The sequence below is a fragment of the Streptomyces sp. NPDC021749 genome, from assembly GCF_040640655.1.
Lineage (GTDB): Bacteria > Actinomycetota > Actinomycetes > Streptomycetales > Streptomycetaceae > Streptomyces.
Genome location: NZ_JBFACE010000037.1, coordinates 1 through 55,783, shown reverse-complemented (window position 1 = coordinate 55,783; position 55,783 = coordinate 1). Strand labels below are relative to the sequence as shown.

General features: G+C 73.1%; 52 protein-coding genes and 2 pseudogenes (1 of these 54 cut by a window edge). 17 read left to right on the top strand and 37 right to left on the bottom strand.

Going from position 1 to position 55,783, the window contains the following annotated elements; genetic code table 11:
• From AB0G35_RS29140 to AB0G35_RS29125, 4 genes are all read right to left on the bottom strand, one after another.
• On the bottom strand, positions 1-440 hold the 5' end (the start) of the coding sequence (locus AB0G35_RS29140; RefSeq protein WP_360955686.1) for an MFS transporter. It extends 2,164 nt beyond the left edge of the window; the window shows 440 of its 2,604 coding nt (coding positions 1-440); its start codon is at positions 438-440; the stop codon falls past the left edge of the window.
• The gene (locus AB0G35_RS29135) at positions 437-988 is read right to left on the bottom strand and encodes a MarR family transcriptional regulator (RefSeq protein WP_360955684.1); all 552 of its coding nucleotides are present in this window, start codon (positions 986-988) and stop codon (positions 437-439) included. Before AB0G35_RS29135 ends, AB0G35_RS29140 begins: the two co-directional genes overlap by 4 nt.
• A gap of 147 nt (positions 989-1,135) precedes the next feature.
• Positions 1,136-1,471, bottom strand: a complete 336-nt coding sequence (locus AB0G35_RS29130) for a PASTA domain-containing protein (protein ID WP_360955682.1) — start codon at positions 1,469-1,471, stop codon at positions 1,136-1,138.
• Positions 1,472-1,484: 13 nt separating this feature from the next.
• Positions 1,485-2,390, bottom strand: a complete 906-nt coding sequence (locus AB0G35_RS29125) for a DMT family transporter (protein WP_360955680.1) — start codon at positions 2,388-2,390, stop codon at positions 1,485-1,487.
• A gap of 415 nt (positions 2,391-2,805) precedes the next feature.
• Between AB0G35_RS29125 and AB0G35_RS29120 the strand changes: the two are divergent.
• The 8 genes and pseudogenes from AB0G35_RS29120 to AB0G35_RS29085 form a co-directional block, all read left to right on the top strand.
• Positions 2,806-3,057, top strand: a pseudogene (locus tag AB0G35_RS29120) (ABC transporter substrate-binding protein); the annotation flags it as partial.
• A 126-nt stretch (positions 3,058-3,183) separates the two neighbouring features.
• Positions 3,184-3,897 (top strand): flavodoxin family protein, encoded by a 714-nt coding sequence (locus tag AB0G35_RS29115; protein WP_360955678.1) that lies wholly within the window; start codon positions 3,184-3,186, stop codon positions 3,895-3,897.
• Positions 3,898-3,917: 20 nt separating this feature from the next.
• Complete coding sequence (locus AB0G35_RS29110) at positions 3,918-5,036, top strand: PP2C family protein-serine/threonine phosphatase (protein ID WP_360955676.1); 1,119 nt, start codon at positions 3,918-3,920, stop codon at positions 5,034-5,036.
• Positions 5,037-5,177: 141 nt separating this feature from the next.
• A complete protein-coding gene (locus AB0G35_RS29105) occupies positions 5,178-5,363 on the top strand; it encodes a hypothetical protein (RefSeq protein WP_360955674.1) in 186 nt (61 codons plus the stop codon).
• A gap of 204 nt (positions 5,364-5,567) precedes the next feature.
• Complete coding sequence (locus tag AB0G35_RS29100) at positions 5,568-5,867, top strand: hypothetical protein (RefSeq protein ID WP_360955672.1); 300 nt, start codon at positions 5,568-5,570, stop codon at positions 5,865-5,867.
• A 390-nt stretch (positions 5,868-6,257) separates the two neighbouring features.
• Positions 6,258-8,063: a M4 family metallopeptidase gene (locus tag AB0G35_RS29095; RefSeq protein WP_360955670.1), complete on the top strand. Its 1,806-nt coding sequence runs from the start codon at positions 6,258-6,260 to the stop codon at positions 8,061-8,063.
• Positions 8,064-8,169: 106 nt separating this feature from the next.
• Positions 8,170-9,369 carry an MFS transporter gene (locus tag AB0G35_RS29090; RefSeq protein WP_360955668.1) on the top strand — a complete coding sequence of 400 codons (1,200 nt, stop codon included), beginning with the start codon at positions 8,170-8,172 and terminating at the stop codon, positions 9,367-9,369.
• A gap of 46 nt (positions 9,370-9,415) precedes the next feature.
• The gene (locus AB0G35_RS29085) at positions 9,416-9,808 is read left to right on the top strand and encodes a DUF6578 domain-containing protein (RefSeq protein WP_360955666.1); all 393 of its coding nucleotides are present in this window, start codon (positions 9,416-9,418) and stop codon (positions 9,806-9,808) included.
• 19 nt (positions 9,809-9,827) lie between these two features.
• On the opposite strand, the gene AB0G35_RS29080 is transcribed toward AB0G35_RS29085, so the two are convergent.
• Complete coding sequence (locus tag AB0G35_RS29080; protein WP_360955664.1) at positions 9,828-11,066, bottom strand: cytochrome P450; 1,239 nt, start codon at positions 11,064-11,066, stop codon at positions 9,828-9,830.
• Positions 11,067-11,312: 246 nt separating this feature from the next.
• Here AB0G35_RS29080 and AB0G35_RS29075 point away from each other — a divergent pair, with 246 nt between their 5' ends.
• Positions 11,313-11,594, top strand: a complete 282-nt coding sequence (locus tag AB0G35_RS29075; RefSeq protein WP_360955662.1) for a hypothetical protein — start codon at positions 11,313-11,315, stop codon at positions 11,592-11,594.
• Positions 11,595-11,946: 352 nt separating this feature from the next.
• On the opposite strand, the gene AB0G35_RS29070 is transcribed toward AB0G35_RS29075, so the two are convergent.
• A complete protein-coding gene (locus AB0G35_RS29070; RefSeq protein WP_360955660.1) occupies positions 11,947-12,651 on the bottom strand; it encodes a TIGR03086 family metal-binding protein in 705 nt (234 codons plus the stop codon).
• Positions 12,652-12,703: 52 nt separating this feature from the next.
• On the opposite strand from AB0G35_RS29070, the gene AB0G35_RS29065 reads away from it, so the two are divergent.
• A complete protein-coding gene (locus tag AB0G35_RS29065) occupies positions 12,704-13,189 on the top strand; it encodes a MarR family winged helix-turn-helix transcriptional regulator (RefSeq protein ID WP_360955658.1) in 486 nt (161 codons plus the stop codon).
• Positions 13,190-13,270: 81 nt separating this feature from the next.
• Here AB0G35_RS29065 and AB0G35_RS29060 read toward each other — a convergent pair whose 3' ends face one another.
• The 3 genes from AB0G35_RS29060 to AB0G35_RS29050 form a co-directional block, all read right to left on the bottom strand.
• Positions 13,271-13,534, bottom strand: coding sequence for a hypothetical protein (locus AB0G35_RS29060; protein ID WP_030411767.1), 264 nt, complete (start codon positions 13,532-13,534; stop codon positions 13,271-13,273).
• Positions 13,535-13,959: 425 nt separating this feature from the next.
• Positions 13,960-14,355 (bottom strand): SHOCT domain-containing protein, encoded by a 396-nt coding sequence (locus AB0G35_RS29055; protein ID WP_360955656.1) that lies wholly within the window; start codon positions 14,353-14,355, stop codon positions 13,960-13,962.
• Between the two features lie 31 nt (positions 14,356-14,386).
• The gene (locus AB0G35_RS29050; RefSeq protein WP_360955654.1) at positions 14,387-17,131 is read right to left on the bottom strand and encodes a SpoIIE family protein phosphatase; all 2,745 of its coding nucleotides are present in this window, start codon (positions 17,129-17,131) and stop codon (positions 14,387-14,389) included.
• Positions 17,132-17,550: 419 nt separating this feature from the next.
• On the opposite strand from AB0G35_RS29050, the gene AB0G35_RS29045 reads away from it, so the two are divergent.
• The gene (locus tag AB0G35_RS29045) at positions 17,551-17,898 is read left to right on the top strand and encodes a hypothetical protein (RefSeq protein ID WP_360955652.1); all 348 of its coding nucleotides are present in this window, start codon (positions 17,551-17,553) and stop codon (positions 17,896-17,898) included.
• Positions 17,899-18,082: 184 nt separating this feature from the next.
• Here the strand turns inward: AB0G35_RS29045 and AB0G35_RS29040 are convergent, their stop codons facing one another.
• Both AB0G35_RS29040 and AB0G35_RS29035 read right to left on the bottom strand, forming a co-directional pair.
• A complete protein-coding gene (locus tag AB0G35_RS29040; RefSeq protein ID WP_360955650.1) occupies positions 18,083-19,537 on the bottom strand; it encodes an APC family permease in 1,455 nt (484 codons plus the stop codon).
• 333 nt (positions 19,538-19,870) lie between these two features.
• Entirely contained in the window at positions 19,871-21,955 is a 2,085-nt protein-coding gene (locus AB0G35_RS29035) for a SpoIIE family protein phosphatase (protein ID WP_360955648.1), read from the bottom strand.
• Between the two features lie 448 nt (positions 21,956-22,403).
• On the opposite strand from AB0G35_RS29035, the gene AB0G35_RS29030 reads away from it, so the two are divergent.
• Positions 22,404-23,948, top strand: coding sequence for an AMP-binding protein (locus tag AB0G35_RS29030; RefSeq protein WP_360955646.1), 1,545 nt, complete (start codon positions 22,404-22,406; stop codon positions 23,946-23,948).
• A 57-nt stretch (positions 23,949-24,005) separates the two neighbouring features.
• On the opposite strand, the gene AB0G35_RS29025 is transcribed toward AB0G35_RS29030, so the two are convergent.
• From AB0G35_RS29025 to ligD, 3 genes are all read right to left on the bottom strand, one after another.
• Positions 24,006-24,296 (bottom strand): hypothetical protein, encoded by a 291-nt coding sequence (locus AB0G35_RS29025; RefSeq protein ID WP_360955644.1) that lies wholly within the window; start codon positions 24,294-24,296, stop codon positions 24,006-24,008.
• 153 nt (positions 24,297-24,449) lie between these two features.
• Positions 24,450-25,679 carry a SpoIIE family protein phosphatase gene (locus AB0G35_RS29020; protein WP_360955642.1) on the bottom strand — a complete coding sequence of 410 codons (1,230 nt, stop codon included), beginning with the start codon at positions 25,677-25,679 and terminating at the stop codon, positions 24,450-24,452.
• Between the two features lie 177 nt (positions 25,680-25,856).
• A complete protein-coding gene (gene ligD, locus AB0G35_RS29015; protein ID WP_360955640.1) occupies positions 25,857-26,879 on the bottom strand; it encodes a non-homologous end-joining DNA ligase in 1,023 nt (340 codons plus the stop codon).
• Positions 26,880-26,953: 74 nt separating this feature from the next.
• Here ligD and AB0G35_RS29010 point away from each other — a divergent pair, with 74 nt between their 5' ends.
• Entirely contained in the window at positions 26,954-28,015 is a 1,062-nt protein-coding gene (locus tag AB0G35_RS29010; RefSeq protein WP_360955638.1) for an ATP-dependent DNA ligase, read from the top strand.
• Between the two features lie 9 nt (positions 28,016-28,024).
• Here AB0G35_RS29010 and AB0G35_RS29005 read toward each other — a convergent pair whose 3' ends face one another.
• The 4 genes from AB0G35_RS29005 to AB0G35_RS28990 form a co-directional block, all read right to left on the bottom strand.
• Positions 28,025-29,011 (bottom strand): MASE1 domain-containing protein, encoded by a 987-nt coding sequence (locus AB0G35_RS29005; RefSeq protein WP_360955744.1) that lies wholly within the window; start codon positions 29,009-29,011, stop codon positions 28,025-28,027.
• 1 nt (position 29,012) lies between these two features.
• On the bottom strand, positions 29,013-29,909 hold the full coding sequence (locus AB0G35_RS29000) for a PP2C family protein-serine/threonine phosphatase (protein WP_360955636.1): 897 nt from the start codon (positions 29,907-29,909) through the stop codon (positions 29,013-29,015).
• A gap of 149 nt (positions 29,910-30,058) precedes the next feature.
• Entirely contained in the window at positions 30,059-31,645 is a 1,587-nt protein-coding gene (locus AB0G35_RS28995; protein ID WP_360955742.1) for an APC family permease, read from the bottom strand.
• Positions 31,646-31,832: 187 nt separating this feature from the next.
• Positions 31,833-32,297, bottom strand: coding sequence for a hypothetical protein (locus tag AB0G35_RS28990; RefSeq protein WP_360955634.1), 465 nt, complete (start codon positions 32,295-32,297; stop codon positions 31,833-31,835).
• A 69-nt stretch (positions 32,298-32,366) separates the two neighbouring features.
• Here AB0G35_RS28990 and AB0G35_RS28985 point away from each other — a divergent pair, with 69 nt between their 5' ends.
• The gene (locus AB0G35_RS28985) at positions 32,367-32,621 is read left to right on the top strand and encodes a YtxH domain-containing protein (protein WP_360955632.1); all 255 of its coding nucleotides are present in this window, start codon (positions 32,367-32,369) and stop codon (positions 32,619-32,621) included.
• A gap of 24 nt (positions 32,622-32,645) precedes the next feature.
• Here the strand turns inward: AB0G35_RS28985 and AB0G35_RS28980 are convergent, their stop codons facing one another.
• A complete protein-coding gene (locus AB0G35_RS28980) occupies positions 32,646-33,029 on the bottom strand; it encodes an acyl-CoA carboxylase subunit epsilon (RefSeq protein WP_360955630.1) in 384 nt (127 codons plus the stop codon).
• 287 nt (positions 33,030-33,316) lie between these two features.
• Between AB0G35_RS28980 and efeB the strand changes: the two genes are divergently transcribed.
• Complete coding sequence (gene efeB, locus AB0G35_RS28975) at positions 33,317-34,570, top strand: iron uptake transporter deferrochelatase/peroxidase subunit (protein ID WP_360955628.1); 1,254 nt, start codon at positions 33,317-33,319, stop codon at positions 34,568-34,570.
• 432 nt (positions 34,571-35,002) lie between these two features.
• Here efeB and hypE read toward each other — a convergent pair whose 3' ends face one another.
• The 15 genes from hypE to leuA form a co-directional block, all read right to left on the bottom strand.
• Positions 35,003-36,058 carry a hydrogenase expression/formation protein HypE gene (gene hypE, locus AB0G35_RS28970; protein WP_360955740.1) on the bottom strand — a complete coding sequence of 352 codons (1,056 nt, stop codon included), beginning with the start codon at positions 36,056-36,058 and terminating at the stop codon, positions 35,003-35,005.
• A gap of 76 nt (positions 36,059-36,134) precedes the next feature.
• Positions 36,135-37,259, bottom strand: a complete 1,125-nt coding sequence (hypD, locus tag AB0G35_RS28965) for a hydrogenase formation protein HypD (RefSeq protein ID WP_360955626.1) — start codon at positions 37,257-37,259, stop codon at positions 36,135-36,137.
• Positions 37,256-37,579, bottom strand: a complete 324-nt coding sequence (locus AB0G35_RS28960) for a HypC/HybG/HupF family hydrogenase formation chaperone (RefSeq protein WP_360955624.1) — start codon at positions 37,577-37,579, stop codon at positions 37,256-37,258. The genes hypD and AB0G35_RS28960 overlap by 4 nt, the downstream gene beginning before the upstream one ends.
• A 49-nt stretch (positions 37,580-37,628) precedes the next feature.
• A complete protein-coding gene (hypF, locus tag AB0G35_RS28955; protein WP_360955622.1) occupies positions 37,629-40,067 on the bottom strand; it encodes a carbamoyltransferase HypF in 2,439 nt (812 codons plus the stop codon).
• Complete coding sequence (gene hypB, locus AB0G35_RS28950) at positions 40,064-40,837, bottom strand: hydrogenase nickel incorporation protein HypB (protein WP_360955620.1); 774 nt, start codon at positions 40,835-40,837, stop codon at positions 40,064-40,066. Before hypB ends, hypF begins: the two co-directional genes overlap by 4 nt.
• Positions 40,838-40,840: 3 nt before the next feature.
• Positions 40,841-41,221 carry a hydrogenase maturation nickel metallochaperone HypA gene (gene hypA / locus AB0G35_RS28945; RefSeq protein WP_360955618.1) on the bottom strand — a complete coding sequence of 127 codons (381 nt, stop codon included), beginning with the start codon at positions 41,219-41,221 and terminating at the stop codon, positions 40,841-40,843.
• A gap of 265 nt (positions 41,222-41,486) precedes the next feature.
• Entirely contained in the window at positions 41,487-42,134 is a 648-nt protein-coding gene (locus AB0G35_RS28940; RefSeq protein WP_360955616.1) for a hydrogenase maturation protease, read from the bottom strand.
• The gene (locus AB0G35_RS28935; RefSeq protein ID WP_360955614.1) at positions 42,131-43,549 is read right to left on the bottom strand and encodes a hypothetical protein; all 1,419 of its coding nucleotides are present in this window, start codon (positions 43,547-43,549) and stop codon (positions 42,131-42,133) included. The genes AB0G35_RS28940 and AB0G35_RS28935 overlap by 4 nt, the downstream gene beginning before the upstream one ends.
• Positions 43,546-44,262, bottom strand: a complete 717-nt coding sequence (locus tag AB0G35_RS28930; protein WP_360955612.1) for a DUF6084 family protein — start codon at positions 44,260-44,262, stop codon at positions 43,546-43,548. The genes AB0G35_RS28935 and AB0G35_RS28930 overlap by 4 nt, the downstream gene beginning before the upstream one ends.
• Positions 44,259-44,909, bottom strand: a complete 651-nt coding sequence (locus AB0G35_RS28925; RefSeq protein WP_360955610.1) for a DUF5947 family protein — start codon at positions 44,907-44,909, stop codon at positions 44,259-44,261. Before AB0G35_RS28925 ends, AB0G35_RS28930 begins: the two co-directional genes overlap by 4 nt.
• Before the next feature lie 14 nt (positions 44,910-44,923).
• Complete coding sequence (locus AB0G35_RS28920; RefSeq protein WP_360955608.1) at positions 44,924-45,508, bottom strand: hypothetical protein; 585 nt, start codon at positions 45,506-45,508, stop codon at positions 44,924-44,926.
• Positions 45,505-47,289 (bottom strand): nickel-dependent hydrogenase large subunit, encoded by a 1,785-nt coding sequence (locus tag AB0G35_RS28915; RefSeq protein WP_360955606.1) that lies wholly within the window; start codon positions 47,287-47,289, stop codon positions 45,505-45,507. Before AB0G35_RS28915 ends, AB0G35_RS28920 begins: the two co-directional genes overlap by 4 nt.
• A 105-nt stretch (positions 47,290-47,394) precedes the next feature.
• Positions 47,395-48,483 (bottom strand): hydrogenase expression protein HypE, encoded by a 1,089-nt coding sequence (locus AB0G35_RS28910; protein WP_360955604.1) that lies wholly within the window; start codon positions 48,481-48,483, stop codon positions 47,395-47,397.
• Positions 48,484-48,649: 166 nt separating this feature from the next.
• On the bottom strand, positions 48,650-49,357 hold the full coding sequence (locus AB0G35_RS28905; RefSeq protein WP_360955602.1) for a DUF4232 domain-containing protein: 708 nt from the start codon (positions 49,355-49,357) through the stop codon (positions 48,650-48,652).
• A gap of 629 nt (positions 49,358-49,986) precedes the next feature.
• Entirely contained in the window at positions 49,987-51,825 is a 1,839-nt protein-coding gene (leuA, locus tag AB0G35_RS28900; RefSeq protein ID WP_360955738.1) for a 2-isopropylmalate synthase, read from the bottom strand.
• A 396-nt stretch (positions 51,826-52,221) separates the two neighbouring features.
• Here leuA and AB0G35_RS28895 point away from each other — a divergent pair, with 396 nt between their 5' ends.
• Positions 52,222-52,923 carry an FCD domain-containing protein gene (locus tag AB0G35_RS28895; protein ID WP_360955600.1) on the top strand — a complete coding sequence of 234 codons (702 nt, stop codon included), beginning with the start codon at positions 52,222-52,224 and terminating at the stop codon, positions 52,921-52,923.
• A 339-nt stretch (positions 52,924-53,262) separates the two neighbouring features.
• Here the strand turns inward: AB0G35_RS28895 and AB0G35_RS28890 are convergent, their stop codons facing one another.
• On the bottom strand, positions 53,263-53,790 hold the full coding sequence (locus AB0G35_RS28890) for a methylated-DNA--[protein]-cysteine S-methyltransferase (RefSeq protein ID WP_360955736.1): 528 nt from the start codon (positions 53,788-53,790) through the stop codon (positions 53,263-53,265).
• Between the two features lie 143 nt (positions 53,791-53,933).
• Positions 53,934-54,161 (bottom strand): hypothetical protein, encoded by a 228-nt coding sequence (locus AB0G35_RS28885; protein ID WP_030417114.1) that lies wholly within the window; start codon positions 54,159-54,161, stop codon positions 53,934-53,936.
• Between the two features lie 157 nt (positions 54,162-54,318).
• Here AB0G35_RS28885 and AB0G35_RS28880 point away from each other — a divergent pair, with 157 nt between their 5' ends.
• On the top strand, positions 54,319-55,518 hold the full coding sequence (locus tag AB0G35_RS28880; protein ID WP_360955598.1) for a cytochrome P450: 1,200 nt from the start codon (positions 54,319-54,321) through the stop codon (positions 55,516-55,518).
• A gap of 159 nt (positions 55,519-55,677) precedes the next feature.
• Here the strand turns inward: AB0G35_RS28880 and AB0G35_RS28875 are convergent.
• A pseudogene (locus AB0G35_RS28875) lies at positions 55,678-55,783 on the bottom strand (2-hydroxy-3-oxopropionate reductase); the annotation flags it as partial.

Here is a 55,783-nt window from a genome sequence, read left to right as displayed (position 1 = left end):
TCGCGGGGCGGGACGATGTCACCGATGATCGCCAGCGCCAGCGACATCAGACCGCCGGCGCCGAGCCCCTGCACCGCGCGGAACGCGGCGAGTTCGGTCATCGAGGTGGAGAAGGTGCACAGCACCGAGCCGACGACGAAGATGCTGATCGCGGTGAGGTAGTAGGGCTTGCGGCCGTGCAGGTCGGACAGCTTGCCGTACAGCGGGGTGGCGATCGTCGAGGTGATCAGGTAGGCGGTGGTCGCCCAGGCCTGCTGGCTGAGGCCGTGCAGATCGTCGGCGATGGTCCGGATGGACGTGCTGACGATGGTCTGGTCGAGCGCGGCGAGGAACATGCCGAGCATCAGGCCGCTGAGGATGGTGAGGATCTGACGGTGGGTCAGCATTCCGGACCCGGGTATCGCCTTGGCTCCCGCCTCGGGCGGGGAGGTGGTGCTCATGTACGTATCTCTCCCTGCTCCACGGCGGCACCCTGGTCTCCCCCGGGACCCAGCCGTGTGTGTTGTCGTGTCGCCATGTCCTCGTTGAGCCGGCTCAGCAGGCGGATCAGGTCGGCCCGGTCCCGGGGCGACCACGGTGCGAGGAGCTCGGCCAGTTCGGCGTCGCGCTGGCGCCGGTAGTGCTCGAACGCGGCCCGTCCGGCGTCGGTCGCGGTCAGCAGCGACCCGCGGCGGTCCTCCGGATCGGGACGGCGGGCGACCAGGCCGCGCTCGACCAGTGAGCGCACCTGGCGGCTGACCGTCGACAGGTCCAGGAACGCGTCGGCGGCCAGGTCGGTCGCCCGCTGGTCCCCGCCGACCACCAGCCGGGCCAGCAGCACCCGGTCCGCGGCGCCGCCGTCGGTCTTGGCCCGCTGCTTCCAGGCCGCGAGCAGCCGGGAGAAGCGGACGATCTCCGTTCCCAGCCCGGCCGCCGCCTCTTCCAGCGCCGACTCGACGGTGATCCGCGGGGCCGCCCGGTCGCATCCCGGGACGAGACCCTTACTCATCGTGTTGTTCCTTCGGGGTGATGCTTCGATCCGGCTCGATCGATCCGGTCAATAGATTGCTTGTACCCAGCAAGCTTAGCGGCTGGGGAAGGGGTGCCGCGCGCCGGGGGCGGAGGCGTTCCGGTGCGGTCGGCCCCGCGGTATGCCTCACGGGGCCGGGGCGGCGCACTCCTCGGAGTTCTTGACCACGGTCAGCGTGATCCTGCGGTCGTCCATCGGGGTGCCCGGCGCCGGGTCCTGGCCGCAGACCTTCCACGAGGCCGGCCAGAGCACGAGGCGGCCGGCTCCGCGGCCGTCCCGGAACTGGATGCCGGTGTGGTAGTTGAGCTCCCCGTAGGCGGCGACCAGGTTCTTGCCCGTCACGTCGGGCATCAGGCGGCCGTCGGCGCGGGCCGGGGCGGCCGGGCCGAGCAGGGAGGCGGCGAGGGCAGCGACGGCGGTGGCGGTGGCGAGGACGGTTCTGACGGTGCCGGTGTGGTTCATTTCCGGTGAACGATCAGTGCGCGGGCCGGTCACTCACCGCCGAAGGGATGTCCTGGCCGGTGACCACGTCCCTGGTCAGGGCGACGCGGGAGAGGTACAGGGCGCCCCACAGGACCAGGGCGAGGCCGGCGCATTCGGGGATCAGCCACCAGCCGGTGCGGATCCGTTCGTCGAAGAGGGTGACACCCAGCGACAGGCTCACCAGCGCATCGCCGAGGGTGAGCACCGGCTGGGAGGCGGTCAGCGGCCCGGACTGCATGGCGTTCTCGAAGAGGAAGAGGGCCAGCACGCCGACGGCCGCGAAGCCGTAGGTCTGCCAGGAGGCGAAGAACGCGGCCGGACCGCCGGTCTGCCAGGCGTGCGTGGCGTCCTTCATCAGGGCCGCGGTCAGGGCGTAGGACACGGCCGCGGCGGCGGCGAAGCCGGCCGCCCGTACGCCGCCGGCACCGCGGCGCAGCGCGGCCCCGACCGCCGTCCCGATCACCGCGGTGCAGACCGCCAGGGCGAGCACCCAGCGGTCGAGCGGGGCGTGGTCGGTGCCGATGGTGGGGGCGGCGGCGGCCAGCGCGGAGCCGAGGCCGACGACGATCAGTGCCACGCCGGTCCAGCCGTCGCGGGAGATCCGCCCGCCGAGCAGCAGCCGGCCGATGAGCAGGGCCAGCGGGAGTTCGAGCACGAAGATCGGCTGGACCACGGACAGTGCGCCCTGGGAGAGCGCCAGCGCCTGGAAGCAGGCCGCCGCGATGACGGCGAGCATGCCGCCGAGCCAGGCGGCCCGGTGCAGCAGGTCGACGAGGAGGCCCAGGCGCAGGCCAGGGGCGAGCGGGACGGTGCGGGCCGCACGCCGCTGCAGCACCGTGGCCAGCGCGTTGCTGGCCGCGGCGAGCAGGGCGAAGAGCACGGCCGGCCATGTGGCCATGCGGCAACCTCCCGGACACGGCGGCGGAGCGTCGGAGCTCCGACGCTAACCGCAGGCGGCGCGGTCGGCCTGCCGACACCGGGGCCGAATGCTCCGGCCGGCGGCACCCCGCGGGGCACACCCGGGCGGTGGCGGATCTCCTCCTGGCCCCCACGAAGTCGCAGGTCAGGGCCGGTGTGAGGCGGTCCGTGGGTGGCGCGGTACTGCCGCAACACCACGGGCCGGACGGCATCGCTGTGGTCCCCGCACACCGGCCGAACGCCCGGCAACGTCGCCGCGCCGCTCCCCCACGGCCCGAGTCCCGTTCCCTGTTCCCCGGACCCTGCTCCCCTTCCTCTTCGCCTTCCTCCTCGCCTGCCCGCTCCCCGGAGACCGCCATGCCGCTGACGTCCCAACGGGCCGACGTGACCAGCATGGGGCGCTCAACACCTGCGTCACCAAGCCCGGTTCGGCCCTGCGGTCGCTGTCGGACCTGCGCGGCAAGAACGTCTCCGGCAGCGTCGGCTCGGCCTCCGACGGGACCCTGGTACGGGCCCCGCAGCGGGCCGGCATCGACCCGGAGCAGGGCGTCCACACGCTCAACCCGCAGCCGGCGGTGGGCGTCTCGGCGCTGCAGTCCGGCAGCGCGGACGTGCTCTCGCAGTTCGTCGCCTGGCCGGGACTGCTCACGTCGGCACGCCCGCCGGACGGCGCAGGGTGACACCCTTTCGGGCCGTCCGGGTGGCCGGCGGCACGGCCCGGCTGAAGGCTCGGGGGGACACCTCTGAGGCGCAGGACAGTACAAGGAGTTCCGATGGCCCCCGCGTACCGCTACGACGACCTGAGCGCCCTGTTCATCAACTGCACGCTCAAGCGCTCGCCGGAGATCAGCAACACCGAGGGCCTGGTCGAGAGGAGCCGGGCCGTCATGGCGGGGAACGGGGTCATGACGGAGGTGATCCGGGCCGTCGACGAGGACATCGCCACCGGGGTCTGGCCGGACATGACGGAGCACGGCTGGGCGTCCGACGCCTGGCCGGAGCTGTACCGCAAGGTGCTGGCCGCGGACATCCTGGTGCTGTGCGGGCCGATCTGGCTCGGTGACAACAGCTCGGTGATGAAGCAGGTCATCGAGCGGCTCTACGCCTGTTCCAGCGTGCTCAACGACCGTGGCCAGTACGCCTATTACGGCCGGGCGGGCGGCTGTCTGATCACCGGCAACGAGGACGGCGTCAAGCACTGTGCCATGAACGTCCTCTACAGCCTGCAGCACCTGGGCTACACCGTGCCGCCGCAGGCCGACGCCGGCTGGATCGGTGAGGCCGGGCCCGGCCCGTCGTACCTCGACCCGGGCTCGGGCGGCCCGGAGAACGACTTCACCAACCGCAACACGACCTTCATGAGCTGGAACCTGATGCACCTCGCGGCGATGCTCAAGCGGGCCGGCGGCATCCCGGCGCACGGCAACCAGCGCACCGAGTGGGACGCCGGCTGCCGCCCGGACCAGGCGAATCCGGAGCACCGCTGAGCCCCCGCGCCGGGTCGGCGGTGGCCGATCCGCACGCGTCCGCGCCCGCCCTCCGGCCGCCGGCCGTGCGCTGGCCCCGCTACGCGCGCCTCGCCCCGGCCGTCCTGGTGGCCGGCGGTCTCCTCTGGGACGCACTGTCGCCGCAGGACTACTGGGGTGATCCGATGCTGACGGCGGCCAGTGTGACGGCGGGGGCGCTGCTCACGCTGCGGGACACCGTCGCGGTCGGGCTGGCCCTGGTGCTCGGGGTGTTCGCGCTGACGGTGAAGGACGGCACCGCCGGTGACGTCGTGGGCTATCTGGAGCTGGTCAACACGCTGTTCGCCGCGCTGATGGGCGTCGGGGTGAACCGGGTGATCGCCCGGCACGGCCGCCATCTGGACGTGGTGCGGATGGTGGCGGAGGCCGCGCAGCTGGCCGTGCTGCCGGCCCCGCCGGAGCGGATCGGGCCGCTGGCCGTCGCGGCCCGCTACCAGGCCGCCCAGAGCCAGGCGCGGATCGGCGGGGACGCCTATGCCGTGCAGCGGACCCCGTACGGGGTGCGGCTGCTGATCGCGGACGTACGGGGCAAGGGGCTGGGCGCGGTGAGTGCGGTGTCGGTGCTGCTGGGCGCGTTCCGGGAGGCTGCGGAGCAGGAGCCGGACCTGACCGGGCTGGCCGAGCGGCTGGAGCGGGCGTTGCTGCGGGCGGGCGAGCAACTCGCGGAGGAGAGCCGCCTGGAGGACTTCATCACCGCGCTGCTGTGTGAAGTCCCCGCGGACGGCGGCGAGTTGAGGTTGTTGAGCTGCGGCCATCCGGCGCCGTACCTGTGCCGGGACGGTGTGGTGCGAGCGCTGGAGACCGGTGAGCCGGGGCTGCCGCTGGGCATGGGCGGGCTGGGGGTGGCCCGGCCGCGACCGGTCGGCGTGCCGTTCCCGGTGGACAGCACCGTGCTGCTGGTCACCGACGGGGTGACCGAGGCCCGGGACCGCGGCGGGCGGTTCTACGACCCGGTGGCGCAGCTGGCGGGCCGCGGCCCGTTCGGCGGTCCGCAGGAGCTGATCGACGTCCTGGTGCGGGAGGTCGAGCGCTGGACCGGCGGGCCGCGCGACGACGACATGGCGGTGCTCGCGGTCACCCGGAAGGCGGCGGCCGGCTGACCGCGCATTGCGCGGATCGGGCGTCCTACCTGCGCCGACGGCGTGTGCTACCGGGAATCCGGGGCGAGGGATGAGAAGATCGATCAGAGCATCAGCATCCGCCCCGAGCGGTCCTCCGCTCCCGCGCAGATCGGAGTTGATGTGTCCGAGAACAGATCAGCCCTGCTGAGTCAGCGCGCCGCCGTCATCTTCCTGCTCGGCGCCCTCATCGCCCTCGGTGCCGGCGTGCTCACCTGTGTGAACGGCGGAACCCTGGCGTCCGCCGCCCTGGTCGGCGGTGCGGCGTTCGGCGCCGGCGTCACGTTCTTCCATACGGTCATCGATTGAGCCCCGGCCACGGCGTGGACCCGGGCGGCAGTGGCGGGCACGCCGCCCCGGGCGTCACGGGGTGAGCGGGCGGTCACAGCCTGCGCAGTCCCGTACACCGGAATCCGTGCCCCCGCATGCGGTGCGCGGCCGGACGGCAGGTGCGAAACTGAAAGACACCGCGCCCGGCCGCCGGCCGGTGCCCTTGCCGCCGAGGGGAACATCATGACCTGGGCATCTTGGACCACTGTCGGGATCCACGCGCTCCCCGGCGCGGTGCGCGCGGAGGAGATCGGCGTGATGAACGGCGACCTGACCATTCACACGACCTGGTCGGAGAACGAGGCGCACGTAGCTGTGCAGTACACCGGATCCTCGGAGTGGTACACGATGACCGGCAGCCCCGTGCCCTGTGCGTCCGAAGAGGCGAGCCGCAGCTTCCACCAGGCCGTGGTGGAGGCGGTCCGCGGCGGCGAGCGGGCCGAGGCCACCCTCGACGAGCTGTTCCACCGCCAGGAGCAGTAGGAGGCGCCGGCGCCCTCGTCACCGACACCGGGCGCCCGGATCGTCGGTGAGTGCCGGAATCGTCCGCTGAAGTCCGGGGCCACACTCCGGCATTGCGAGTCCACGACCTGACGGGTCGTGGACTTTTTGCTGCGCCGGACGGGCAACCGATTCCGGTCACATCCAGTCTCTCCTGACACAGGCACCGTTGGTCACCTTGCCATCACCCAAAGGTGATCAATTGTCAAATTTTCACCACGAATCTCGCATACCGAGCATATGGCTTTACATGCTCATGCCAGACCTACCAGGGTTTGCGCGGGGCCGACCGGCCCCCGCGGTGCCCAACGGCACCGCGTGTACGGGCGGTTGGCAAGGCCACCGCCCCCGCAGCGCTAAGGACCCACATCTGTGCGTAGACCCCACATACGCAGCCACCGCCTGGCCATCGCGGTCGCGGTGGCGACGGCCGCGACCCTGACGGCCGGAGTGGCGGGCGCCGCCACCGCGCACAACGCGGCCGCTCCGGCCGCCGCCCCCTCCGCAGCCCCCTCCTCCGACAAGATCGTCGAGGCCGCCCGCACCGCCGCGTTCGCGCACGCCTCGGCCACCGGAGTCGGCAAGAAGGACACCCTCAAGGCCGTCGACACGATGGTCGACCCGGACGGCCGGCAGCACGTCCGCTTCGTCCGCACCCACCGCGGTCTGCCCGTCCTCGGCGGCGACCTCGTCGTCCACCTCAGCGCCCACTCGGCGTACGAGGGCGTGACCCGGGCCTACCGGCACCAGGTCGACCTCTCCGACACCGACCCGAAGCTGTCGGCCGGTCAGGCCGAGGCGAAGGCCGCCAAGGCGGCCGAGGGCCAGGCAGGTACGGCCGAACTGGTCGTGGACGCCCGGGACGACCGGCTCACCCTGGCCTACCAGGTCGAGGTGGCGGACAGCCGCGCCGACGAGGCCGGCGGCGTCCGTACGGTCGTCCTCGACGCGGCCACCGGTGCGGTGCTGAGCAACACCCCCGCCAACGACTCGTTCCTGTCGCCGGCCCTCCAGGCGAAGCTGCGCAAGCGGGGCGAGCGGCTCAACCCGGCGACCCGGCAGTTCGCCCCCGCCGCGCCGGACACCGGTCAGGCGGCCACCACCGCCGGCTACCCGGCCGCGGCCAAGGGCACCGGGGCCTCCTTCTTCGTCGGCAGCGTGCCGCTGTCCACGACGCGGACCGCCAAGAAGTCCTTCGTCCTCAAGGACAGCACCCGCGGCAACACCGAGACCCGGGACGCCGGTGACAAGGAGCTGGAGAAGTTCTCCGGCGGCAAGGCGTTCACCTCCACCACCAACCGCTGGGGCAACGGCACCACCAGCGACCGCACCACCGCCGCCGTGGACGCCCAGTACGGCATCACCAGCACCCTGGACTTCTACAAGAAGACGTTCGGCCGCAAGGGCATCAAGAACGACGGCCGCGGCGCGCACGCCCTGGTGCACTTCGGCAAGAACGTGGGCAACGCCTTCTGGTCGTCGGAGTGCGGCTGCATGCTCTACGGCGACGGGGACGGCAAGACGTTCGCCAAGCCGCTGGTCGTCCTGGACGTCACCGGCCACGAGCTGTCCCACGGCGTGGTCGACGCCACCGCCAACCTCCAGCCCACCCGCGTGGACGAGGAGGGCAACCAGTTCGGCGAACCGGGCTCGCTCAACGAGTCGCTGGCGGACATCTTCGGCAGCGCGGTGGAGTTCGCCACCAACAACCCGAAGAACCCGCCGAACTACCTGATGGGCGAGAAGCTGGGCCTGGAGCAGAAGTTCCTGCGCCGCCTGGACAAGCCGTCGCTGGACAAGCTGGAAGGCACCGTCGACTACTGGTCGAAGGAGTCCTACGACACCGAGGTGCACGCCGGCTCCGGCGTCTCCTCGCACGCCTTCTACCTGCTCGCCGAGGGCAGCGGGAAGAAGACGATCGGCGGCGTCGCCTACGACTCCCCCACCTACGACGGCTCGAAGGTGACCGGCATCGGCCGCACCAAGGCGCTCGCCGTCTTCTACCGGGCGCTCACCCGGTACATGGTCTCCACGACCGACTTCCATGACGCCCGGTCCGCGACGCTGCACGCGGCGAAGGACATGTACGGCGCCACCAGCACCGAGTACAAGACGGTGAAGAAGGCCTGGGCCGCGGTGAACGTGACGGCGGCCAACGCCCCGTCCGCCAAGCACTGAGCCACCGGCGTTCGTCCAGCGGTGCCCCCGCCACCCGGCGGGGGCACCGTGCCGTCCGGCCCCCTGCTCCTCGACGCCACGGCCGGCCGGAGCCTACGTTGAGGCCATGATCAGCGATCGCAAGGCAACCGGCCGGCGTCCCGGCTATGCCGTGGCGGCGGGCGTGTTCGCCATCGGCATGGCCGGAACCACCCTCCCCACCCCGCTGTACGGGCTCTACCGCCAGGAGCTCGGCTTCTCCGAACTCATGGTGACCGTGGTCTTCGCCGTGTACGCGCTCGGCGTGATCACCGTGCTGCTGCTCGCCGGCAACGTCTCCGACGACGTGGGCCGGCGCCCGGTGCTGTTCTGCGCCCTGGCGCTGTCCGCGGCCAGCGCGCTGTGCTTCATCTTCGAGGGCGGACTGCCCCTGCTGTTCCTGGGCCGGGTGCTCTCCGGGTTCGCCGCCGGGCTGTTCAGCGGCGCCGCCACCGCGGCCGTGCTGGAGCTGGCGAAGCCGGGCCAGGAGGCGCACGCCGGATTCGCCGCGACCGCCGCGAACATGGGCGGGCTCGGCTGCGGCCCGCTGCTGTCCGGACTGCTCGCCCAGTACGCGCCCTGGCCGCTGGTCCTGCCGTTCGCGGTGCACCTGGCGCTGCTGGCGGTGGCGGCCGTGGCCACCCGGCTGCTGCCGGAGACCGTCCGCGCTCCGCACCGGCCGCACCGTCTGCGCCCCCAACGGCTCCAACTGCCGCCCGAGGTACGGGGGGTGTTCACGCCCTCGGCCGTCGCCGCGTTCGCCGGCTTCGCGCTGCTGGGCCTCTTCACCGCCGTCGCACCGAGCTTCGTCGGCCAGACGCTGGGCGTGACGAACCTGGCCGTCGCCGGGGCGGTGGTGTTCTCGGTGTTCCTCGGCTCGACCGCCGGACAGTCGCTCGCCGGACGGATCGGAGTGCGCAAGGCACTGCCCGGCGGCTGCCTGGTGCTGGTGATCGGGCTGGCGCTGGTGGCCACCTCACTGGCCGTCACCTCGCTGCCGGTGCTGGTCCTCGGCGCCCTGTGCGGTGGCACCGGCCAGGGCCTGGCCTTCCGCGCCGGGCTGACCGCCGTGGGCCGGGCGGCGCCCGCCGAGCACCGCGGCGGCACCATATCGGCGTTCTTCCTCGTCGCGTACTTCGGCATCTCGCTGCCGGTGGTCGGGGTCGGCGCGCTCACCATGGAACTGGGGCTGCGCGGCGCGGGCCTCACCTTCGCCGGCTGCGTCATCGTGCTCGCGGTGGCCGTCGGCCTGTACGTACTGCGCCACCCGCCGGCCGTCGACGACTGACGCCCCCCGGAGCCCCGGCCGCGTCCGACGGGCACAATCGACAGGTATGAACACCAGGGTGTGGATGGACGGTTGGCAGATGGAGTGCTGCGGCGAGCCCTTCGCCATCGGATCGGAGGTGGACTGGGCGGTCGTCGCCCCGGACCGGGAGTGGCTGACCAAGGTGCTCGGAGCGCAGACCGCGGCCACGGTCGACGGCGTCGAGGAGCACCACGGCGGCGGCCCTGAGCACGCGGCGCCGGTCCGCGGCACCGTCACCGGCATCAGCGCCGTGCACTGCCGCTTCGCACCGCTGCCCGGCGGGGCCGACCACACCCGCTATCCGGTGCCGGGCAGCGGCACGCTCACCCCTCTGTCCTCGGCCCCCCGGTGGAACGCCGGCCGCGACGGCCTCTCCTTCGTGGGCTTCCTCGTCGAACTCGCCGCCCCGGCAGGATGAGGGGCGGCCCCGGGCGGTGTCAGGCGGGGTCCTGCTCCCCTTCCCCCCGCCCGAGCCGTAGCCGCAGGTGGCGCGGGCCGCGGGTGAAGACGCCCGCGTCGGCCGGCGGCGTGCCGTCCGCGAAGGCCATGTCGGGGAAGGCGTCGAGGAGTTGGTTGACGCCGGTCTCCACCTCGGCCCGGGCCAGCAGGGCCCCCACGCAGAAGTGCCGGCCGAGGCCGAACGCGACGTGCTGGGCGGCGGCGCTGAAGGCACCGGCCGGGCTGAGGCCGGGGCGGAAGAGGTCGAACTCGTCGGGCCGGTCGTAGTGGTCCGCGTCGCGGTTGGCGGCGCCGATCAGGCAGGTGACCGTGGCGCCGGCGGGGATCGTGCCGCCGCTGACGGTCACCTCCGCGGCGGGCTGCCGCATGATCATCTGGATCGGCGGGGTGTACCGCAGGGTTTCGGCGAACGCCGCGGATATCAGCGACCGGTCGGCACGCACCGCGGCGAACTGCTCGGGACGGGCGAGCAGGTTGCGGAAGAGCAGCGCGATCGCCTTGTCGGTGGTCTCCCCGCCCGCGGCCAGCAGCAGGCTGACGAACGCCGTGATGTCCTGGTCGTTCATCCGGACGCCGTCGACCTCGGCGGTGCAGAGCCGGGACAGCAGGTCGTCGCCGGGGGCGGCGCGGCGCTCCTGGATGATCGCCAGGAGGTAGCCGGCGAGCTCCTCGCCCGCGCGCCGTCCGGCGGCGGCGACCTCGGGCTCCTGGGCGAGGTTGGAGATGAAGGCCACCACCGCGGTGTACCAGCCGTGGAAGCGGTCGTGGTCGGCACGGTCCAGTCCGAGCATGTCGACGATCACGTTGATCGGGAAGCGGGTCGCGAACCGCGCCACCAGGTCGGCCTCCTCGGCGTCCCGGAAGGTGTCGATCAGCTCGCGGGCGTTGCGCTCGATGACCGGCAGGAACGTCTCCTGCAGTTCCCGGCCGCGGAAGGCGGGCGCCACCAGGGCGCGGCGCACCGCGTGCTCCCGGCCGTCCATCTGCGGCAGGGTCCGGCCGCCGTGGACCGGCTCGATCTGCCAGGCGTAGTTGTCGGTGGTGAACACCGCTTCCCGGAAGGCGCGTTGGACGTCTTCGTAGCGGGAGAGCAGATAGCTGGCGGTGCCCTCGTGGTACAGCAGTGGGTAGTGCTCACGCAGCACCCGGTACGCCGGGTACGGGTCCGCGGCGAACTCCGGGGACAGGATGTCTGGCGGCGGAGGAAGGGTGGTCACACCGCCGGAGGCTAGGGTCGGGGCCCGGGGCCGTCCAGGGTGCGTCCGTGGCGTGCGGGTGCGCCGGGGGCGCACCGTTGGCCGCCGGTCCACACGTGCCGGGCGTTCTCTTCACCCGGACGGCCGGCCGCCGTCACTCCCCTGCCTCGTACGGCACGCCTGCCCGCCCCGGGCCGGGGACGCTGGAGCCCGCACGACCGCTCCGGAACCGGAGCATGACCGTCCGAGACAGGGGTGAGACCCGCCATGTCCGCGTCCGACCCACCGCCTCCACGGCGCCGTCTCCGCCGCACCTTCGCCGTGGCAGCCACGCTCGTCGCCCTGTTGTACGCCGTCGCTGCCCCCGCCGCCGGCCAGCGGTCCGCCGCCGGGCCCCCCGGGAGGCCCGCCCACGCGGCCGCCGGCAGCAAACCGCTGGTACTCATGGGCCTGGGCACGGTCGCCGGCCTGGCGGTGCTCGGGACCGCGGGCCTGATCACGGCCGCCCGCAGGCGGTACCTCAACTGGCAGTCCACGAACGGCAGTTGATAGGCGACCTACGCCGCCGAACAGAGGTCGGTCACTCCTGGCGGCCCGCAGACGAACGGCCTCGCGGGATGCGCTCCCGTTGGGACGACCGGCCGGGAGCCCGCCGGCTTCTCCGCCAGGTGCCGGCCGACCGTGCGGCAGCACCCGGTGACCCGGTGCACCGCGGAGGTCAGCGGTCGCCGGCCCAACGGGCCGGCGGATCACCGAGGTTGACCAGTAGGCACGGGAAGGTCCGGTCCAGGGCGCGGCGCCGCCTCGGCGCCGGCGTCGAACGCCTCGAAAGGGTCCTCGGTGGCCGCGGGCGCCGAGGCTCAGGCTGAGTTTCACGGCCTGTCTTCGCCGGAACCGGCCGTCACGCCTCGTGGGGAGCCGCCGGGCCGGCGGGGTGCTCGGGGGCGCGCCAGGACGGGGAGCGGCCGAGCAGCACCAGGATGCGGTCCAGTTCGCCCGCGGGGTGATCGAGGGGGAGGCCGGGCCGGAAGGCGCTGCCGGGGGCGAGCCGGGAGTCGTCGTCCGGGACGGCGCGGGCTATCGGCAGGGCGGCGCGCAGGAGTGCGGGGTCGGGGTCGTAGCCGAGGTCCAGGGTGCGGGCGACGTCCCAGCCGTGGACCACGTAGTCGATGAGGTGGAAGCCGACGACCCGGCGCGCGGGAAAGGTCTGGGCGGCGGCGAATTCGGGGAGGTGGCACGCGCGGTCGGGGTCGTCGACGGCCGCGAAGGCGGTGAGGACCCGCTCGGCCGCCGCGTCGTACGCCGCGACGGGGTCCGGTCCGAGCGGGCGGACCGCCCAGTGCGCCGGGTCGCGGCCGTCCCCGCGTGCGGCCGCGGCGAACCCGTGGTGCTGGACGGTCATGTGGGCGAGCAGATCGGCCAGCGTCCATGCGGAGCACGGGGTCGGCCGGGTGAGGTCGTCGGGGCGGATCCGGCGGACGAGCGCCACGCTGTCCCGGACCGCTTGCGCGTGCAGCCGCCGGAGCCGGGCGAAGTCCGTGCGCCGGAGGTCGGTCGGATGGGCCTCCGGGGGCGTGCCGTCAGCGGCATCATCATTCGTACGCATGCGCTTACGATCTGCGCCCGCACATGAATTTGTCAACGGGTATTTTCGTGCCATGACCGAGAACCCGGCCGACCGCGGCACCCCCTCCGGAGACCGGGCGGCCCGCCCCGATCTGGCCGCGATGATGGTGCCGTTGGGCCGCGCCCTGATGGCCGCCGAACAGCCGGCCCTCGACGCCCACGGCCTGACCATGTGGGGCTACTCGGTCCTGCTGCACCTGGACGAGACGCCGATCCGCACCCAGGCGGCGCTCGCCGAGGCGATCCGCGCGGACAAGACCCGCATCATCGCCGTCCTCGACGACCTGGAGGCCCGGCAACTGATCCGCCGTCAGCCCGATCCGGGCGACCGCCGGGTACGACTGCTGTCACTCACCTCTGAGGGGCGGCGGGTGCGCGACGCCACCCGGTCAGCGATCCAGGAGAACGAGGAACGGCTGCTGGCCCGGCTGCCGGCCGCGGACCGCGCCGCCTTCCTCCGCGCGCTGCAGACCTTGTCGGCGATGCCCGAGCTGCGGCCGCCCCGCAAGCAGTCGTAGGGCCGCGCGAGCACACAGAAGCCGGTGCCGGCCCCGCGACAGATGGTCGCAGGGGCCGGCACCGGCCCGAGGGTGCTGGAATCACTTCCAGTCGCCGTCGCCGCCCCAGCCGTAGCCGCCGTGCTGGCAGCCCTCGCTGAAGTAGGGGCCGAAGTAGTCGCTGACGCCCGCGTTCAGCCAGCAGCCACCGTAGTTGCCGTGGCCGCGGTGGTGGTTGTAGTGGTGGTGGCGCTTGTGGTGGTGCTTGTAGCCGTGGTCCTTGCCGGAAGCCATGGCGGCGCTCGCACCGCCCATGACGATGCTGGTGGCCAGGGCGCTAGCGGCGATCGCGGCGCGAATGCGCATGTCTGCTCCTCAGGAGGATCAAAGAGGTATATCGACCTTTTCAGGGATCACCTTCACAGATCCTCCCAAAACCTGACTCACCGTTAATTGCGCGAGTCGGAGTAATCCGCCGCCGTATCGGCGTGTCGCTGCTGGTCGGGGCACCCGGGACGACGGAATTCCGGGCGCAGACCGAAGGCCACCAGGGCCACAGCCACGGCCACGGCAAGGGAGGCGGACGGCACGGCGAGGCCGGTGAGGCTGGAGCCGGTGGCGTCGGTGAGCCGGCCGACCAGATGCGGGCCCGGCGGACCCGCCGAGGTTCCCCAGGGCGTTGATCAGGCCCATGGCGACCGCCACCACCTCGCCGCCCGCCGGTGCGGTCCGGCCAGGCGGCGTCGGCGATCATCACGGCCAGGGCGACGCTGTCGAAGGCGGCGCCGCCATCAGGCCAGCACCTTGTCCTTGGCCTTCTGGAACTCCTCCTCGGTGATGTCCCCGTGGGCCTTGAGATCGGCGAGCTTCGCCAGCGCGTCGGCGTGCCCGCCGCTCTCGTCACCGGCCCCGACCGTCTCCCGCAGATACGCCTGCATCTCCCTCTGGTGCTGTTCCGCCCGTGCCACCTCGCGTTCGGTCATCCCGCGCCCGCGGGCGAGGACGTACACGAAGACGCCGAGGAAGGGCAGCAGGATCACCAGCACGAGCCAGCCCGTCCTGGCCCAGTTGTTGAGGTCCCGGCTGCGGAAGAGGTCACCGATGATCCGGAACAGCAGGATCAGCCACAGGACCCACAGAAAGACCAGGCACATCGTCCAGAACGCATTGAGCAGCGGGTAATCCATCACGGCCTCCTGTGTCGCGAGCCGCGGCCTGTCACTTGCCAGGATCCTCGCCCTCGCCGGTCCCCGCGAGCAGATCGTCCGCCCCGCCGAACGGATCGCCGGCGGCCAGCGCCTGTTCCGTCCAGATGACCTTGCCGCCGGCGGTGTAGCGGGTCCCCCACCGCTCGGCGAGCTGGGCGACCAGGAAGAGCCCGCGGCCGCCCTCGTCGGTGGTGGCGGCCTGGCGCAGATGCGGGGAGGTGCTGCTGCGGTCGGAGACCTCGCAGATCAGGGCGGTGTCGCGGATCAGGCGTACGCCGATGGGCCCGGAGGCGTAGCGGATGGAATTGGTGACCAGTTCGCTCAGGATCAGCTCGGTGGTGAACGCCTCGCCGGCCAGGCCCCATTCGATCAGCTTGCGCACCGCAGCGGCCCGGACCTGGGCCACCGCGGACGGGTCGGGCGGCACGTCCCAGTCGGCGATGTGCGCGGCGTCCAGCACCCGGGTGCGGGCGATGAGCAGCGCGATGTCGTCGCTCGGGTTCTCCGGCAGCAGCGCGCCGAGCGCGGCCTCGCAGGTCTCCTCCGGTGTCCGTCCGGGCCGTTCGGCGAGGGTACGGGCGAGCAGCGCCGTGCCCTCGTCGATGTCCCGGTCGCGGTCCTCGACGAGCCCGTCGGTGAACAGCACCAGCCGGCTGCCCTCGGGCAGCCGGCGCTGCCAGGTCTCGAACGGCAGGCCCCCGAGGCCCAGCGGCGGGCCGCCCGGCACCTCGGCGGTCTCGACGGTGCCGTCGGGCCGCAGCACCATCGGCTGGACGTGCCCGGCGCGGGCCATGGTGCAGGTCCCGGACGCCGGGTCGTAGATGGCGTACAGACAGGTGGCCCCGGTGATCGAGCCGCCGGCCTCCTCGGCGCCCTCGTCCTGGTCGATGCGGGTGACCAGTTCGTCGAGGTGCCACAGGATCTCGTCGGGCGGCAGGTCGAGGTTGGCGAAGTTGTGCACGGCGGTCCGCAGCCGGCCCATCGTGGCGGCGGCGTGCAGCCCGTGGCCGACGACGTCACCGACGACCAGCGCGACCCGGGCGCCGGGCAGCGGGATGATGTCGAACCAGTCGCCGCCGACGCCGCCGAGCCCGCCGCGGCCGGCCTGCGCGGGCAGATAGCGGTACGCGGCCTCGACGGCGTTCTGCTCGGGCAGCGCCCGCGGCAGCAGGCTCCGCTGGAGGGTGATCGCCATGGTGTGTTCGCGGGTGTAGCGGCGGGCGTTGTCGATGCTCACCGCGGCCCGCGCGACCAGCTCCTCGGCGAGCGAGAGCTCCTCGTCCTCGAAGGGCCCCGGTTCCTGGGAGCGCCAGAAGAGGACCACGCCGAGGATGGCGCCGCGGGCCCGCAGCGGGACGGCGATCATCGAGTGGATGCCGTGCGCGACGATCCTCCGGGCGCGCTGGGGATTCTGCAGGTGCCAGCCCCGGAACGCGGTCAGGTCCGGTTCCAGGACCGGTTCGCCGCGGTCGATGCCGGAGCCCACCGAGGTGGCCGGGTCGAAGCGGACGAGGTGGCCGACCGGGTAGAGCCCGCTGTCCGGCGGTGCGCCGCTGACGGCGGTGCGCCGCATCTCCACGCCGCTGCCGCCGCTGACGGTGGGCTCCTCACCGGTCAGGACGTTCTCGGCCAGGTCGACGGTGACGATGTCGGCGAACCGGGCGGCGGCGAACTCCGCCAGTTCCTCGCAGGTGCGCACGACGTCGAGGGTGGTGCCGATCTCCGCCCCGGCGTCGTAGAGCAGCTTGAGGCGGCCGCGGGCGGACTCCGCGCGGCCGGTGAGCGCCCGGAGCTCGGTGGTGTCGCGGAGCGTGGTGACGCTGCCGGGCGGGCCGCCGGCCTGTGCGGTGGAGCGCTGGTTGACGGCCAGCAGACGGTCGCCTACCGGGTGGACCTCGTCGGTGACGGAGCGGCCGGAGGACAGCAGGCGGGCGGTGTCCGGGTCGAGCCCCAGGTCGGCGACCGGGCGGCCCTCGACGTCCGCGGCCAGGCCGAGCAGCCGGCGGGCCTCGTCGTTGGCGAGCAGCAGCCGCCCGTCGGCCCCGACGATGATCACGCCTTCGCGTACGGCGTGCAGCACCGCGTCGTGGTGCTCGTACATCCGGGTCATCTCGGCGGGGCCGAGGCCGTGCGTCTGGCGCCGCAGCCGTCGGCTGACCAGGGCGGTGCTGCCGGTGGTGAGGAGCAGCACGGCGGCCGCGGCGCCGAACAGCAGCGGGAACTGCTGGTCGACGACGCCGCTCACCTTCCTGATGGTGATGCCGGCCGAGACCAGCCCGACGACCTTGCCGTCGCGGCCGAAGACGGGCGCCACGGCCTGGACGAGCGGCCCGATGGTGCCGGTGATCCGCTCGGTGACGATCCCGCCGGCCAGTGCCGGCTGCAGCGTGCCGACGAACTTCTTGCCGATCCGGTTGGGGATCGGGTGGGTGTAGCGGATGCCGTCGGTGTTCATCACGACGAGGAAGTCGACGCCGGAGAGTTTGCGGGCGGCCTCGGCCCGCGGCTGGAGCACGGCGGTCGGGTCCGGGCTCTTGAGTGCGGTCTCCAGCCCGGGTCCGCTCGCGAAGGTCCGGGCGACCGCGACCGATCTGTTGCGGGCCTCGCGTTCCGAGTCGGTCCGGGACTGCAGCACGAGGGCGGCCATGGCGGCGGCGACCAGCAGGACCACGATCGCCACCTGCAGGAGAAAGACCTGGCCTGCGACAGTTCGCATCCTGAGAACCGAACGCGGGCGGCCGAAGCGTCCGGCCATGTCCTCTTTCTACACCTCCCGCATACGGTGGGCGAGCCGCGCGTTGCGGAGCGCAGCCGCCGCCGAGCCGGCCCCGTGTCGCGCGACAGGGCCCGATGGTCTGTCCGCAGATCGTCCCGTGATCCGGGGCCGGGCGCCAGAGGGCGGGGAGACCCCCGGGTAGGTTTTACGGCCGCACATATGCGAACGTCCTCGGCGAACGGGACATACAGCCACCCGGGTTAGGGAACGTCCATGTAACTCTCCCCACAGGTTTAATTCCCCATCCGTCCGGCATGTGCCGCTCAAGCGATCGACACCCCGGGGCAAGTTGCCTGGTCAGCACGGTGCACCGGGCCCCCGCGGCGGCCGCGGCGACGGGTTCGGGGACGGTCCCGGCGGCCTACGCGCCGGCGGGCCGGTATGAGACGTTCGTGGGCATGCATGTTCCCGAGGAGATCCGTGCCGGCGCGGCCGCCCTCATCGACCACCACGCGCTCGGCCGGTGGCAGCCGAACGACGCCGACCGGCGGGTCGCCGTCGCGCTGTTCCGCTGCCTGGAGACCGGGCTGCCGCTCACCGGCGAGCAGATCCGGTCCGCCCTGGCCCACCCGGAACCGGCGCACCCGGCCGACGAGCGGCTCGTACGGCTGCTGCACGGCACCGCCGCGCTGCTCGACGACGGCCCGGTGGCCGACGGCCCCGCCGGCCGGGACGCCGTCGACCACGTCTGCCTGTTGTTGGACGCGCTGGCGCTGTCCCGCCCCTCGGAGCCCTCGGGCCGGTAGCAGCCGGCAGCCGGGCCCCCAGGCGCGCGCACGAGCCCCTCGTACGCGCACCTGGGGGCCCGCCGTTCGTTCGGCCCCGCACGGGCGCTCACCCGACCGCTCGGGGCGCAGACGACGAGGCCCGCCCGGGAGCCGTGCTCCGGGCGGGCCTGTCGCGTGTCCGGCCGTCTGTGCCGTTACCCCGTCACGCCGTCAGCGGGGCGGCCGTCGGCTCCTCCACGGGGGCCTGCTCGTCCTCGGGGACCGAGATGACCCAGTGCGTTTCCTGGCGCGGGCGGAGGTAGACCGCCCAGTAGACCGCGGCGGCGGCGACGATCGCGCCGGTGATGAGCAGGCTCTTGGCGCTCTGCTGGTAGAGCACCCAGCCCAGCACCACGATCAGCAGCGCCGGGACCACCGGCCACAGCGGCATCCGCCAGGCCAGCCGGTGCTTGTGCTCGCCGCGGCGGGAGACCAGGGCGCCGAGGGCGACGAAGACGTACATCGCGGCGACGGCGACACCGGTGACCTCGCTCAGGGTGTCGAGGTTGACGAAGCACAGCACCGCTCCGGGGACGCCGACCACGAGGGTCGCCACCCAGGGGGAGCCGAAGCGCCGGCCGACGTGTGAGAAGGCGCGGTTGACGGCGGTCGGCCAGGCGGCGTCGCGGGCCGAGGAGAAGACCACCCGGGAGTTCTGGATCACCATCACGATGGTGGCGTTGATGATGGCCAGGGCGATGCAGAGGCTGACGAAGGTGCCGATGCCGGAGTTGCTCCAGCTCTGGACCATGCCGGCCACGTCACCGGCGCCGAGGGTCTTCAGATCGGGCGCGCCCAGGGTGATCGCGATCACCGGGATCAGCACCACGGCGGCGCCGATGGCGAGGGTCCACAGGACCGTGCGGGAGACGTTGCGGCGCGGGTTCTCCATCTCCTCCGCGAGGTACACGGCGGTGGAGAAGCCCTGGAGGATGAAGAGCGCGGTGGCCAGTCCCGTCACGATCAGGCCCGCGGTGACGGCGGTGCTGTGTCCGTGTCCGGCATCCAGCACGGGGTGGACGAGCACGGACGCGGAGCGGTGGGTGTGGGTGAAGCCGAGGAAGGCGACGACCGCGCAGGCCACGACCTCCAGGACCAGGAAGATGCCGGTGATCCAGGCGTTGGCACGCAGGTCGAGCAGGCCCATGGCGGTGGCCAGCAGCATCACGGCGGCGGCGGTGTACTGCGGATCGAGATGGACGATCGGGGCCAGGTAGTCGGCGGTGCCCAGCGCGATGATCGGGGGGACGATCATGACGACGATCAGGGAGAGGATGAAGACCAGCCAGCCGGCGAGGCGGCCCATGAGGGTGCCGACCATCGCGTATTCGCCGCCGGAGCTCGGGATCAGGGTGCCGAGCTCGGAGTAGGTGAAGGCCACGCCGATGCAGAGCAGGCCCGCGATGGCGATGGTCAGGGCGGTGCCGGTGCCCAGGCTGGCGAACGAGTCCGGCACGATCACGAAGAGCGACGAGGCCGGCGTCAGGCAGGAGAGCGTGAGCAGTGTGCCGCCGACCACGCCGATGGACCGGGTGAGCTTGGGGGCGGCGGCGGTTCCTTCCGCCACACTGCGGGCGTCCCGCTCGGAGGCTGCGGGGGCAACAGGCGTGTAGGGCATATCGGTTATCCGTGTCCCATCGGTGCGGGGGCCAGGAGGGGCGCCTTGTGGGGAGGAACGCCCTGAGCGGGAGCGCCCGGCTGACCACGGGCACCGCTTCGGTGACCGAATAAAACCCCCGCCGTCGATGTGCGTCAATACCTTGTTAAGAGTGTGAGACGACGAAATCCGTTGCTGATCGCACCTCTGAAGCGTGGATCCATTCACTAACTGCCGTATGGAAGCGGATTTCGCGTCACCTGGGAAAGGGTGCGGATTCTGCGCCCGCCCTCCGGAAACCGGCGCAGGATTTGCTCGATCCCCCCTCACTCCCGGCGGAGGGTGTGCCCGCGGTCACTCCCCGTCGGCACGGACCCGGGCGACGAGCAGGGCGACGTCGTCGTGGCCGTGCTCGTCCCGCAGCGCGCCCAGCAGCCGGTCGCACAGCCCCTCCAGGTCCTCCTCGGGCTCGGCGAGCACGGTGAGCAGGGTGTCCAGACGGACGTCGATGGCCTGGTCGCGGGTCTCGATCAGGCCGTCGGTGTAGAGCACCAGCAGGTCGCCGGGGTCCAGCGGGACCGTGGTCTGCTCGAACGGGACGCCGCCGACGCCGAGCGGGGCGCCGGTGGGCAGGTCGAGCAGCTCGGGCCGGCGGCCCGCCCGGAGGAGGGCGGGTGGCAGATGTCCGGCGACGGCGATCCGGCAGCAGTCGTGCTCGGGGTCGTAGACCGCGTACAGGCAGGTGGCGAAGGCCGGGTCGAGGCCGGCGGCGATGTGGTCGAGGTGGCGGAGCACCTCGGCGGGCTCCAGATCGAGATCGGCCAGTGCGCGGGCGGTGGTGCGCAGCTGGCCCATGGTGGCGGCGGCGTTGATGCCGCTGCCCATGACGTCACCGACCACCAGGGCGGTCTTGCCGCCGGCCACCGGGATGGCGTCGAACCAGTCACCGCCGACCTCGCTCGCCGCCTGTGCGGGCTGATAGCGGTAGGCGATCTCCATGGCCGTGGGCTGCGGCGGCCGGTGGTTCATCAGGTGGCGCTGCAGGGTGAGCGCGGTCCGGCGTTCGCTCTGGTAGGAGCGGGCGTTGTCGATGCAGACCGCCGCCCGGGCGGCGAGTTCGACGGCGAGCACCGCGTCGTCCTCGTCGAACGGCACCTGGTTGCGTACGCGGTAGAGCGAGAGCGCGCCGAGCACCTCGCCGCGGGCGATCAGCGGCACCGCCAGATAGGAGTGGAGTCCGGCCTCCCGCAGCAGGGCGGCGCCCTCGGCGTCGCGGGCGATGTGCGGCAGGTCGTCCTCGGCAACCTGGGCGACGAGCACCGGGCGGGCGTCGGTGACACAGCGGGTGATCAGCCGGTCGGTGTCGTAGGAGGCGATCTGACCGGTGGGGTCGGCGGCGCGGACGACCTGGGTGGCGTAGGCCGCGGAGACCGCGAGGGCGCGGAAGCGGGCCGGGCCGCCAGCGGCGAGCGCGGCCGGGCGCCGGCCGTCCAAGACCGCGTCGAGGACGTCGACCGCGGCCAGGTCGGCGAGTTCGGGGACGATGACGTCGGCGAGCTCGTGGGCGGTCTGGTCGACGTCGAGGGTGGTGCCGATGGCCGCCGAGGCGTCGGCGATCAGCGCCAGCCGCCGCCGGGCGCGGGCGGCCTCGGTCGCGGCGCGGTGCTGTTCGGTGACGTCCACGACGGAGGTGGCGAGTCCGAGGACCCGGCCGCCGGGGTCCTCCAGCCGGTAGTACGACACCGACCACGCCTGGTCGGTGTGCGGGTCGGCGGGCGTGCAGCCGACGGTGAACTGGTTCAGCAGCGGCCGCCCGGTCTCCAGGACCTCCCGCATCCGCTCCACTATGACCTCGGTGTCGAGGAACGACAGCGCCTCGCGGACGTGCCGGCCGATGTGCCGTTCGGCGGGCAGGTCGTTGATCCGCTCCAGCGCCGGGTTGACCATGACGAAGCGCAGTCGGGTGTCCAGGACGGCCAGGCCGATCGGCGACTGGGCCACCAGGCGTACCGACAGTGCCAGATCGCGCTCGACCCGGCGCAGCACGGACTGGTCGGTGGCGATGCCGAGGGCGTAGGTCTCGCCGCGCTCGTCCAGCAGGCGCATGTTGCGGAATTCGACCAGCCGGGTGCTGCCGTCCTTGTGCCGGACCGGGAAGACCCCGGCCCAGCTCTCGCCGCCCGCCATGACCTCGGAGAACAGCCGCATGACGAGGTCGAGGTGCTCCGGCGGGACCAGCAGCTTGGCGGCGGTCCGGCCGAGCGCCTCCTTGGCGGTCCAGCCGAAGAGTTCCTCCGCCTGGGGGCTCCACAGGGTGATCCGGCCGTCCGCGTCGAGCATCACCGCGGCCACGCCCAGTACGTCGAGCAGGCCGCCGGGCTGCCCCGGTGCGGCCCCGACGGGGACGGCATCCTCGGGGAACGCGTCGGTCGCACCCATCCAGGCACTCCTTCCGCCGGTCCCCTGGGACCGACAGCCGTGGCGCTCTCCGTACATCGGCCGATTCTCGCCGTGTTTCCGCTGCCCTCCATCATCTCTCGCCACGGGACGGCCCCGCAGGGAGAGCGGAGCGGCAGGGCCGGGGCGCCCGGTGCGCGAGGGAGCATTATCCGCCGCGGGGGCCTGCTCGGCGACCTTGTCGGCGATATTCAAAGCGACGATTCCGGCCGACGTACGGACCCGGCGGTTCGGCGGGAGGGGCAGGTCACGGCGGTCGTGGCGCCCCCTCGGGCGCCGCGCCACCTTCCTCATTCGGCCTCCGAGTTGGAGATGTGGATCACCAGGGATTACCCTGCCTCTTTAGTTGCCTCTAGCAACTAAAGAGAGCTGATCACACCCGGCGGCGGCCGTGACCGGGCCCGCCGGTGTCAGGAGGAAGCCCGACATCATGTCCATCGCTGACCGGACATTCCGCACCTACGTGGAGGAGAACCTCGATGTATTTAGCTCCGACCCGGCGCACGAAGCCGTGGTCCACCAGGGCCGCCGGGTAACGGCGGGCGAGTTCCGCGCCCTGGTCCACCGCATGGCCCGGGCCCTGCGCGCCCGTGGCGTGGCCCGCGAGGACACCGTCACCCTGCTGAGCGGCAACCTCCCGGAGGCCCTCGTCGCGCGCTACGCGGCCAACCTGATCGGCGCCCGGGTCAACCACCTCTACAACAAGCTGTCCGCCGAGTCCCAGGCCGACATCGTCCGCGACGTCGAGACCCGGGCGCTGATCGTCGACCCGCGGTTCGCCGAACGGGCCGCCGAGGTCATCGAGTTGGCGCCGGTGCCGGACGTCCTCGTCCTCGGCCCCGCGAAGGTGGGCACGGACCTGCTGGAGCTGGCGGCCGAGCAGTCCGACGAGCCGTTCGCGAGCCTGGCCCGGCCGGAGGACGTCTGCACCATCCGCCACACCGGGGGCACCACCGGCCACCCCAAGGGCATCTGCACCACCTTCGAGCAGGCCCTCTGGTTCCGCGGGGTCCTGCCGGAGAAGCCGGGCGAGCCCCGGCAGCTGGTCGCGACGACGCTGGCGCACGCGGCCGGCGTGATGGCCGACAGCACGCTGTACGCCGGCGGCACGGTCGTCCTGCTCGACGACTTCGACCCGGCCGAGGTGCTCGCCGCCATCGAACGCGAGCGCATCACCGACCTGTTCCTGCTGCCGCCGCTGCTCTACCAGCTGATGGACCATCCGGACCGGCCGCGCACCGACACCTCCAGCCTGCGGATGCTGGCCTACGGCGGCTGCCAGGCGTCCCCGGCGCGGATAGCCGACGCGATCCGGACGTTCGGCCCGGTGCTGATGCAGGGCTACGGGCAGAACGAGGCCGGCGGCATCAGCGTGCTCACCCAGGACGACCACGATCCGGACCGGCCCGACCGGCTCCGGTCCGCCGGCAAGGTGCTGCCCGACGTCGAGGTGGCGATCCGCGACGAGTCGGGCCGCGATCTGCCGAACGGCGAGCACGGCGAGGTCTGTGTCCGCTCGCCCATGATCATGCAGGGCTACTGGAAGCAGCCGGAGCTGACCGCCGAGGTCCTGCGGGACGGCTGGCTGCACACCGGCGACATCGGATTCCTCGACGACGAGGGCTACTTGACCATCGTCGACCGGATCAAGGACATGATCGTCGTGGTCGGCGGCCATGTGTACACCACGGAGCTGGAGGACCTGCTGAACTCGCACCCGCAGGTACTCCAGAGCGCCGTCTTCGGAGTCCGGGACGCCGACCGCATGGAGCGGGTGCACGCCGTGGTGGTGCGGGCGCCGGGGAGCACGGTCGACGCATCGGAGCTGCGCGCGATGGTGTGCGCGGAGCGCGGCGCGATGTACGAGCCGGCGCACCTCTCCTTCGTCGACGCGCTGCCGCTGACCGATGCCGGCAAGCCGGACAAGAAGGAACTGCGCCGGCGCGCCGAGCAGGAGGCCGGCGCCGCCGCGTGACCGCAGCGTCGGGCCGCCACAGCCGGACGCTGCGGCGGCCCGATGTGCTACTGCGGGTCAGATGAGACCCCACAGGAGGCCGCCGAAGGGGCCGTAGCCGAAGCCGTTGCCGTAGCCGAAGCCGTTGTCGTAGCCGCCGAAGCCGCCGTAGCCGCCGAAGCCGCCGTAGCCGTGGTGGTGGTGGCAGTCGTGGTGGTGGTGACGGTGGTGGTGGCGACCGTAGTGGTCGTAGCCCGACGAAGACGCCGCCGGCGCCTGGGGCGCGGCGGAAGCCACACCGGCGAGCGGGACGACGGTGGCGGCGGCAATCGCCGCGGCGGCTACGGAGCGACCTATGATCTTGCGCATTGCGTTTCTCCTGTTTGGCAGGAAATCTGACATTCCGATGAGTACCGCGCGGAGTCGCGAACCGTGCAGACACGGCGAAGAGCCACTCCAACGGCCCCAAGGATTGCTCCACTCGCGGTAATGAAAAGGCAAAGGCAAGCAGGGGCACGCAGGTCAGAGCCGGATGACGACCAGAGCGGTGTCGTCCGTGGCCCCGTCGGACGGCAGCAGCTCGGCCAGCAGCGCATCCGCGATCGCCTCCGCCCCGGCGCCCCGGTGCCGGGTCAGCGAGGCGGCCAGCCGCGCCAGCCCCGCGTCGATGTCCTCGCCGCGGCGTTCGATCAGCCCGTCCGTGTACAGCACCAGCACGGCGTCGTCGGCGAAGGACACCCGGGCCTCGGGGCGGGCCACGTGCTCGGGCCGGGCCCCCAGCGGCGGATCGGTCGCCTCGTCCAGGAACTCCACTCGGCCGTCCGGGTGCAGCAGCGCCGGCGGCGGGTGGCCGGCGCTGCTGTAGGCGATGGTGTGGCTGGTCCAGTCGATGAAGGCCTCCACCGCGGTGGCCGACTCGGCGCCCTCCACCGAGCGGGCGTAGATGCCCAGCACCTCCAGCGCCCGCGCGGGCCCCCGGGTGACCAGCGTGGCGGCGCTCAGCGCACTGCGCAGCTGCCCCATGACACAGGCGGCCTCCAGCCCGTGGCCCACGACGTCGCCGACCGCCACCGCCATCCGGTCCCCGGGCAGCTCCGCCAGGTCGTACCAGTCGCCGCAGACGTTGAGCGCCCCGACCGCGGGCCGGTAGCGCACCGCGGCCCGGTGGTGCCCGACCGGGCGGGGCGCGGGCAGCATCGCGTCCTGGAGTGCCAGCACCACCAGCCGCTCCCGGGCATGGGCCTGGCGGAGCCGGTCGTTGAGCTGCTGGAGTTCCTGGGCCCGGGCGTGGAGTTCGGCCGACATCCGCCGCGGGTCGCCGCCGTCGCTCCGCGTGGCACCGGCCCGGATGGTCTCGGTCACCTCCTCCACCCGGTGCACGATCAGCCGCACCCGCCCGTCCGCGTCGAGCACCGGTGCGTTGACGGGGCTCCAGTAGCGCTCCTCGAACTCGCCCGGGCGGCCGGGCAGTTCGACGTCGTAGCGCTGGAGGGCCATGGTGTCGGTCAGGCCGGTGGCCAGGACCCGTTCCAGGGACGCCCGCAGGTTGCGCGTACCGGTGGCGTCGGGGTCCCGGGGGTTGTCGGGGAAGACGTCGAAGAGGGGGCGACCGACCACCTGGCGCCGCTGCCGGCCGGCACGGCGCAGCAGGGCCTCGTTGGCGTCGGCGATCACCAGGTCCGGGGTGAGCAGCAGCACGGCGCCCGGCAATGCCTGGAAGACCGCCGCATAGTCGATCGGGAAGTCGTTCACGGCCGGCCCGCCTTCTCGTTCGCCACGTGCGGAATGATCTCGTCCGGCGGGCGGACGCGCATACCGGACGGGAGCTCGGCCGCCGCCCACGGCGCGCGCACCGTGAGGCCGTACCGGATGCGCAGCGGCCGGGGCGGATACGGCCGTCCCTGGCCTCCGGGCCCCACCGGCAGCGCGTCAGCGCTTGCGGGCCCGGCTCGGCTGCACCCGGGTCGGCTCCCCCGGCATCTTCGGGTGGTCGGGCGGATAGGGCAGGTCGCCCACCCCCTCGTCGGCCGCCTGCCGGTCCGCGAGCTCGAAGACGGACTCCAGCCCGAAGGCGTGGTCCGCCATGTCGGCGTGCAGATCGCCGAGTTCCGCGAACCGCCGGGGCATCGTGCGCAGGTCGAAGTCCTCCGGCACGGCGTCGGACAGCTCCTCCCACCGCAGCGGCGCGGAGACCGTGGCCCGCGGGCGGGCGCGCAGCGAATAGGCCGAGGCGATGGTGCGGTCCCGGGCCATCTGGTTGTAGTCGACGAAGATCTTCGCGCCGCGTTCCTCCTTCCACCACGCGGAGGTGACCAGGTCCGGCAGCCGCCGTTCCATGGCCCGGGCCACGGTGATGGCGGCCCGTCTGACCTCGGTGAACGTCCACTGCGGCCGGATCGGTACGTAGACGTGCACGCCCCGGCCGCCGGAGGTCTTGGGCCAGCCGCGCAGCCCGTGCTCGGCGAGCAGCGCGCGCAGCTCGTGGGCGACCCGCACGGCGTCCGCGTAGTCGGTGCCGGGCTGCGGGTCGAGGTCGATCCGCAGTTCGTCGGGGTGGTCGGTGTCCTGGCGGCGGACCGGCCACGGGTGGAAGGTCAGGCACCCGAGGTTGGCCGCCCACACCACGGCGGCGGGCTCGGTGGGGCACATCTCGTCGGCGAACCGTCCGCTGGGAAAGGCGATCCGGGCGGTGGGCAGCCACTCGGGCAGGCCCTTGGGCGCCCGCTTCTGGTAGAAGAACTCGCCGTCCACACCGTCGGGGAAGCGCTGCATCGTGGTGGGCCGGTCGCGCAGTCCGCGCAGCACCCCGTCGGCGACCGCGAGGTAGTACCGGGCGACGTCCAGCTTCGTGAAGCCGCGCTCCGGGTAGTACGTCTTGTCGGGGTGGGACACCCGCACCGTGCGCCCCGCGACGTCCAGCTCGACGGCCTCGTTGGCCCGACCTCCGGTCATGCCTCCACGCTAGAGCGTGCCCGGGGGTTCCGCCCGGCGCGCGGGATGCGGCCCCAGCCGTCAGGATCGGGACCATGGACCTGCCCGTCATGCCCCCGGTCTCCCCCATGCTCGCCAAACCGGTGGCCGACATTCCCGCCGGCATGCAGTACGAGGCCAAGTGGGACGGCTTCCGGGTGATCGTCTTCCGGGACGGTACGGAGGTCGAGATCGCCAGCCGTACCACGAAGTCGCTCAGCCGCTACTTCCCCGAGGTGATCGCGGCGGTCCGGGACGAGCTGCCGCGGCGCTGCGTCGTCGACGGCGAGATCGTCATCGCCCATGACGGCCGGCTGCACTTCGAGGAGCTGCTGGAGCGCATCCACCCGGCGGACTCCCGGGTACGCACCCTCGCCGAGCGGACCCCGGCCTCCCTGGTCGCCTTCGACCTGCTGGCCCTCGGCTCCGACTCGCTGCTGCGCGAGCCGCAGGCGGCGCGGCGGGAGGCGCTGGTGCAGGCTCTGCGGACGGCCGGTCCGCCGGTGTACACCGCGCCCGCCACCACCGACGAGGAGCTGGCCCGGCGCTGGTTCACGCAGTTCGAGGGCGCGGGACTGGACGGGGTGATCGCCAAGCCGCTGGACCTGCCGTACCGGCCCGGTGACCGGGTGATGTTCAAGGTGAAGCACGCCCGCACCGCCGACTGCGTCGTCGCGGGCTACCGGCTGCACAAGAGCGGGCCGGTGGTCGGCTCGCTGCTGCTGGGCCTGCACGACGACACCGGTCGGCTGCAGCACGTCGGGGTGTGTGCGTCCTTCCCCATGGCCCGGCGGCGCGCACTGGTCGAGGAGCTGGCGCCGCTGCGGATGGCCGGGGCCGCGGAGCACCCGTGGGGCGCGTGGACGGACGAGGAGGCGCATGCGTCCCGGCGGATGCCCGGCGGGCCGAGCCGGTGGAGCGGCGGCAAGGACCTGTCGTGGGTACCGCTGCGCCCGGAGTGGGTGTGCGAGGTGGCCTACGACCACATGGAGGGCAGCAGGTTCCGGCACACCACCCAGTTCCGCCGCTGGCGCCCGGACCGTACGCCGGAGAGCTGCACCTATGCGCAGCTGGAGGAGCCGGTGGGCTACGACCTGCGGGAACTGCTGCGGGACTGACCGCCGGACCTAGGGGCCGTCCTCTTCCGGGGGCCAGCGGCGGCGGGGCTGCCCCGGGGCGAGGCGGTCGACGACCTCGGCCAGTTCGCTGCAGGCCAGCTCGATCCTGCGGCGGATGGCGTTCTGCTCGGTGACGATCGCCGACAGCAGCAGCGCGGTGAGCGCGGCGGAGGCGTTGAGCGCCTGGAGGTTGACCATGGCCTCCAGCAGGCTCCGGCCCTCGAACGGTCCGGTGCGGTCGGTCGCCGCCGAGATCGCCAGGACGGACATCACCAGCACACACGGCGCCGCGCCGGCCAGCTGGAAGCGCAGCGCCGCCCACACGATCACCGGGAAGATCAAGAACAGCAGCGACAGCGCACTGCGCACCGCCACGAGGGAGACCAGGACCGCGACGACCAGCAGGGCCGCCGCCTCCACCGAGCGGCTGAGGGGCAGCTCCCGGGGCGGCCGCAGGGTACGGGCGGCGAGCACGAGCGGGGTGACGACCAGGACGCCCATCGCGTCGCCCACCCACCACGCCGCCCAGGTCCGCCAGAAGTCCCCGGCCGGAAGGTCACCGGTGATGACCTGCGTGCCGCTGCCGAACGTCGCGCTGATCACCATGCCGGCGAAGGCGCCGAGGGCGACCAGCGCGACACCGTCCCGCAGCCGGTCCAGTTCGGTCCGGAACCCGACCTTGCGCAGCATCAGACAGGCGCACACCGGGGCGAGGGTGTTGCCGGTCATGATGGCGAGGACGGATCCGTCGAGCGGACTGAGCGAGGCGACGACCAGGAGCGTGCCGAGGAAGGCGGCCGGCCAGGTCCACAGGCCGATCAGCAGCAGGCTGCTGAGCGCGATACCGGTGGGCGGCCATAAGGGCGTGACCACGGCACCGGCGACCACCACCTGTTCCAGCAGCCCGATCCGGGCGGACCCGTAGTAGACGGCGGTGAGGACGAGGATCGTCAGGATTGCCGGTGCGAGACGGCGGGGTTGCTCGGTACGCACCACATCAGCCATCAGACAACGCCGGCGGCCGGGCGCCGGCCACGACACGCGCGCCCCGCTCGCGCTTCACCCACTCCTGACCGCCGGCGCCGTCGAAGCGCAGCACGAGCACCGCGGAGTCGTCGGTGTGCCCGGTCAGTTCCGCCACGCTCATCGCCGCCGCGGCGACCGCCGCCGGATCGCTGCCCGCGTTGGCCCGCACCAGCCGCATCACCTGCGTCAGCCCGGCCTCCATGGGGAACGACGGCCCCTCCACGACCCCGTCGGTGACCAGGGCGAACGCGCCGGCCATGGCGAGCCGGCGGCGCGTGACCGGGTACTCCTCCCCCGGCACGATGCCCAGCGGCAGGCCCCCGGGGTCGTCGGCGAGGCCGAAGCGGCCGTCGGTGGTGGCCCAGATCGCCGGGACGTGGCCGGCCCGGGCACTGGTCAGCTCCCAGGCGGCCGGGTCGAAGCGGAGGAAGGTGCAGGTGGCGAAGAGCCCGCAGTCGACGGAGAGCAGCAGGTCGTTGGCGCGGCTGAGCACCTCGCCGGGGTCGGCGGCGTGCCCCGCGACGGCCCGCAGCCCGAACCGGATCTGGCCCATGAAGGCGGCCGCCTCCACGTCGTGGCCCTGCACGTCGCCGATGCAGAACGCCAGTGACCCGTCGGGCAGCGGGAAGCCGTCGTACCAGTCGCCACCGATGTCCAGGCCGTGCCGGGCCGGGGCGTAGGTGGCGGCGGTGCGCAGCCCGGGGAGCTGCGGCAGGCGGGCCGGCAGCATCTCGCGCTGCAGTGCCTCGGCGAGCTCCACACGGGCCTGCTGCCTCTCGGCGCCCTCCCGTGCCTGGGCGGTCAGCCGGCCGAGCGTGGCCAGCAGGTCGTCGGCGCTCGCCGACCGCGGGGGACGACGCCGAAGCATGGATCGCTCCCGGGTGCATCGGTGCCTGGGCCGCTGCGGCGGCGCGCTCCGTGCGGCGGATCCGCGGAGGCTCCCGACCCGGGCTCACGGGGCTCTCAGGGAGAGCCCGCCTGTCCGGTTCATCATATTTCCGCGGGGTTGCTTCCGCTTCACGACGCCGGGGCTCCCCCGGCCGCCGAGCGGTTCACCGCCAGGTGGCGGACGCCGGACCGTACGGCCCAGAAGAAGACCCCGAAGGCGAGGACGGCCACCGCGATCGAGTCGTACGGGGCCGGCAGCCGGCCGGAGCCCTCGAAGGTGCCGAGCCCGGAGAGGGCGGTCAGGGCGAGGAGGTAGACCACCAGCCAGGCGCCGGTGCGCAGTTCGGCGGAGAGCGGGCGGACCGGCCCGGCGCCGTCGCTCTCGACGGCCGCGGTACCGCCGCGGGCGCCCGGGCGGCGCATGACGAGGAAGATCAGCAGACCGGCCAGCACCAGCGGCAGGGCCAGCCGCAGGTCGTGCCAGCCCGACCAGTAGACGAACTCGCTGGCCACGACGAAGCTGACCGGCGCGATCCAGTGCATGCCGGGCACCCAGCCGGCGGTGACACCGCCCGGTTCGGCGCGGAACACCGCGACCGCGACCGCCGAGGCGGCGTAGATCAACAGGTACATGTCGCCCATGACGCTCACGATGTCCTGCCAGCCGCCGAAGGGCAGCAGGAAGACCACGATGACCAGCAGGTTGACGACCAGCGCCCGGCGCGGGACGCCGAACCGCTCGTTGACCTTCATGAAGTAGCGCGGGATCGTGCCGTTCTTGGCGAGCGCGTAGGTGTGCCGGGCGTCGATGGCCACGCCCACGTAGGCCGAGCCGCCGGGCGAGACGACCGCGTCCGCGTAGAGCAGGCTGGACAGCCAGTGCAGGTTGAGGATCAGGGCGAGCTGGCCGAACGGCGAGTCGAAGGAGACGCCCTTCCAGCCGTGGCCCAGGAGGCTCTCGGGGACGGTGAAGAGGAACGCCAGCTGCAGGGCGAGGTACATGGCCACGGCCAGGCCGATGCCGGTGAGGACCGCCGCGGGGATGGTGCGGCGGGGGTTGCGGGTCTCGCCGGAGAAGTCCAGCGGGGCCTGGAAGCCGTTGACGGAGTAGACGATGCCGCCGCCGGCCAGCGCGGTCAGGCAGGCCACATAGCCGTACGGGGCGAAGCCGCCGTGGTCGGTGAGCCGGCCGGAGTTCCAGCCGGAGGCGAGCAGCGCGATCACGGTGACGACCGGTACGGCGATCTTGAACACCGAGATCAGGTTGTTCATCCGGGCGAACATCCGCACCGCGTACCAGTTCAGCGCCGTCAGCAGCACGCTGAGCCCGGCGGCCAGGCCAAGCCCGCCGAGGGTGAGGGTGTGGCCGTTGTACAGGCCCGGGATGTAGTGCGCCGCGTACTGCATGATCGCGCTGATCTCGGCCGCGGTGCCGCCCACGGACAGCAGCGTCGACCAGCCGATGAGGGTGCCGACCAGCCGGCCGCTGGCGAACAGCGGCCAGCGGACCGTGCCGCCGCCCTCCGGCCGGGACGCGCCGAGCTCGATCAGGACCAGCGCGACGAGACCGCACAGCAGACCGGCCCCGACCCAGGACAGCAGCGCCGCCGGGCCGGCGGTCTGCGCCGCGTACAGGGCCGCGAACAGCCAGCCGGAGCCGACGATGTTGGAGAAGCCGATGCCGGTCAGTCCCCAGAAGCCGAGGTCACGGCGCAGCCGGCGCTCCTCGGCCTGGACTTCCGGCGCGCCGGGCCCGTCGGCCCCCGCTGATACGTGACTCTCCGCCACAAAAAACTCCTCGTCGCACTGTCCCGGCCGGGTCCGGCCGGTGTCCCGGTCCGCCGGACCCTACTTGACCGGCACCGGACAGGAATCGCCCGTCCGCCCTGCGGTCCCCGGCGTCTCAGGAGAGCCGGTCCGCCGGCACACCGAAGATCGCGGTCAGGCCCTCCCGGCCGGCGTCGGTGAGCCGGACCACCCGCCGGTACGTGCCGTGCCGCAGCCAGTCCAGAGCGAACATCCGGGTGCTGAGCGCGGCACCCGGCGCGCCGGCGCGATGGTGCCGCTGCTCACCCCAGTCGACGCAGTCCCGCGCTGACCATGCCGGCCGCCACCGCGGCGGTGATGGCGGCCGCGCCGCGCCGGGTGGAGCGGCGCCGCGGCCGCGGTGTGCAATGCCGCCCGGCAGACCGGCAGTGCGCTCGGCGTGGCGCTGTTCGGCACGCCGGCCGCCCGCGGCCTGGTGGCCGGGCTGCCCGCCTCGGTGGTGCTCGGCGCCGCGGGCTTCCTCGCCGCGGCCGCGCTCGCCGCAGCCGCGCTCGCCGCGTGCTGGATTCCGCGCATCATCCGGCGGGATCGGGTAGGACATGAGGTGGGAACAGATGATCGGTGCACGGGGGGAGCGTCCGTGGCCGGCGTACGAGACGAGGAGCAGCCGATGACACTGCCGTGGCGTGAGGACGAGAGCTGGCGCCGCCGCTACCCGCAGACGGGCCCCGACTGGACGCAGGGGATGCCGCAGGGACCGACGGAACCGCTGACCCCGATGGGGCGGATCGAGCAGTACGGCCGGATGGGCAGCGCGCTGCGCGGCGGCTATGTCGCGCCCTGGCAGCGCAAGGTGATCCTGGGCTTCGTCATCGGCGCCGTCGTGGTCACGGCTGCGGCACTGCTGCTGGCCTTCTTCGGCTGACCGTGCTCTGGGCCTGATCCCGGCTCAGGCGCAGGTCCAGCAGCCGGACCAGCAGGCGGACCGGTGCGGTCGGTGACCGGGTGCGTGCCGGCGGTCGGCCGGGCGTTCCTCCTCCGCGGGCTCCAGGCCGTCGACGAGTGCCCGCAGTCCGGCGAGCCGGGCGGACAGCACGACGGTGAGTGCGGCGAGTTCCTCGGGTTCGGCATGCCCCCGGTCGATGCGGAAGGTGAGGCCGGGCGGTGCGTCGTCCACCGGCCCCTGGTCCTCGGGCGGCTCCGCGTCGAGCACCGCGGTCAGGTCCACCGGGATGCCGCCGGGGTCGTCCGGTCGCGGCCGGCCGTTCGGTGTCCGCGTGCCGGCCGGTGGGCTCTCGGCGGTCTGGGTGCTCTCGTCGGTGAAGGCGTTCATGTGCGGGGGTTCCTGGGGTCGGGGACGGGGCGCGGCCGGTGCCCGCCCGCCGCGTCGGGCGGCCGTCTTCGGGCAGGTCACACGGGCGACGCTAGGAGCGCTCCGGCGCCCCCGCGCGCGGGGCGGCGGCCGGCTGCGCCGTTCGGGCGACCGGCGGGGGCCCCAGGCGTGATATCGGGTGCCCAGGCCGTGTTGGTCCCGCCGCACACGCCCCGGACGGCGAGCATCACGCACAGGTATGTGCAGGCACGCGGGTGCCCGATGACGCAGTCGAGATGGGCGGGACGATGAGATGTGATCAGGCCGGAGACGGGCGTGCCACGGCACGGGGCGACGGGCGCCGGGAGTTCCTCAGGTGTGCGGCCGGCGTCGCGGGGGTGGCGGCCGCCGGGGGGCTCGGCGGCGAGGCGGTCGCCGCGGACCGGCCGGCGGCCGGGCTACGGGACGACCGCCGGGACCTGCCCGACCGGGTCCCGTTCCACGGCCGCTACCAGGCCGGTGTGGTGACCCCGCAGCAGCTCCACGCGGGTTTCATCGGTTTCGACGTGCTGGCCGAGGACCGGGACGGTCTGGTGGAGCTGTTCCAGAAGCTCACCCACCGGTCCCGGGTCCTGACGGGCGGCGTGAAACCGCGCGACGAGCGGGTGGCGCGGGAGCGCCCGACGCCCGACTCGCTCACCATCACGCTCGGCGTGGGCGCCTCGCTGTTCGACGACCGCTACGGCCTGTCCGGCCACAAGCCGCGCCATCTGAAGGCGATGCCGGCGTTCCCCGACGACCGGCTGGAGCCGGCCCGCTGCCACGGCGACCTGTCGCTGCAGATCTGCGCCGAGCACCCGGACGCCATCGTGCACGTGCTGCGCGATCTGGCGCGGGAGACGGACGGTCTGCTGCGGCCCCGCTGGCGGGCGGACGCCTTCCTCAACCCGTCCCGGCCGTCCGGGGCACGCCGCAATCTCCTGGGCTTCAAGGACGGCATCGTCAATCCGGACACCGAATCGGACCGGGAGATGGACCGGCTGATGTGGGTGACTCCGCCCTGCGGCGAGCCGGACTGGGCGCTGGGCGGCTGCTACCAGGTACTGCGGCTGATCCGTTTCCACGTGGAGAAGTGGGACAAGGTGCCGCTGCGGCGACAGGAGCGGATCTTCGGCCGGCACAAGGCGAGCGGGGCACCACTGGACGGCCGGCACGAGTCGGACGCGCCGGACTACCGCCACGATCCGCACGGCCGGCTCATCCCGCTCGACTCCCACATCCGCCTGGCGAACCCGCGGACCCACAAGACGGACGACTCCCGCTTCATGCGCCGCAGTTACAACTACGACCACGGCTTCGACCACACCGGCCGGATGGACCTCGGCCTGGTGTTCTGCGGCTACCAGCAGGACCCGGAGCGCCAGTTCGCGACCGTACAACGACGCCTGCAACACGAGCCGCTGGCTCGGTTCATCACCCCCATCGGCGGCGGCTACTTCTTCATCCTGCCGGGCGTCCGGGACGACGACGACTGGTTCGGGTCCCGCCTGCTGAAGTCCTGACCGGCCCTTCCCCCACGTACTGGTCGGCCCCTCCCCCACGTAACTACTCGGCTGCAGCGCCGTGCTGGTTGCTCGCCGTTGCGCGCTTCGCGGCGCCTCCCACGTACCCGGCTGTCCCGCCGCGGGGCTTGGTCGCCGTTGCGCGCTTCGCGGCGCCTCTCACGTACCTGTCTGCGGCGCCGCGGGTGTTTCTCGCCGTGGCGCCTGCGGCGGGACAGCCCGGCACGTACGCGGCGCCGCAAAGCGCACAACGGCGAGACGCCTTGCGGCACCGCAGACAGCTACGTGCGGGGCACCGCAAAGCGCAACAGCGACCAAGTCCCACGGCGGGCCAGCCGACCAAGTACGGCGGCACCGCAAAGCGCAACGCCGAGCGAGCCCCACGGCGGGCCAGCCAACGACGTGGGAGGCCCGCAAAGTCGCAGCGGACCGTCAGCAGATACGCGGCAGCTGTTCCCCCAGTGGCAGGTCCACCACCCGCGTGCCCCCCAGGGGGGTGCGGGCCACGACCATGCCGGGGTGGGTCGCCACGGTTTCGCCGATGACCGCGGCGTCCGCCCCGAGGGGATGGCTGCGCATCGCGGCCAGCACCGCGTCCGCGTGCTCGCGCGGGACGAACGCCACGAGCTTGCCCTCGTTGGCGACGTACATCGGGTCGAGTCCGAGGATGGCGCAGGCGTTGGCGACCGCGGGCGGTACCGGGACGGCGCGTTCCTGGATGACGATGCCGGTGCAGGAGGCGGAGGCGATCTCGCACAGGGCCGCGGCCAGCCCGCCGCGCGTGGGGTCGCGCAGGACGTGCAGGTCGGGGGTGACGGCGAGCATGGATTCGACGAGGCCGCCGAGGGCCGCACAGTCGCTTTCGATGTCCACGCCGAATTCCAGGCCCTCACGGACGCTCATGATGGCCACGCCGTGTACGCCGATGTGGCCGCTGACGATCACCACGTCGCCGGGGACGACGCGCTGCGGGCGGAGGTCGACGCCGTCCGGGATCAGTCCGATGCCGGCGGTGTTGATGTAGACGCCGTCGCCGTGGCCCGCCTCGACGACCTTGGTGTCCCCGGTGGCCACCTCGACCCCGGCGATCCGGGCGGCCGCGCCCATCGCGTCCGCTACGCCGGCGACCACCGGCATCTCCACGCCCTCCTCCAGGATGAAGCCGCAGGAGAGGTAGGCGGCCCGGGCGCCGCTCATGGCGAGGTCGTTGACGGTGCCGTTGACGGCGAGGTCGCCGATGCTGCCGCCGGGGAAGAACAGCGGCCGGACGACGAAGGAGTCCGTGGAGAACGCCAGGCGCGCGCCGCCCAGCGAGACCGCGGCGGAGTCGCCGAGCTGGGCGAGGACCTCGCCGCCGAAGGCGGGTACGAAGATCTGCTGGACGAGTTCGGCGGAGAGTGCGCCGCCCCCGCCGTGCCCCATGACGACCCGTGGCTGGTCGCGCAGCGGGGTGGGACACGTCCAGCCGGAGATGTCGACGGTGGGCAGTCCCCGTTCGGCCGGTGTGGGGGCGTCGGCGGGGGCGTTCGACGCGTGCGACGCCGTCAGCGGGGTGTGCGGGGTGTCAGGCAACGGGGCTCGCCTCCAGCGGGGTGGGCGGGGTGCCGAGTCGGCGGTACAGGTAGTAGGCGGCGCACGCGCCCTCGCTGGAGACCATGGTGGCGCCCAGCGGGGTGCGCGGGGTGCAGGTGGTGCCGAACGCCTCGCACTCGTGCGGCTTGAGGAGCCCCTGCAGGACCTCGCCGCTGCGGCAGGCGGCCGGTTCGCGGGTGGCGATGCCGTCGACGGAGAAGCGGTGTTCGGCGTCGTAGTCGCGGTAGCGCTCGGACAGCCGCCAGCCGCTGTCGGGGATGGTGCCGATGCCGCGCCAGCTGCGGTCGGTGACCTCGAAGACGTCCGCGAGCATCTTCTGGGCGGCGGGGTTGCCCTCGCTGCGTACGGCGCGCGGATAGGCGTTGTCCACGGTGTGTTCGCCGCGCTCCAGTTGGCGGACGGTGCGGCGGATGCCCTCCAGGATGTCCAGCGGTTCGAAGCCGGTGACCACGATGGGCACCCGGAAGCGTTCGGCCAGTGCGGGGTACTCCGCCATGCCCATCACGCTGCACACATGGCCGGCGGCGAGGAATGCCTGGACCCGGCAGCTGGGCGAGGTCATGATCGCCTCGATGGCGGGTGGGACCCGGACGTGCGAGACCAGCATGCTGAAGTTGCGGATGCCCAGCTTGCGGGCCTGATGGACCGTCATGGCGTTGGGCGGGGCGGTGGTCTCGAAGCCGATGCCGAAGAACACCACCTCGCGGTCCGGGTTCTGCTGGGCGGTCTTCAGCGCGTCGAGCGGGGAGTAGACCACCCGTACGTCGCCGCCCTCACCGCGTACCTGGAACAGGTCGCGGTCGCTGCCAGGGACCCGGAGCATGTCGCCGAAGGAGCAGAAGATGACGTCCGGGCGGGCGGCGATCTCCAGGGCCTTGTCGATCACCTCCAGCGGTGTGACGCACACCGGGCAGCCCGGCCCGTGGATCAACTCGACCTGTTCCGGGAGGAGTTGGTCGATGCCGTGCCGGATGATGGTGTGCGTCTGGCCGCCGCAGACCTCCATCAGGGCCCACGGGCGGGTCGCCGTGGCCCGGATGTCGTCCAGCAGCCGGCGGGCCAGTTCGGGGTCCTGGAATTCGTCGATGTACTTCACTTCCGCGCCTCCCGCGCCGTGTCGCCGCCGACGGCCGCGGGGTGGCCGCCCGCTTCCGCGGCCGCTGCCTCCCAGGGGTCGCCGAACTCCTCCTGGAGCAGCCCCAGTTCTTCGAAGAGGGCCAGGGTCTGGCGGGCCGAGTCCTCGTCCAGGCGCTGCAGCGCGAAGCCGACGTGGACGATCGCGTACTCGCCGACCTGGAGGTCGGGGACGTACTCCAGGCAGACTTCCTTGACCACGCCGCCGAAGTCGACGGTGGCCATCCGGGTGCCGTCCCGTTCCTCGATGTCCAGTACTTTGCCGGGTACCGCCAGGCACATGGGCCTCTCCTCGTCGTCGAAGCGTCGTCCGCCGCGGCCGCGGCGCCGTTCAGGGCACGCCGACCCCGCCGTGCACGGGTGCGGTGCGCGCCGCCACGACGATCTGGCCGAGTGCCAGGCCCCCGTCGTTGGGCGGCACCCGGCGGTGCCGCAGCACGGTGAAGCCGTCCTGGCCGAGCAGCCGGGCGGCGGCCTCGGCGAGCAGCGTGTTGGCGAACACCCCGCCGGTCAGGACGACGGTCGTCAGGCCCGCGCGATCCCGGGCCAGCACGCAGCAGCGCCGTACGAGTCCGGCGACCGCGGTGTGGAAGCGGGCGGCGATCAGTCCCGGTGCGGTGCCGGCCCGGACGTCCGCGACGACGGACGCCAGCAGCGGTGCCGGGTCGGCGACGGTGTCGGCGGCCGCGCGGTCCGCGGGGGCGTCGGGGCCGGTGTGCAGGGCGAAGGCGTAGCCGGGCGCGGGGTCCTCGCCGGCGGTCAGGGCCGCGGCTTCGAGGGCGAGCGCGGCCTGCGCCTCGTATCCGGCGTGGTGGCAGATGCCGGCCAGGGAGGAGACCGCGTCGAAGAGGCGGCCCATGCTGGAGGTCGGCACGCAGTTGAGGTCGCGTTCGAGCTGCCGGGCGAGCAGCCGCCGTTCGTCGGGCGGGCAGGCGGCGACCGGCGGGAGGTCCGCGGCCCAGTCGATGCCGGCCGCGCGCAGGTGGGCCAGTGCCATCCGGTAGGGGCGGCGTACGGCGGTGTCGCCGCCGGGCAGCGGTACGTAGGCGAGGCGGCCGAAGCGGCGGTAGCCGTCGTAGTCGGCGAGCAGGATCTCGCCGCCCCAGACGGTGTGGTCGTCGCCGTAGCCGGTGCCGTCGAAGGCGACGCCGATGACCGGGCGGCTGCCGTCGAGGCCGTGTTCGGCCATGGCCGCGGCGATGTGCGCGTGGTGGTGCTGAACGCGGACCAGCGGTCGGCCGTCGGTGTGCCGCTGGGCCCATTGGCCGGAGCGGTAGCCGGGGTGCCGGTCGGCGGCGAGGAGTTGGGGGCGGACCCCGGTGACGGTTTCCAGGTGTGCCTCGGCCCGTTCGAAGGCGAGTTGGGTGGCGAAGTCGTCCATGTCGCCGATGTGTGCGGACAGCCAGGCGCGGCGGCCCTCGGCCAGGCAGAGCACGTTCTTCAGGTCGCCGCCGGCCGCGAGCGCGGGGCGGACCGGCACCGGGAGGGGGACCGGGAACGGGGCGTAGCCGCGGGAGCGGCGGACGAACAGCGGTTCGCCGTCGTCGGTGATCCGGACCACGGAGTCGTCGCAGGGGACGTGGATCGGCCGGTCGTGGGTGAGCCAGGCGTCGGCAAGTCCGGCGAGCCGCCGCAGGGCGTCCTCGTCGTCGGTGACGATCGGTTCGCCGGCGAGGTTGCCGCTGGTCATCACGAGCAGCCGGGGGCCTTGGGGGTCGCCGGGCAGCCCGAGCAGCAGGTGGTGCAGCGGGGTGTACGGCAGCATGACGCCCAGGTCGGGACTGCCGGGGGCGACCGCGGGGGACGGCACCGGCGCGTCCGGGGCGGGGGCCGGACGGGGGTGGCGGCGCAGCAGGACGATGGGGCGCTGGGGTCCGGTGAGCAGTGCGCGTTCCGCGGGTCGGAGGCGTACCAGGTGCCCGAGGTCGTCGAGCTGACGGGCCATCAGGGCGAAGGGTTTGGCGCCGCGGGCCTTGCGGCGGCGCAGCAGGTTGACTGCGGTGTCGTCGGTGGCGTCGCAGACGAGGTGGTAGCCGCCGATGCCCTTGACGGCGACGATCGCGCCGGCGGCGAGCAGTTGCCGGGTGGCGGCGACCGGGTCGGGGTCCGGTGCGGGCCGCGGTGGGCCGGTGGGGTCGCCGGGGTCGGCGAGCAGCAGCCGCAGCCGGGGGCCGCAGTCGTGGCAGGCGATCGGCTGGGCGTGGAACCGCCGGTCGGCCGGATCGGCGTACTCCCGTGCGCAGCGCGGGCACATCGGGAAGCGGTCCATGGTCGTGCGGGACCGGTCGTAGGGCAGCGCGGTGACGATGGTGAAGCGCGGACCGCAGTGCGTGCAGGTGAGGAAGGGGTGCCGGTGGCGGCGGTCGGCCGGGTCGGCGAGTTCGGCCAGGCAGGCGTCGCAGGTGGCGGCGTCCGGTGCGACCAGGGTGCGGGAGGGGCCCTGGCCGCGGGAGGGCAGGATGCGGAATCCGGTGTCGCCGGTGACGGCGAGGTCCTCGCCCTCCACGGCGTCGACGACGGCCAGCGGCGGCGCCTCGCCGCTGATCCGTGCGCCGAACGCGGCGAGCGCGGCGGGTGTGCCCTCGACCTCGGCGAGCACGCCCTCGCCGGTGTTGCTCACATGGCCCGCGAGGCCCAGTTCGGTGGCGAGGCCGTGGACGAACGGGCGGAAGCCGACGCCCTGGACGATGCCGCGCACGGTGATCCTGCGGCGTGCGGTGACCGGCGCGGGGGCGCCCGCGGGGGCCCGGTCGACCTGCCCGGTGGTCATGAGCGGCTCGACGCCACGGTGTCGAGGTCGGCGGAGTGCTCGTCGCACGGCTGGGGTTCGCCGTCGTCGTGCACGTGGTGGGAGGTGCGGGTCATCACGGGGATGTGGACGGGCGCGCCGTCGCGGGCGGCCAGCGCCCGGTCGAGCAGCACTCCGTCGCCGATGCCCTGGCGCACCGAGGTGAGGTGCACCTCGACACCGGGGTTGACCCGTTCGACGTTGGCGCGGAACTCCTCCTCGTCGAAGGAGACCGCCTCGGCGAGGTCGGTCTTGGTGACCACGACCAGGTGGGCGAGGCCGAAGGCGGTGGGGTACTTCAGCGGCTTGTCCTCGCCCTCGGTCACGGAGGCGAGCACCACCCGCAGGGTCTCGCCGAGGTCGTAGGAGGCGGGGCAGACCAGGTTGCCGACGTTCTCGATGAACAGCAGCCGGGTGTCCGCGGGGAGCCAGTCGTGCAGGTGGCCGCCGAGCATCTCGGCCTCCAGGTGGCACAGTCCGTCGGTGAGGATCTGTTTGACGGGTGCTCCGGAGCGGGCCAGGCGGACCGCGTCGTTCTCGGTGGCCAGGTCGGCGGTGAGCGCGGCGACCGGGATGCCGCGGTCGCGGGCGAGGGTGAGTTCGCGCTCCAGGAGGGCGGTCTTGCCGCTGCCGGGGCTGGAGAGCAAGTTGACCAGCGCGGTGCCGCGGGCCGCGAGGTCCTCGCGCAGGGTGTGGGCGCAGGCGTCGTTCTTGGCGAGAACCGCCTGTTGCAGGTCGACGACACGGCACATGGTTCAGCGCTCCTGGGGAATCGGTGGGTGCGGCGCGGACTCGTGCCAGCACACCCGGACGATCTGCAGTTCACGGCCGGACAGCAGCTCGGTGTCCGTCCCGCCGCAGCCCGGGCAGCTGAGTTGCGGGGGCATGCCGGGCGGCCAGGTCCGGGCGCAGGCGCCGCAGCGGGCGCGGGCCGGCACCGGTTCGATGTCGAGTTCCGCGCCCTCCAACGCCGTGCCCGTGCAGGCGAGCTGGAAGGAGAAGGCCAGCGCGTCGGGGACCACTCCGGCCAGTTCGCCGACCTGGAGCCGGACGCTGCGGACCGCGGTGGCCCCGGCCGGCCGGGCCGCGCCGTCGACCTGGTCGACGACCGCGAGCGCGATGGACATCTCGTGCATCGGTCCCTCTCTGGTGCGGGACTTCCGGGTGCCGCCAGGCCGGTCCGCGGATCCGCGCGGAGCCGCCCCGGGCCCTGGGTTCATTAGACGGCGCGGGCGCGGGACGGCCGGGGTGCCTCGCCGGGGCGGTGCCGCGGCGTCCTTCGTTCGGTGCAGCGCCGCCGCGGTCACATGGCGCGGATGCGCAGATAGCGCCTGATGTCGGGGAGGGTGCTCTTCAGGGCGAGGGCGAGCACGGCGGCGGCCGCCGCGCCGAGGACCAGCTTCAGCATGGGGTGGTGCTCCTCTCGGTGGTGTCCGCGTCGGCGGCTGCGTCTGTGTCTGCGTCTGTCTCTGTGTCTGGGTCCGTGTCTGTGTCTGTGTCTGTGTCTGTGTCTGTGGCCGTGGCCGTGGCCGTGGCCGTGTCGGCCCCGACCAGCTGCAGGATGAGTTCGACGGCCTCGTCGACCGCGGCCTCGACCGGGTCGCTCAGGCCGATGCCCTCGGCGGTGTCGGCGGGTTCGCAGCCGACGACCAGGACGCGCCGGGGCGGGTGCCCGCCGGTGCCGACGCTGAGCGTGTCGAGCAGGGCGAGCACCGCGTCGGGGGTCATGTGGTGGGCGTCGAGGGCGGCGGCCCGCGGGCGCGGGGTGGCCGGTTCGGTGGCGTCGAGGAGGTGGACGGTGCCGGGTTCGGAGCAGCGGGCGGCGGCGTCGACGAGCAGCACGGTGTCGTAGCCGTCCAGCATCTGGTAGGCGAGGTGGACGCCCCGTACGCCGGTGTCGACGATCTCGACGCCGTCCGGGAGGGGGTGTTCGCCGAGCCGGCGGACGGCCTCGACGCCGAAGCCGTCGTCGCCGAGGAAGATGTTGCCGACGCCGGCGATCAGCGTCTTGGCGGGCGGCCGGGCGGCGCCGGGGGCGGGGGCGCTCACGTGTCCTCCAGGGGAGCGAGTTCGTCGGGCTGGAAGTAGAGGAAGCGGCCCTGTTCGCGCCGGATGTCGGCGCCCGGGTCGTCCTCCAGGGTCACCGCGAGGTGCACCCCGCCGTCCACGTCGTGCAGCACGGCCTCGACGAGGGCGGTGCGGCCGTGCAGGAAGAGGTCCTGGGCGTCGGTGCGGCGTCGGCCGGGCTTCAGCAGCACCCGGCTGCCGGCGCCGATCTGCCGTCCGTCGATGCCGATCCGGTCGGTGGCGGGGTCGACGCCTCGGTCGCCGCCGGGGTCCCACCAGGGGGTGTCGGGGCGGGTGCCGGGCACGTCGGGGGCCTGGTCGCCGGGTGCCTCCGGTCCGGGGCCGGTGACCTCGCGCAGCGCGCGTACGGCGCCGTGCAGGCGGTCCAGGACCTCGGGGGGCATGGTGTCGGCGAGTGCGATGACGTCGGCGGCGCGCGGGTCGGTGCCGCGGGCCTCGCGCTTCTCCTGGTCGGTGAGGGCCGCGGTGCGCAGGGCGAGGATCTCGTCGATCTCCAGGGCGTCGTAGAGGGCGCCGGGGCTTTCGGGGGCGACGGCCGGGTGGTCCTCCAGGATGATCGGCGAGGACAGGACCACGTCGGCGCGGCCCGGTTCGCCGGCCAGCACCGGCCAGGTGTGCTCGTTGCGGCAGGAGGCGACGGCGGCCCGGGCCCATTCGGGCGGGTCGGTCAGGGAGAGGAAGCGGCCGGCGCTCAGGCCGAGGAAGAGGTGGGCGCCGATCAGCGCGTGCGGCAGTGCCGCGGTGCGGTCCGCGGTGCCGGAGGGGGTCCAGTCGCCGGTGTTCTCGACGGTCGCTGTCAGCCGCAGTGCGGCGTACGGCCCGTCGAGCGGGCCGGCGGTCAGCCGGAGCCGGCCGTCGATCCGGGCGCGGTGGCGCACCAGCCGGCCGATGAGGCGGCCGTCGGCGTCGTGCACCGGCTCGGTCTCCTCGCTCGCCGGCCGGGTGAACGGCAGGGTGCGGCCGTCGCCGGTCAGTACGCTGACGGCGGCGTCGAGGGTGAGGCGTTCCTCGGTGGCCTCGTCCCAGGGGACGAGTACCCGGTCGGGCAGTTCCAGCTCGTCGACGGTCTCGAACTCCCCGTCGGGGCGCAGGCGTTGGACGGTGCGGCGCTGGGCGTGCAGGAACCGCAGTTCGGCCGAGAGCCGGGCGCCGGACTTCGGTTCCATCAGGCATTCGGTGCGCTGGTGGGAGTGCTCGGCGCCGGCGGCGGTCCAGCCGGGCGGGACCAGGACGCCGAACTGCCAGCGCAGCCGGTTCTTGGCGGCGGAGGCGCGGTACGGGTAGAGCACATAGCCCTCGAACAGCACGGCGTCCGCCACCTGGCGGGCGGCGGCGAAGCGGTCCGCCGTCGCGTCGGGCAGGGTGCCGGTCGTCATGGGGCGGTCCTCTCGGCGAGCGGGCGGGCGGCGGTGCCGGGGAACGGCCGGGCCCGGCGGCCGGGCGGCGGGGGTGGCGGGTCGTCGCCGGCCGCGGCGAGCAGCGCCTCGACGGCCTGGTGCCAGGAGGGCAGGGCGTGCCGGGAGCGGTAGGCGAGGAGCGCGTCGAGGGTGGTGCGGGGCAGCCGCAGCCAGCCGCAGCCGGGGAAGTGGGTGTCGATCATCTCCTGCCAGACCGTCACCGGCATCCGCACCTGCGCTTCCTTGTGCCAGGGGACGGGGTGGACCCGGAAGCCGCCGGCACCGGCGAAGACGGTGCCGGAGAACAGCAGCAGCAGCGGGACCTCGCCGTCGGCGAGTGCGTGGAAGTAGCGGCCGGCCGCGACGTCGAGGTCGTAGCTGCAGGGGACGGGCAGCTCGATCTCGGTGGTGCCGGTGAAGCCGGGGACGACGTGGGAGACCTGGGCGAACTGGAGGGGGTGCAGGGTACTGCTCCAGCGGGAGCGGTCGCCGAAGAGGTCGGCGAGCGCCTCGGCCTCGTCGGGCCGGTAGTCGCGGCGGGCGGGTTCGATCCGGATCTGGCAGCGCAGCGCGACGGCGTGCACCCGGTCCGCGGGGTCGGCGGTGGTCAGGCGGAGCCGGAAGAGGAGGGTGGGGGCGGCGGCGCGGCGGTCGGCGCGGACGCCGGTGCACTCGAAGGACAGCTCGGTCACGGCCGGTCGTCCTCCTTCGGCGCGCGGGCCCGGCGGGCGACCGTGGTGAAGAAGTCGCCGAGTGCGGCGCGGGCTTCGGCGCCGCCGTCGAAGCCGCGCCACAACAGCCGCATGCGGCCGACGAGTTCGTAACAGATGTCGATCGGGACGAGGTAGCAGTCGGTGCGGTCGTCGGTGCGGCGCAGCAGCAGGGCCTCGACGTCGGGCTGGAGGAGCGGGGCGAGGCGGCTGCCGGTGAGTACGGTTTCCCAGGCGGTGGGGTCGAGTTCGCTCTCGGTGGCGCCGGCCGGGCTGGGGTAGAGCGCGACCAGCCGGTCCAGGCCGGTGTGGCGGAGGAAGAAGGCGACGCCGACGGGGATCCGCAGCAGGTCCCAGGCCGCCTCGTCGAGGGTGTGGCCGGGGTCGGTGAGATAGCGGTCGGGGACGGTGCGGAAGCGTCCGCGGCCGGCGCCGGGCCGTTCGAAGAGCAGGGCGCAGGGGGTGCAGGCGCAGGCCAGGGCGCGGCGTTCGGTGTCGACGAGGTGGCGGTGGTTGTGGTCGGCGAGCACCACGCCGCACAGTTCGCAGCGTTCGGGGCTGGCCGGGGTCGGGGCGCGGAAGCGGCGCAGCCCGCGGTGGGCGGTGTGCGGTCCCAGGCGCGTGGCCACCGGCTGACCGCCGCTCATGAGGCGGTGGCGGGGGCCGGCGGGCGGCGGGTGATCTGCAGCAGGACCGGTTCGTCCGCCGTCGGTGCCGCCTCCCACTCGACGGTGGTGACCTCGGGTGCGAAGCTGCTGACCGCCGCTTCCACGGTCTCGCGGCCGGCTCCGTCCGAGCCGGAGCAGCCGCAGCCGCCGGAGCCGGCCGCCCGCAGCCGCAGGGTGCCGGTGTCCGGGTCGAAGCCGGCGGTCTCGGCGGGGTGCCGGCCGCGGACGCTGTCCAGGGCCCGCCCGATGCGGGCCTCGGTGTCCTCCGGGTGCAGGTCGTGCAGCGCGAGCAGGCTGGTGACCAGGGGGTCGCCGAGCAGTGCGGTACGCAGTGCGGGGTGCGGGCCGGTGCCGTCCGGGGTGCGCTCCAGGTGGTGCATGATGCGGGCGAGTCCGGCGCCGTAGAAGTCCATGAGGACGCGGACGAGTTCCTCGGCGGCGGCGCCGGTCTCGGGGTCGCCGTTCCGGGTGAGCCGGTCGAGCACCTCCTCGACGCGGCGGCCGGCCTCTTCGGCGCTCGGTGCGGCGGGCGGTGACTGGCGGTCGGCGGGGGCGCTCATCCGGCCAGTCCGCTCAGCCCGGTGGGCACGTGCTCGGTCCGGACGGTCTTGCCGTCGCCGACGTACATGTGGACGCCGCAGGGGAGACAGGGGTCGAAGCTGCGTACCGCGCGCATGATGTCGATGCCCTTGAAGTTCTCCGGCGGGTTCTCCTCGAAGATGGGGGTGTTCTGCACCGCGTCCTCGTAGGGGCCGGGGGTGCCGTAGGTGTCGCGGGTGCTGGCGTTCCACGGTGTCGGCGGGTACGGGTGGTAGTTGGCGATCTTGCCGTCCCGGATGACCATGTGGTGCGAGAGGACGCCGCGCACCGCCTCGGTGAAGCCGACGCCGATGGACTCGTCGGGGACCTCGAACTTCTCCCAGGTCCGGGTGCGTCCGGCGCGGACCTCCTCCAGGGCCTGTTCGGCGAAGTGCAGCGCCATGGCGGCGGTGTACGCCTGGAAGTAGGTGCGGGCGCGGTTGCGTTCCAGCGCGTTGCTCCACTTCGGGATCCGCCACTCGAAGCGGACCTCGGGGCGGGTGAGGCTGCGCGGCAGGTCGATGACGACGCTGTGGCCGGTGGCCCTGGCGTAGGGGGTGTCGACGAGTCCGGAGAGCGCGGTGGACCACAGGCGGGCGAGCGGTCCGCCGCCGGTGTCCAGCGCGAGGTGCTCCTTGCCGTCGAACCAGCGCGGGGACATCACCCAGCTGTACTTGTCGGCGAAGTCGCGCTTCTGCGGGGCGGGGATGGTGTGCTGGTTCCACGGGTGGCGGGCGTCGATGGGGTTGCCCAGCGGGTCGTGGGTGACGAACTTCTCCTGGTCCGTCCAGTCCTGGTAGTAGGAGCTGCCCAGCAGGATGCGGATGCCGAGGTTGATCTCGGTGAGGTCGTTGGTGACGAGCTTGCCGTCGACGATGATGCCGGGGGTGACGAACATCTTGCGGCCCCAGTCCGTCATGTTGCGGTACGTGAAGTCGCAGTGGTCGGGGTCGTTGAACGCGCCCCAGCAGCCGAGCATGACGCGCCGCCGGCCGACCTCCTCGTATCCGGGCAGCGCTTCGTAGAAGAAGTCGAAGAGGTCGTCGTGGAGCGGGACGACCCGCTTCATGAACTCGACGTAGCGCATCAGCCGGCTGAGGTAGTCGGTGAAGAGCTGGACGCTGGCGATGGTGCCGACGCCGCCGGGGTAGAGCGTGGAGGGGTGCACATGGCGGCCCTCCATGAGGCAGAACATCTCCCGGGTGTAGCGGCTGACCTGGAGCGCCTCGCGGTAGAACTCGCCCTCGATGGGGTTGAGGGAGCTCATGATGTCGGCGATGGTGCGGTAGCCGTGGTCGCCGGCGTGCGGGGCCTCGGTGCGCTGGGCGAGTTCCCAGACGCCCGGGTTGGTCTCGCGGACCATCTTCTCGCAGTAGTCGACCCCGACCAGGTTCTCCTGGAAGATGTTGTGGTCGAACATGAACTCCGCGGACTCGCCGAGGTTGATGATCCACTCCCCCAGGTGCGGAGGCTTGACCCCGTAGGCCATGTTCTGGGTGTAGACGGAGCAGGTGGCGTGGTTGTCACCGCAGATGCCGCAGATCCGGCTGGTGATGAAGTGCGCGTCGCGCGGGTCCTTGCCGCGCATGAAGACGCTGTAGCCGCGGAAGACCGACGAGGTGCTGTAGCACTCCGCGACCCGCTTCTGCTTGAAGTCGATCTTGGTGTGGATGCCCAGGCTGCCCACGATCCGGGTGATCGGGTCCCAGGACATCTCCGTCAGACCGCTGCCGTCACCGGCCGCCTTAGTCGTCGGTGCCATCGTGTGTGCCGTTGCCCTTCTGTACGCGGGAGGTGGGGTCGGACGGGGCGGCGGAGGTGCCGTACGGGAGGCGCGGCCGGGCCGGCCGCGCCGCGGGCCGTACGGTCACCACGGCCTGCGGAATCCGGTGGTCAGCTGGTCGCCGCGGTGCCGCCACTTGGGTTCCTGGTCGACGGTCTTGGCCGTGATGTCGCGCAAGCGGCGGACGACACCGCCGTACGCGGCACTGGCGGTGCTGGAGAGCTTGCTGCCGGGCGGCTCGTCCATGAACGGCATGAACTTGTCGGGGAAGCCGGGCATGGTGCAGGCGATGCAGATGCCGCCGACGTTGGGGCAGCCTCCGATGCCGTCCATCCAGCCCCGCTTGGGCACGTTGCATTTGACCACGGGGCCCCAGCAGCCGATCTTCACCAGGCACTTCGGCGAGTCGTAGGCGGTGGCGAACTGGCCCTGTTCGTAGTAGCCGGCGCGGTCGCAGCCCTCGTGGACGGTGGCACCGAAGAGCCAGGTGGGCCGCAGCTGGTCGTCGAGGGGGATCATCGGGGCCGCGCCCACGGCCTGGTAGAGCAGGTAGACCAGGGTCTCGGCGAAGTTGTCCGGCTGGATCGGGCAGCCGGGCACGCAGACGATCGGGATGCCCGCCTTGGACTTCCAGTCCCAGCCCAGGTAGTCGGGCACGCCCATGGCGCCGGTCGGGTTGCCGGACATCGCGTGGATGCCGCCGTACGTGGCGCAGGTGCCGGTCGCGACGACGGCGAGGGCCTTGGGGGCGAGCCGGTCGATCCACTCACTGGTGGTGATCGGCTGGCCGGTCTCCGGGTCGTCACCGAAACCGCACCAGTAGCCCTCCGGCTTGATGGCCTCGTTGGGGATGGACCCCTCGATGACCAGGACGAACGGGTCGATCTCGCCGCGTTCGCCCTTGAAGAACCACTCGATGAAGGTGTCCGCGCCGCCGACCGGCCCGCATTCGAAGTCGATCAGCGGCCAGTGGACGGCGACCTTGGGCAGTCCGGGCAGCACGCTGAGCGCGATCTCCTCGATGCTCGGCTGGGTCGCGTTGGTGAGCGACACCGAGTCACCGTCGCAGCTCAGGCCGGCGTTGATCCAGAGGATGTGGATCGGTGGCTGGTCCTCGATGGACGGCTTGCCGCCCGCGGCGGACTGGGCGGCCACGCTCGATGCTGCGGACATGGGGCCTCCTCGGCGGATCTGCAACGAAAGCCCCGTATGGGTCTTCCGTTCACCTTGGTAACACCCCGCGCGGAAGACGGCCGGTTGTCCGGGGCCATTGCGGTGAGGCCCGGAAAAGGCCGAGGGCGCCCGTGGCATCGGGCGCCCTCGCAAGCCGTGCCGGCCGTCAGCCCAGCGAACCGGCCTCCACCGCGGTCACGTCGAACCGGCCGCCGCACACCCGCAGCCCCCGGCTGCCGGTGGTCATCGAGTCCTTGGACCCGGGCGGGTAGACGAAGACGATCTGCGAACGGCTCCAGCAGGGGGTGTCCGACACGCCCTCGTTGACGGTGTGCAGCACGGCGTGCGCGCTCTGCCCCGGCTGGAGACGGACCACACCGCCCGGGCCGCCCGAGCGGGTGGCGGGCTTGCCGACCGGGCTGCCGTCGCGCTGGATCAGCGAGACCCCGGGGAAGCCGCGCAGCGTACAGGCCTTCTTGCCCTTGTTCGTGAAGACGAGGGGGTAGTGGATGTTGCCCGCGCCGATGTCGGAGGCGCCCAGCCGCAGCGACATGTTGGCGGCGGTGCAGCGGTCCGAGGACGTCATGGCCGAGGCGTGCGACTCCGTGGTGGACGGCACATTGCCCTTCGCCTTGGTGCCGGCGGACGCCGTATGCGTCGAGGGCCGCTCGCCACCGGCCGACTGCTGCGTGCTGCCGGACGGCTCGGCACCGCTGCCGGCGTCCTGGGAGGTGGCGGATGCGGCGGCCGACGAGGGGTGGGAGGCGGCACCGGTCCCGTCCTGGCAGGCGGTGAGCGTGAGCGCCGCGACGGCGATCAGCGAGCCGGCGGCGACACGACGGCCACGGCCGAGCGTCTTGATGGTGAGCGACATGAGTGTCTCCCCCTCGTCTGGTAGGTGCGAGCTTCTCGTATGGGTACGTACGGTCCGGCCGTTGCTCTTCCAGCGTGGCCCCGGGCGCTGCCGGTCCGCTAACGAGGCACTAACACACCACTAACGAGCCGGCCCGGGCGGCGCGCCGATGACTCCGGCACGTCTTTGACCAGCCGGGATGACGGGGTGCCGCTCAGGCTTGCAGAAAACCCCCGAGTTGCGGACGCGGCACCACCAGATTCGGCCTACTTCCCGGGTCCCTGGTCGGCTTGATGTCCGCGGATCGGCGACCGGGTTGCCGTGGATATCCCGGTTACCCCCGTTCGGCACCGCTATCCCCGCCCCGGCGTCGGAGAGCCGGCCCGCGGGTGCAGCAGTCGCGCCACCGTGCGTGTCCGGCGCGCCGGCGCACGAGCCGCAAGCCGGTGCGAACGTTGGCGCGGACAGCCACCGCGGGGGCGGCGGACGCGCAGGGTGCCACCGCGGGGGCGGCGGACGCGCAAGGTTCCACCGCGGGGCGGCGGAAAGTGACCCCGCGTGGGCGGCGGACGTGGGGAGGCGTCCGTCGGCCGCCGTCCGCCGTCCGTCGGCCGCCGTCCGCCGTCCGCCGTCCGCCGTCCGCCGTCCGCTCAGACTCGCTGGTTACTGCTTCCGTTCCCTCCGGTTTCCGTCCCCGGGTTTCCCTTCCCCTCGATTCCCTTCCCCTCGATTCCGTTCCCCTCGATTCCGTTCCCCCCGATCCCGTTCCCCCCGATCCCGTTCTCCCGCTCCCCCGCCGCCCGGTTGACGGCCGCGAGCACCGCCCGCAGGGAGGCGGTCAGGACGGAGGTGTCCCGGCCCGCGCCCCAGTACGTGGCGCCGCCGATGCGGCACCGGACGTAGGCGACGGCGGCACTGTCCGGCCCGGAGGTGAGGGCGTGTTCGGCGTAGTCGAGGATCTCGGCGGGGTGGCCGGCGGCGGCCAGCGCCGCGGTGAACGCGGCGAGCGGACCGTTGCCGGTGCCCTCGGTCTGCTGCTGCGCTTCCGCGGCCCGCCCGGCGCGGCCCAGCGTGCAGCGGATCCGGTGCTCACCGGGCGCGGGCTCGGTCGCGCTCCAGGAGCACAGGGTCAGCGGCCCCTCCTCCCCCGGGTCGAGGTAGGTGGTGCGGAACAGCTCCCACAGTTCCTTGGGGGTCGCCTCCTGTCCACTGTCGTCGGTCGCCCGCTGGACGACCCGGGAGAAGTCCGGCCGCAGCTCCTGCGGCAGGTCCAGCCCGTGGTGGATCCGCAGCAGATGCGCGATCCCCCCTTTGCCCGACTGGCTGTTGACCCGGATGACCGCCTCGTAGCTGCACCCGAGATCCGCCGGGTCGACCGGCAGATACGGCACCGTCCAGGGCGCTTCGGACTCCGGTACGCCCAGTTCGGCGGCGCGCCGGGCGTGGTGGGCCAGGCCCTTGCTGATGGCGTCCTGGTGGGTGCCGGAGAACGCGGTGTGCACCAGGGAGCCGGCGTAGGGGTGCCGTGGGTGGACGGGCAGCCGGATGCAGTCCTCCACGGTGCTGCGCACGGTCGCGAGGTCGGAGAAGTCGATCATCGGGTCGACGCCCTGGGTGTGCAGATTGAGGGCGAGGGTGACCAGGTCGACGTTCCCGGTCCGCTCGCCGTTCCCGAACAGGCAGCCCTCCACCCGCTGCGCCCCGGCCAGCATGGCGAGTTCCGCGCACGCCACGCCGGTGCCGCGGTCGTTGTGCGGGTGTACGGAGAGCACGACCGCGTCCCGGCGCTCCAGATGGCGGTGCATGTACGCGATCTGGTCCGCGTACACATTGGGCGTGGCGATCTCGACGGTGGCCGGGAGGTTGTGGGTCACCGGACGCTCCGGGGAGGCCTCCCAGAGCTCGGTCAGACCGTTGCAGATCTCCAGGACGAGGTCGGGCTCGGTGAGGTTGAAGACCTCGGGCGAGAACTGGAAGCGGACGTCGGCCCGCGGACGGGCCGCGGCCAGCCGCGCCATGTGCGTGGCGGCGTCCCGTACCAGGTCGTGCACCTCGGTCCGGCTGCGGCCGAGGACCACCTCGCGCCAGGTGGGCGCGGTGGCCGTGTAGAGGTGCACCACGGCGCGCGGCAGCCCGTCGATGGCGGCGAAGGTCCGCTCGATCAGCTCGCGCCGTGCCGGGGTGAAGACCACCACGGTGACGTCGTCCGGCACCGCGCCCGTCTCGGCCAGATGGCGGACGAAGTCGAAGTCGGTGCGGCTGGCGGAGGGGTAGGCGACCTCGATCTCCTTGAAGCCCATGGAGACGAGCAGATCGAACATCCGGCGCTTGCGCGGGATGTCCATCGGTTCGGCGAGCGCCTGGTTGCCGTCGCGCAGATCGACCGGCACCCACAGCGGGGCCCGCTCGATCCGGGCGGCGGGCCAGGCGCGGGTGGTGACGGGCACTTCGACGCGTCGGTGCGCGGGCCGGTAGCGGTGGGAGGGCATCGCGCTGTGGCGCTGCGGGTTCCATGCCGGCGCGTCGGCGGGGACGGGGCCGGCGGGCGTACGGAGGGCGGGGGCGGAAGCCGGGGCGAGGGAGGAGCCGGTGCCGGTGCGGGTGGTGCCGGTGCCGGTGCGGGTGGTGCGGGGACTGTGGTGGGGGCGGGACATGTCGTCGGACATCTCGTCGGACATCTCGTCGGCCATCACGTTGGGCATCGCGTTCCTTCACAGGAGCCGGAGGGAGACCGGCAGCACCGAACCCCGCGGCGGGGTGCCGGTCGCGTCAGGCCCCGCCGCGGCGGCCGAGAAGGAGACCACGCAGCGTCATGCCGGGTACAGTAACCACACATCAACTCCTCAGACAACCTGAGATGTTCAGAACGTGCGAGGTACCCCGGCATGCCGCTCGAAGCGCTCCGCCCCAGCCCCCTGGTCGAACAGGCCGCCCAGCGGCTGCGGGACCAGATCACCGGCGGCCACTGGCCGGTGGGCACCCGGCTCCCCGGCGAGACCACCCTGGCCAAGACCCTCGGCGTCGGCCGTTCGACGGTGCGCGAGGCCCTGCGGGCGTTGGCCGGTGCGGGGCTGGTCCGGCCGCGCCAGGGCGCCGGGGTGTTCGTGATCGCGACCGAGCCCACCGAGGACTGGCCCACCCGGCTGCGCCGCGCGGCCGTCGGCGACGTCTACGAGGTCCGCGCCATGGTGGAGGTGCAGGCCGCCCAACTGGCCGCCGTCCGGCGCACCGACGAGGATGTCGCCGCCCTGCACGCCGCTCTGGAGGGCCGCCGTGCCGCCGCCGGGGCCGGCACCGCGGCGTTCGTGGACGCGGACATCGCGCTGCACGCGGCCGTCGTCGCGGCCGCGCACAACCCCGTACTGGCCGATCTCTTCACGGAGTTCGTGCCCGCACTGCGCCAGGGTCTGATCGACCTCGTCGAACTGCTGGACCTGCGGGGCCGGGACCCGCAGCCCGGCGACGCCCGGCACGCGGCGCTGGTCGAGGCGGTCGTGGCCGGCGACGGTGCGGCGGCCGGGCGGGTTCTGCGGGAGGAATTCGACGAGACCCTGGGGCAGTTGGCGGGCGGTGGAGAGGGGGCGTAGCGCGTACCGGCCAGGTCTGAGCGACCCGCTCAGCCGTCGGTCGCGGTCGGCTGGGTGAGGGTCAGGTCGAGGGTCTCCTCGGCGCCGCCGGCGAGGGATATCGGGGCGGCGTGCGGCGGGTAGCCGGCCGCGGTGAGGGTGTACCGGCTCCCGCCCAGACCGGAGAAGGCGAAGGCGCTTGCCCCTTCACCTGGTGTTCGGCGTCCCGTCTCTCCCCCCTCGCCCGGGGGGGGGCGAGCCCCGCTCGACAGCCGGCCGGGCGGCTCCCCGCTGGATCGCCGGGCGGCGCATCGACGTCACCCGCGGTTCCGCGCTCTGAGCGCGCCGCCCGCTCCCGGGTCAGAGCAAGCGCGGGGCGGCGCCCTCCAGGCCGAGCAGTTGCCGCTTGCGTTCCGGCCCGGCCGCGTAGCCCGAGAGCGAGCCGTTCGCGGCGATCACGCGGTGGCAGGGCCGGACGATCAGCAGCGGGTTGGCGCCGATCGCGGTCCCCACCGCACGGACCGCCGCCGGCGCCGCCCCGATCGCCTCGGCGATCCGCCCGTACGTGGTCGTGGTGCCGTAGGGAACGGCCTCCAGGGCCTGCCAGACGCGCCGCTGGAAATCGGTGCCGCGGGTGGACGCGGTGTCGGCGTACTCGATGGCGAAACGGGTCAGCGTCCCGTCGAAGTAGGCCCGCAGCTGCCGCGCGATCCCGTCGAACGCGGCGGGGTCGCGGACCCAGCCGTCCTGCACGGCCGCACCGCCCTTCTGTCCGGGCAGGGACAGCGACACCAGCGCGGTACCGTCCGGCGCGGTGGCCGACTCCTCCCCGACCAGCAGGAGTTCGCCGAGCGGGCTTTCGAGGGTGGTGTAGAGCGTCTTGAGCATCACGGATTCCACTGTGCCGCAGGTCGCGGCGGTCCACCGGCGGAAATCGGACGGGGACCTGCCGGCCGCTGACCTGCGGACCGCCGTGCGGCGGAGCCGGCGCCCGGCTGCCGGCGCCCGGCTGCCGGCGCGCGGCCGGGGGCTCAGGCGGACGGCATCGGCCAGTCGTCCAGCGAACCGCCCCGCCATTCGACCAGCCGCGGGTCGTCGAGCCGGATGTCCTCGGCCGGGCCGGCGACCCCCGCCCGGCGGAGGAATTCGGCGACGTCGCCCCGGCCGTGGGCCAGGCCGACGATCTGCCCACGCACGGTCACCCGGCGCCCCCCGGAGGGTGTCGGCGGGTGCACGATGACTGGCGGGTGCTCGGTCATGCCTCCAGCGTGCGACGGGCGGCGCACTCCCGCACGTCGACCGCCTCCGGGGGCAGGAATCGTTGCCCGTGCAAGGAATGGTTGCCCTACCGGGGCCACCTGCCGGCTACGCCTTCCAGGACAGCCCGGCAAGGCTCCCCCAAGGATTGGTGTCGCCGTGCAGACAAACGCCTCGGGGGCGGACCCCCTGGCCTCGCCGGAGTACTTCCGGGACCCGTATCCGCTGCTCGCCGCCGTGCGCTCGCGCGGTCCCGTACAGCGGATCAGGACCGCGAACGGCCGGACGACATGGCTGGTCACCGGGTGGGCGGAGGCGCGGGCGGCGCTGGCCGACGCCCGGCTGTCGAAGGACACCGCCCGGTACTTCGCCGGCCGGCCGAGCAACCGCAACCTGGCCCCGGCGGTCAGCCGCACCCTGCTCGCGACCGACCCGCCGGACCACGGCCGGCTGCGGAAACTGGCGATGACGGCGTTCACGCCGGCGGCCGTCGCACGTCTGGAGCCGCGTATCCGGGTGCTGGCCGAAGACCTGGCCGACGCCCTGGCGGAGCGGGACACGGCGGATCTGGTCGAGGGCTTCGCGGTGCCGCTGCCGATCGCCGTGATCAGCGAGCTGCTGGGGGTCCCCGAGCCGGACCGCGCGGCGGTACGGCGCTGGTCCAACGAGCTGTTCGCCACGGCGGACCCGGACACCGTGGACCGTGCGTCACACGCGCTGAGCGCCTGTATGACCCGGCTGATCGCGGACCGGCGCGCGGCCCTGGGGGACGACGTCCTCAGCGGGCTGATCGCCGCACGGGACGACGGCGACCGGCTGTCCGAGCCCGAACTGGTCTCGCTGGCCGTGCTGTTGGTGGTCGCCGGGCACGAGACGACGGCCCATCTCATCGGCAACGGCATGGTGACCCTGCTCCGGGACGACGCCCTGCGCGCCCGGCTCCGGGCCGACCCCGGGCTGCTGCCCGCCGCGGTCGAGGAATTCCTGCGCCATGACGCACCGCTGACCGTCGCCACCTTCCGCTACGCCACCGAACCGCTGGTCCTCGGCGGCGCCACGATCGCCGCGGGCGATGTCGTCCAGGTCGCACCCGGCGCCGCCAACCGCGACCCGGCACGGTTCGACGCACCCGACTCCGTACGACTCGGCCGCACGGGCGGGCACCTCTCCTTCGGGCACGGCCCGCACCACTGCCTCGGCGCGGCACTCGCCCGCGTCGAGGCCCGGATCGCGTTCGAGGTGCTGCTGACGCGCTGGACCGACATCCGTCCCGCGGGCGACGGGCCGGACGCGGTGGAATGGCGGCGGACCCGCCTGATGCGCGGACCGGCACGCCTGCCGGTGACGTTCGTCCGCTGACCCGACGGGGACTCCACGGGGACTCGACGGGGCCTTGGCAAGGCCTAGACGGCGCCTTGACGGACAGTCGGGAAGCGCGCGCACCGGCGCCGCGACCGCAGGGCGGCGGTCGCGGCGCCGGCCGTTCCGGGACGTCGCGGGACGGGCCCGCGGACCGGCTCAGCCTTCGCTGGGGTGTCCGGAGAGGCGTTCGACGCCGCGGAGGAGGGCGGAGTGGTCCAGGCCGCCGTCGCCTTGGGCGCGCAGGGAGGCGACGAGTTGGGCG

What these genes read in the sequence shown, in the direction of transcription:
- AB0G35_RS29135 (WP_360955684.1), bottom strand. Translation starts at nt 988, where the DNA reads ATGAGTAAGGGTCTCGTCCCGGGATGCGACCGGGCGGCCCCGCGGATC.
- AB0G35_RS29130 (WP_360955682.1), bottom strand. Translation starts at nt 1,471, where the DNA reads ATGAACCACACCGGCACCGTCAGAACCGTCCTCGCCACCGCCACCGCC.
- AB0G35_RS29125 (WP_360955680.1), bottom strand. Translation starts at nt 2,390, where the DNA reads ATGGCCACATGGCCGGCCGTGCTCTTCGCCCTGCTCGCCGCGGCCAGC.
- AB0G35_RS29115 (WP_360955678.1), top strand. Translation starts at nt 3,184, where the DNA reads ATGGCCCCCGCGTACCGCTACGACGACCTGAGCGCCCTGTTCATCAAC.
- AB0G35_RS29100 (WP_360955672.1), top strand. Translation starts at nt 5,568, where the DNA reads ATGACCTGGGCATCTTGGACCACTGTCGGGATCCACGCGCTCCCCGGC.
- AB0G35_RS29090 (WP_360955668.1), top strand. Translation starts at nt 8,170, where the DNA reads ATGATCAGCGATCGCAAGGCAACCGGCCGGCGTCCCGGCTATGCCGTG.
- AB0G35_RS29085 (WP_360955666.1), top strand. Translation starts at nt 9,416, where the DNA reads ATGAACACCAGGGTGTGGATGGACGGTTGGCAGATGGAGTGCTGCGGC.
- AB0G35_RS29075 (WP_360955662.1), top strand. Translation starts at nt 11,313, where the DNA reads ATGTCCGCGTCCGACCCACCGCCTCCACGGCGCCGTCTCCGCCGCACC.
- AB0G35_RS29070 (WP_360955660.1), bottom strand. Translation starts at nt 12,651, where the DNA reads ATGCGTACGAATGATGATGCCGCTGACGGCACGCCCCCGGAGGCCCAT.
- AB0G35_RS29065 (WP_360955658.1), top strand. Translation starts at nt 12,704, where the DNA reads ATGACCGAGAACCCGGCCGACCGCGGCACCCCCTCCGGAGACCGGGCG.
- AB0G35_RS29060 (WP_030411767.1), bottom strand. Translation starts at nt 13,534, where the DNA reads ATGCGCATTCGCGCCGCGATCGCCGCTAGCGCCCTGGCCACCAGCATC.
- AB0G35_RS29055 (WP_360955656.1), bottom strand. Translation starts at nt 14,355, where the DNA reads ATGGATTACCCGCTGCTCAATGCGTTCTGGACGATGTGCCTGGTCTTT.
- AB0G35_RS29050 (WP_360955654.1), bottom strand. Translation starts at nt 17,131, where the DNA reads ATGGCCGGACGCTTCGGCCGCCCGCGTTCGGTTCTCAGGATGCGAACT.
- AB0G35_RS29045 (WP_360955652.1), top strand. Translation starts at nt 17,551, where the DNA reads ATGCATGTTCCCGAGGAGATCCGTGCCGGCGCGGCCGCCCTCATCGAC.
- AB0G35_RS29040 (WP_360955650.1), bottom strand. Translation starts at nt 19,537, where the DNA reads ATGCCCTACACGCCTGTTGCCCCCGCAGCCTCCGAGCGGGACGCCCGC.
- AB0G35_RS29035 (WP_360955648.1), bottom strand. Translation starts at nt 21,955, where the DNA reads ATGGGTGCGACCGACGCGTTCCCCGAGGATGCCGTCCCCGTCGGGGCC.
- AB0G35_RS29030 (WP_360955646.1), top strand. Translation starts at nt 22,404, where the DNA reads ATGTCCATCGCTGACCGGACATTCCGCACCTACGTGGAGGAGAACCTC.
- AB0G35_RS29025 (WP_360955644.1), bottom strand. Translation starts at nt 24,296, where the DNA reads ATGCGCAAGATCATAGGTCGCTCCGTAGCCGCCGCGGCGATTGCCGCC.
- ligD (WP_360955640.1), bottom strand. Translation starts at nt 26,879, where the DNA reads ATGACCGGAGGTCGGGCCAACGAGGCCGTCGAGCTGGACGTCGCGGGG.
- AB0G35_RS29010 (WP_360955638.1), top strand. Translation starts at nt 26,954, where the DNA reads ATGGACCTGCCCGTCATGCCCCCGGTCTCCCCCATGCTCGCCAAACCG.
- AB0G35_RS29000 (WP_360955636.1), bottom strand. Translation starts at nt 29,909, where the DNA reads ATGCTTCGGCGTCGTCCCCCGCGGTCGGCGAGCGCCGACGACCTGCTG.
- AB0G35_RS28990 (WP_360955634.1), bottom strand. Translation starts at nt 32,297, where the DNA reads ATGTCCTACCCGATCCCGCCGGATGATGCGCGGAATCCAGCACGCGGC.
- AB0G35_RS28985 (WP_360955632.1), top strand. Translation starts at nt 32,367, where the DNA reads ATGACACTGCCGTGGCGTGAGGACGAGAGCTGGCGCCGCCGCTACCCG.
- AB0G35_RS28980 (WP_360955630.1), bottom strand. Translation starts at nt 33,029, where the DNA reads ATGAACGCCTTCACCGACGAGAGCACCCAGACCGCCGAGAGCCCACCG.
- efeB (WP_360955628.1), top strand. Translation starts at nt 33,317, where the DNA reads ATGAGATGTGATCAGGCCGGAGACGGGCGTGCCACGGCACGGGGCGAC.
- AB0G35_RS28960 (WP_360955624.1), bottom strand. Translation starts at nt 37,579, where the DNA reads ATGTGCCTGGCGGTACCCGGCAAAGTACTGGACATCGAGGAACGGGAC.
- hypF (WP_360955622.1), bottom strand. Translation starts at nt 40,067, where the DNA reads ATGACCACCGGGCAGGTCGACCGGGCCCCCGCGGGCGCCCCCGCGCCG.
- hypB (WP_360955620.1), bottom strand. Translation starts at nt 40,837, where the DNA reads ATGTGCCGTGTCGTCGACCTGCAACAGGCGGTTCTCGCCAAGAACGAC.
- hypA (WP_360955618.1), bottom strand. Translation starts at nt 41,221, where the DNA reads ATGCACGAGATGTCCATCGCGCTCGCGGTCGTCGACCAGGTCGACGGC.
- AB0G35_RS28935 (WP_360955614.1), bottom strand. Translation starts at nt 43,549, where the DNA reads ATGACGACCGGCACCCTGCCCGACGCGACGGCGGACCGCTTCGCCGCC.
- AB0G35_RS28920 (WP_360955608.1), bottom strand. Translation starts at nt 45,508, where the DNA reads ATGAGCGCCCCCGCCGACCGCCAGTCACCGCCCGCCGCACCGAGCGCC.
- AB0G35_RS28915 (WP_360955606.1), bottom strand. Translation starts at nt 47,289, where the DNA reads ATGGCACCGACGACTAAGGCGGCCGGTGACGGCAGCGGTCTGACGGAG.
- AB0G35_RS28910 (WP_360955604.1), bottom strand. Translation starts at nt 48,483, where the DNA reads ATGTCCGCAGCATCGAGCGTGGCCGCCCAGTCCGCCGCGGGCGGCAAG.
- AB0G35_RS28905 (WP_360955602.1), bottom strand. Translation starts at nt 49,357, where the DNA reads ATGTCGCTCACCATCAAGACGCTCGGCCGTGGCCGTCGTGTCGCCGCC.
- leuA (WP_360955738.1), bottom strand. Translation starts at nt 51,825, where the DNA reads ATGCCCTCCCACCGCTACCGGCCCGCGCACCGACGCGTCGAAGTGCCC.
- AB0G35_RS28895 (WP_360955600.1), top strand. Translation starts at nt 52,222, where the DNA reads ATGCCGCTCGAAGCGCTCCGCCCCAGCCCCCTGGTCGAACAGGCCGCC.
- AB0G35_RS28890 (WP_360955736.1), bottom strand. Translation starts at nt 53,790, where the DNA reads ATGCTCAAGACGCTCTACACCACCCTCGAAAGCCCGCTCGGCGAACTC.
- AB0G35_RS28885 (WP_030417114.1), bottom strand. Translation starts at nt 54,161, where the DNA reads ATGACCGAGCACCCGCCAGTCATCGTGCACCCGCCGACACCCTCCGGG.